Here is a 44,858-nt window from a genome sequence, read left to right on the forward strand (position 1 = left end):
GGCGTCCCAGCCGGCCATGAGGTAGGTGAAGTTGAAGGTCTGGTGCATCTCGCCGGGGCGGACGTACCGGAACATCCGCGAGAGCGGGGCCACCCACGCCTCGGCCACCATCATCGGCTCGTGGTCGTAGGAGTCCAGGACCCGCCGCCAGTCCCGGTAGACCTCGTGGACGCGGTCCTGGTCCATGAACGGGGTGAGCGGCTCGAAGGTGTCCGGGTCGAACGTGGGGTCGGCGTCCTCGCCCGCGTCCGTGACCATGCCCATGCGGGAGTGCTCGGCGTCCGGGTAGCCGGGCTGCTTGATGAGCCCGTGGGCCACGTCCACTCGGAAGCCGTCCACGCCGCGGTCCAGCCAGAACCGCAGGATGGAGCGGAACTCCTCGCGCACCTCCTCGTTCTCCCAGTTCAGGTCCGGCTGCGTGGTGTCGAACAGGTGCAGGTACCACTGGCCCGGGGTGCCGTCCGCCTCGGTCACGCGGGTCCAGGCCCCGCCGCCGAACGTGGACTCCCAGTTGTTGGGGGGCAGCTCGCCGTGCTCGCCGCGGCCCTCGGCGAAGTGGTAGCGGGCGCGCTCGGGGGAGCCGGGGCCGGCGGCCAGGGCGGCCTGGAACCACGCGTGCTCGGACGAGGTGTGGTTCGGCACGAGGTCCACGACCACGCGGATGCCGGCCTCGTGCGCGGCGGCGATCATCTCGTCCGCGTCCGCGAGCGTGCCGAACCGCGGGTCCACGGCGCGGTAGTCCGCGACGTCGTAGCCGGCGTCGTGCTGCGGGGAGAGGTAGAAGGGCGAGAGCCAGATCGCGTCCACGCCGAGCTGGGCCAGGTAATCGAGGCGCGAGGTGACGCCGCGCAGGTCGCCCATGCCGTCCCCGTCCGCATCCGCGAAGGAGCGCGGGTACACCTGGTAGATCACGGCGTCCACCCACCATGGCGTGACGGGCCGGTTCCGGGCTTCCGAGGGCGGGGTGCTCAGGCGCTGCGTGGTCATGGGATCCACCCTAGGCCCGACACCGGAGTGCGCGCCCCGCGTGGGCGGCGTCGGCGGCGTGGTGTGCGTCTCGGGCGCCCGGGGCAGCCCCACCCCGGTGCGCCGGGCCGGCTCAGGTCAGCCGGGCCAGCATCCCGACGGTGGCCCAGCGGCGGTTCAGCCGTTCCTGCGCGACGCCGGCGGTCGCCTCGTCACCCTCCTCGAGGGCGTCGATGAGCGTCCACAGGTCGAAGACGGAGTCGTCCGGCCACACATGCCGCGTGAGGCCGCCGTAGTCCAACTCCACCCACGAGTCGGGGTGGAACGCGCCGAGCCACTCCACCATCACCGTGAGCTCACCGATCAGCTCCGCATCCGGGGCGTGCCGCGCGAGCACCGCCGCCGCGTGCCCGGCCCGCTCCCGGGCGGCCACGATCGGCGCGCGCCGGTACGCCGTGCGCTCGCCGTCCACGAGGCGCTGCACGGCCTCCTCGGGGTCGAACACCGTGAGCCAGCCGTGCGGCACACCCCACGTGGCGGTGCGCGTCTGCACGCGGTGGTGGTCCGACGCGCCGTCCTCGCCGTGCGGGTCCTCGCCCGCCGCGTCCGGGTCGGGGGAGAGGCCCCACTCCTCCTCGAGCGCCACGAGGGCGCGGCCGCGGTTCATGGCCCGCGCTGCCGGCGGGATGGCGGCCTCGTGCAGCCGCGGCAGCATCGTCTCCTCGAGCACGGCCGCGGCCATCTCGGCCCGCAGGCCCCGCTCGTCCGGGCAGTAGAACGCGGAGCGGTGCTCGTCCTGCAGGACCCGCACCAGGTCGTCCTCACCGGGCTCCGGGAACGGGTCGGCCACGGGCCGGGCCAGGCGACGCCGGGCCCGCTCCGCCGCCTCGGCCTCCACCTCGGCGCGCGTGCGGTGGCCGCCGGCGATCAGTCGCGCCTGGACCGCGTCCGGGAACGCGGCCAGCGGCTGGAAGACGCGCAGGTGCGCGGTGCCGCGCGCGACACCCGGGGGCGGGCCGTCGTCGTCGTGGGTCATCGCGGGCTCGTCCGTGGTTCAGCCCAGCTCGACGACCACGGGCGCGTGGTCCGAGGCGCCCTTGCCCTTGCGCTCCTCGCGGTCGATCCAGGCGTCCGTGACCGTCCGTGCGAGGGCGGGGGAGCACAGCTGGAAGTCGATGCGCATGCCCTTCTTCTTGGGGAAGGCCAGGCCCGTGTAGTCCCAGTACGTGTACACGCCGGGGCCGGGGTGGCGCGGGCGCACCACGTCCACCAGCCCGGCGTCCTCGAACGCGCGGAACGCCGCGCGCTCGGGCGGGGAGACGTGCGTGTAGCCCTCGCGCTGGAACAGCTCGATGTCCCACACGTCCTCGTCCTGCGGAGCGATGTTCCAGTCGCCGGTCAGGGCGAGCCGGGTGTCCGGGTCCTCGGCGAGGCGAGCGGCCGCGTGCTCCTGGAGCACGCGCAGCCACTCGAGCTTGTAGCCCATGTGCTCGTTCTCCAGGCCGCGCCCGTTGGGCACGTACAGGCTCCACAGGCGGACCGGGGCGACGCCGTCGGCCGCCTCGGCGCCCACGGTCGCCCCGATGGCGCGGGACTCCTCCTGCGGGTCCACGCCGCCCTTGCCGAAGTGCGGCTGGCCGGGGAAGCCGCGCTGCACGTCGCTCAGGCCGACGCGGGAGGCGATGGCCACGCCGTTCCACTGCGAGGTGCCGTTGTGCACCACCTCGTAGCCGGCGCGCTCGAAGAGCTCCCACGGGAAGTTCTCGTCCCGGCACTTGGTCTCCTGGATGGCCAGGACGTCGATGTCATGGCGCTCGAGGAAGGCCTCGACGCGGTCGGCGCGGGCACGGAGGGAGTTGACGTTCCAGGTGGCGATCTTCACCCGGCCAGGCTATCGAAGGGCGCGGACACCGTGGGATCGGCGCCTCAGCGCCACCAATCGTCGTGGATCGTCACCGGCGTGGTGCGCTTGTGGCGGCTGCGGAGCCAGATGCCCTCGAGCTTCTCCGCGACCTCGGTAGGGACGTCCTTGCCCTCGAGGTAGTCGTCGATGTCCTCGTACGTCATCCCGAGTTCGGCCTCGTCCGTCTGGCCCGGCGTGCCGTCCAGCAGGTCCGCGGTGGGCACCTTGTTCCACAGGGGCTCGGGGGCTCCGAGTTCGCGGCCCAGCGCCCGCACCTGCCGCTTGTTCAGGCCGGCCAGCGGCAGGACGTCCGCGCCGCCGTCGCCGAACTTCGTGTAGAAGCCCGTGATGGCCTCCGCCGCCTGGTCCGTGCCGATCACCAGCTGCCCGTGGGCGCCGGCCACCGCGTACTGGGCCGTCATGCGGATGCGGGCCTTCACGTTGCCCTGGTTGTAGTCCGAGATCGGCTCCCCCACCGCCTCGGCGAAGGCGGCGGCCAGACCCTGCACGGCCTCCGCGATGTTCAGGGTGACGTCCTGATCCGCACCCACGAAGTCCATGGCCGCCCGGGCATCCGCCTCGTCGTGCTGCACCTTGTAGGGCAGGCGCACGGCGGTGAACCGGGGGTTCTCGCGGGAGGGCACGACGTCGGCGCCCACCCCCGCCTCACCCGGCGGAGTGGTGTCGGGGCCGCCCAGGGCGACGGCGTCCGTGACGCCGAGCTGGGCGCGGCGACGCTCGACGGCGAGCTGGGCCAGCCGGCCGCCCACGGTGGAGTCCACGCCGCCGGAGATGCCCAGGACGAAGCCGGACGCGCCCGTGGCCGCGAGGTAGTCGGCGAGGAAGGCCACGCGCCGTTCGACTTCGGCCGCGGGGTCGATCTCAGGGAGGACGCACTGCTCGGCGATGATCCGCTGCTGGAGTTCACGCATGCCGGTCAGCGTAGGACCGGCGCCGCGCACGGGGACAGGGGCGACCGGCGACGGCGGCTCACGCGTCCGGGTGCCCCAGGTTGCGGGCGATGCGGCGCAGGACGCGGACGGCGTCGTCGATCTGGTCCCGCGGGACGTCCGCCGTCGCCTCGGCACGCAGGGCCTCGACCGCCTCGCCGACGCGGGCGCCCGCGGTGCGGCCCGTGGCGGTGAGGGTGTAGAGGTCGCCCTCGACCGTCACCCAGTGGGACTCGACCAGCTCCTCGATCTGACCGGACACCGCGCCGCGCTGCTCCTCCTCGAAGCCGGCCTCGAGCTCGGCACGGGACTGCGGGGCCACCGTGAGGGTGTTCAGCAGCTGCCACTGGGCGCGGGTCAGGCCGTGCTCCTCGAGGCTCTCGGCCACGCGCGCCGCGATCAGGCCCTCGGTGAGGGTGAGCCAGTGCGCCAGGGGCAGGCCGGAGGGATGCTGGACGGGGGCGTCGTCGTGCGGGATCTCGCTCATAACCCGAGCCTAGCCAGGCCGGGACGGAATCGGCAGGGGTGGCCGGGCTCGCACTAGCATGGGCGGCATGACCGACGCGCAGACCCCCACCGTCCCCACGCCCGAGCAGGACCGCGAGCGGCTCAAGCAGCTCATCCAGGAGCTGGCCGTGGTGCACGGCCGGGTGACCCTGTCCTCCGGCAAGGAGGCGGACTACTACGTGGACCTGCGTCGTGTCACCCTGCACCACGAGGCCGCCCCACTGATCGGCCGCGTGATGCTGCGCCTGCTCGAGGAGAACGGGATCGAGTTCGACGCGGTGGGCGGCCTGACCATGGGCGCCGACCCCGTGGCCACCGCGATGATGCATCAGGCCGGCACCGTGGGCCGCGCGCTCGACGCGTTCGTGGTGCGCAAGGCGCAGAAGTCGTACGGCATGGGCCGGCAGGTGGAGGGCCCGGGCGTGGACGGGCGCCGCGTCGTCGTGCTGGAGGACACCTCGACGACGGGCGGCTCCGCGCTGACCGCCGTCGAGGGCGTGCGCAACGCGGGCGGCGACGTCCAGGCCGTGGCCGTGATCGTGGACCGCGCGACCGGCGCCGCCGAGCGCGTGGCCGAGGAGGCGGGGGTGCCGTACCTGTACGCGTTCGGCAAGGACGAGCTCGGCCTCGACTGAGCCTCGGACTGCCCCGCGCGCCGCCCGCCTAGAGCCAGTCCGCGCGCTTGAACAGCACGAACAGCGTGAGGGCCACCGCCAGCATGAGTCCCAGGGCGAACGGATAGCCGAACGTCCAGTGCAGCTCGGGCATGCCGTCGAAGTTCATGCCGTAGACCGAGCCCACCAGCTGCGGCGCGAAGATGATCGCCGCCCAGGACGAGATCTGCTTGACCTGCTCGTTCTGGGCGATCGACTGCTCGGACAGCCGCTTCGACGCCAGCGTCGAGTCCAGCTCGAGGGCGCTGTGGAGCATCTGGCGCATGGTCGTCACGCGCTCGTTGATCTGGACGGTGTGGTCGTGGACGTCACGCAGGCGGCGCAGGTTCTCCACCTCGAGGCGCGCCTGATCGCTGAGCTCCTCGTCCTCCCAGGCGTGGGCGTCGTCGCGCCGGGGCAGGCCGTCGGCGTCGAGGCGGCGGGTGTCCTCGTGCAGGCGGGTGCGCACCTCCTCCTGGAGCTGTTCCACGATGGACGGCAGCGCGCGGATGGCGTGCTGGAAGTTCAGCACCTCGCGGGAGAGCTGGTAGATGCGCCGGGAGACGTGCCCGTCGCCGGCGAAGACCTGGCCCTCGATCTCCTCGATGTCCTGTTCGAGGCCGTCGGCCACGGGGAAGTAGTCGTCCACGACCCGGTCCAGGATCTCCAGGGTGACCTGCCACGGCCCCATCGCGAGGCGCTCGCGGCCCTCCGTCTCCAGGAACCGACGCACGGCGGCCAGGTCCGGCTCCTCCGCGTGACGCACCGTCACCACGTAGTGCTCGCCGGTGAAGACGCTCAGCTCGCCGAACTCCACGGTCTCGGTGCGGTCGATGTAGCGGGCCGGGTGCAGGACCATGAACGAGTCCTCGCCGTAGCGGTCCAGCTTGGCGCGCTCGCCCCCGGTGAGGGCGTCCTCGACGGCGAGCGGGTGCAGGCGCAGCTCTTCCGCGACCGCTTGGAGCTCGGCCATGTCCGGGCGGTACAGGCCCAGCCAGGCCATGCCGCCGGTGCGCTCGCACGCCTCCCAGGTGTCTTCGAGGGTGGAGGGGGCGTGGACGCGCCGCCCGTCCACGTACACGGCGTTGTCGATCATGCTCACCCGGACATTCTCCCCGACGGCGGCCCCCGGCGGATTCCAGGATGCGCGCGCTACGGTGGCGCCATGAAGACTCCGCGTCATGCCCCGCCCGTCGTCCGCGACGGCAAGACCCTGCTCCCCGCCCACGCCGTCTCCACGGCCCCGGTCACCGCATTCGGTCTGATCGGCGGCTACCTGACCGCCCGTGAGACCGGCATCCGGCCGCTCGGCGGTGTCGTGCTGGCCACCGCCGGCCTGTATGCCGGCCGGACGTGGTTGGCCACGCGTGGGCCGGCCGTCACCGGGGGCCTGGCCGCCCTGTACCTCGGCGGCTTCGGCGCCTCCCACCCGCTGGCCAAGAAGATCGGTGCGTGGCCGGCGGTGCTCTCCGTGGCCGCGGTGTCCGCCGGGGCCGCCTGGGCCGCCGTCGACCGGTCCGAGGCCGGCCGCTGAGCGAGCCCGCGCCGGCCGAGGACGGCGCCGCGCCCCGCGAGGTCGGCGTGGGCCCGTGGACCGGCCCGTGGCCGGAGGACCCCCGCTACGACCCGGAGCTGCTCGCGCACGGCGACCGCCGCAACGTGCTCGACCACTACCGCTATTGGAGCCTCGAGGCGATCGTCGCGGACCTCGACGCGCGGCGCCACCCGTTCCACGTGGCCATCGAGAACTGGCAGCACGACCTGAACATCGGCACCGTCGTGCGCACCGCCAACGCGTTCAACGCCGCCGGGGTGCACATCATCGGGCGGCGCCGCTGGAACCGGCGCGGCGCCATGGTCACCGACCGCTACCTGCACGTGCGCCACCACGAGACGGTGGAGGCGTTCACGGAGTGGGCGGCGGGGGAGGGGCTGCCCGTGCTCGGCGTGGACCTGTTCCCCGAGTCGGTGCCGGTGGAGACCTTCGACTTCCCGCGCGCCTGCGTGCTCGTCTTCGGGCAGGAGGGGCCGGGGCTCTCTGCGGAGGTGCGGGCGGCGTCGAGCGCGGTGCTGTCCATCGCGCAGTACGGCTCCACCCGCTCGATCAACGCGGGCGTGGCCGCCGGCATCGCGATGCACGCGTGGATTCGGCAGCACGCGGCCGTCCCCTGAGTCCGGCGCGAGCCAGACGATTCCGCGCTGAAAGGAGCCTCTGGACCGCAGATTCGTCTGGCTCGCCGCGCAGAACGGCGCAGGACCGCGCAGGACCGCGCCGACGACGTGCGGCGTGACGGCCTCAGCCCGCGAAGGGCCGGACCGGCAGGCCCGTCACCCCCGGGCGGACGGCGAACAGGGCCCCGGCCAACGGGTCCTCGCCGCGCTCCATGTTCTCCCAGGAGGTGGTGATGTAGAGGGTGCCGAGGTCGTCGCCGCCGAAGGTGCAGGCCGTGGTCTTCTGCACGGGCACCTCGACCACCTCGTCGAGCGTCCCCTCGGGCGTGTACCGGTGGATCTGCCCGTGGCTGATCACGGCCACCCAGATCCCGCCCTCGGCGTCCACGGTGAGTCCGTCCGGCTTGCCCTCCCCGTCGAGCACGTCCACGAGCACGCGGCGGTTCGTCAGGCCCTCCTCGCGGGAGTAGTCGAACACGGCCACCTGCCGTGTGGGGGTGTCGTTGTAGTAGGCCCGTGTGCCGTCCGGGCTCCACTCGAGGCCGTTGGACGTCGTCGCGCCGGTCAGCACGACGTCCACCTCGCCGGCGCCGCCGTCGGGTCCGGGGGCGAGCCGGTAGAGGTTCGCGGCGCCGGGGGTCTTGGCGTACGCCATGGTGCCGCAGTAGAACCGGCCGTCCGGGTCGCAGCCGCCCTCGTTCATGCGGATCCCGGCGTCCGCGCCCCACAGCTCGGGCAGCGTCGTCAGCTCGCCCTCGGGCGAGATCAGGGCGAAGCCCCGCTCCACCGCGACGACGGCGCCGCCCCCGGCACGCGGGCGCAGCGCGGCGGCCACGTCGCCGACGTGCGTGCGGTCCACCGTCCCGTCGGCGCGCAGGGACAGGACGTCCCCGGCGAGCATGTCCACCCAGCGCAGGCCGCCGCCGGCGGTCACGCCCTCGGCGGCGGCGCCCCAGGAGGCGGCCCAGACGGGGCCCTCGCCGTGGTAGGCGATGGGATCGGTGACCTGCTCGGCGCGCATGACTGCTCCTTCGGTGGGCGGGACGGTCCTGGCCCCGACGCTAGCCGAGGCTCAGAACCACCCGCACGAGTCGGCGGTCCAGCGGTCGGCGAGGGTCGCGTCCAGGAACGCCCCCATCCGCGGCAGGGAGGCCACGTGGCCGCCCACGTGGGTCGGGGTGAGGAGCGGGTCGAAGCGCACCCGCGCGCCCTCCGCGCACCAGCGGCGGCCCAGGTCGCGGCCGGCGCGGTACGGGATGACGTCGTCCGTGACGGAGTGCGCGATCATCACCGGCACATCGGGACGGCGGCCCTGCGCGCCGATCCGCTGCTCGGCGAGGATCCCGGCCAGCTCGGCGTCGGAGCGGACGAGCTCAGGGAAGTCCTGCCCCGTGTGGGTCAGCGTGGCGGAGTCGAGGTGCGCGTAGGCGAGGCTGCCTGCCAGGCAGGTCTCGGCCGCGCCGTCGAGGGCCGTCAGGCCGGTCTCGTTGAGGTGCGTGGCCGGGTCCACGTCGTACGCGGCGAGCTGCCCGGCCATCGCGTAGAGCAGGAAGGCCGCGTAGAGACCGCCGTCGATCCGGCCCGCGACCTGCACGAGGTCGGCCGGCGGGGCGCCCGCGTAGGCGCCCTTGAGGTCCAGCTCCGGGGCGTAGTCGGGCGCGAGCTCGGCCGCGGCCGCGGCCGCCCCGCCGCCCTGCGAGTAGCCCGCGAGCGCGACCGGCGCGGTCGCGGTGACGCCCGACCCCGCCACCTGGGCGGCCGCGCGCACCGCGTCGAGGACGGCGTGCGCCTGGGCCTCCCGGACCATGTAGGTGTGCGTGCCCGGGGTGCCCAGGCCCTCGTAGTCGGTGACCACCACGGCGTGGCCGCGGCTCAGCAGGGACGTGATCCCGACGCCCTCGTACTGCACGCCGGTGGAGAGGGTGCGGGAGGGGGCGCAGCGGTCCGCCGCGCCCTGGGTGCCCACCGCGTAGCCGATCACGGGGCGCTCGCCGGCGCCCGTCCACGGGGCGGTGGGGGTCAGCACGGTGCCGGTCACGGCGATGGGTCGGCCCTGGGCGTCCTGCGAGGCGTACATGATGCGCGTGGCGTGCGCCGGCACCTGCACCAGTCGCACCGGGTCCAGGTAGAAGGCGGTGGGCTCGGTGCGGATCAGGGCGCCGGGGGTCGAGGGCAGGGTGGTGGGCGGCAGGTAGAAGGGGTCGTCGGCCGAGGCGGCCGCCAGGGCGTCCCGGGCCGCGTTCCAGCGGGCGTCCTCGGCCGTCGTGGCCGGCTGCGAGAGGTCCTCGACGGCGGAGCTCACCTCCGGCGCGTCGGGGGCCGGGGCGGACTCCTGGGCCAGGGCCGCGTGCGGCGCGCCGAACCCGGCGACGACGGCCACGGCGGCGGCCAGGGCGAGGGGGCGGGAGGGGCGGCGTACGGGGGCCATGGTGGTCTCCGGTCTCTGGGATGCAGATGTGACGCATCTCACCCTAGGCCAGCGACGGGGCCGTGCCCAGGTTGGCGTCGCCGTCGGGCCCGGGGCCCTGGGGCGGGTCCGGCCGCGCGGATAGGATGAGCCCGAGGGTGTCGCGCCCGCCGCGCTCCCCCGCCTGCCTGAGTCGACGACGCCTAGGAGCTGCAGCATGCCCATCGCATCCCCGGAGAAGTACGCCGAGATGATCGACGCCGCCAAGAACGGCGCCTTCGCCTACCCGGCGATCAACGTCACCAGCTCCCAGACCCTGAACGCCGCCATCCGCGGCTTCGCCGAGGCCGGCTCGGACGGCATCATCCAGGTCTCCACCGGCGGTGCCGCCTACTTCTCCGGCTCCTCCGTGAAGGACATGGTCGCCGGCTCGCTGGCGTTCGCCGCGTTCGCGCGCGAGGTCGCCAAGAAGCACTCCGTGAACATCGCCCTGCACACGGACCACTGCCCCCAGGACAAGCTCGAGGACTTCGTCCTGCCCCTGCTGGACGCCTCCGAGGCCGAGGTGAAGGCCGGGCGCGACCCGATCTTCAACTCCCACATGTGGGACGGCTCCGCCGAGACCCTCGAGGAGAACCTGCGGATCGGCCGCGAGCTGCTCGCCCGCACCCACGCCAACAAGCAGATCCTTGAGGTGGAGATCGGCGTCGTGGGCGGCGAGGAGGACGGCGTGGCCCACGAGATCAACGAGAAGCTCTACACCACCGTGGCGGACGGCATCGCCACGGTGGAGGCACTCGGCCTCGGCGAGAACGGTCGCTACCTCACCGCGCTGACCTTCGGCAACGTGCACGGTGTCTACAAGCCGGGCAACGTGAAGCTGCGCCCGGAGATCCTGCAGGAGATCCAGCAGGCCGTGGGTGAGAAGTTCGGCAGGGAGCGCCCGTTCGACCTCGTGTTCCACGGCGGCTCCGGCTCCGCCGCCCAGGAGATCGCCGACTCGGTGGAGTACGGCGTCGTGAAGATGAACGTGGACACGGACACCCAGTACGCGTTCACCCGACCCGTGGCCGGGCACATGTTCGAGAACTACGACGGCGTCCTGAAGGTCGACGGCGAGGTCGGCGACAAGAAGCAGTACGACCCCCGCGTGTGGGGCGCCAAGGCCGAGGAGGCCATGGCCGCCCGCGTGGTCCAGGCCTGCACCGAGCTGAACTCGGCCGGCAAGAGCATCGGCTGACCCCGCCGTCCGCCGCGCCGGCCCGCACCCTCGCGTGAGGGTGCGGGCCGGCGTCGTCCTCAGCCCTCCCGCTCCTCCTGGGCCTGGAGGAACTCGAAGACCTCACGCTCGTCCACACCGGGGAAGGTCTGCGTGGGCATGGCCGCCAGCAGATGCGCGTGCATGCGGGCCGCGGGCCACACGTGCCCGCCCCACGCGGCCTCGAGCTCGGGGTCGGGGCGGCGGCAGCAGCGCGGATCGGGGCACGTGGAGGTGACCCGGTGGCGGGTGTCCGCGCCGCGGAAGTGCCGGGCATGCTCGAACGGGGTGCCCACGGAGAGGGCGAACAGCCCGTCGGGGCCGTTCTCGATCATCGAGGTGCACCAGAACGTCCCGTTGGGCGAGTCCGTGTACTGCGTGTGGGCGCGGAACCGGTCGTTGCGGGAGAAGGCCTGCCGTGCGCCCCACTTCCGGCACGCCTGCTGGCCCTCGATCGCACCGGTGTGGTCGGCGGGGAACACGATCCCGTCGTTCTCGTAGGCCTTGTGGATCACCCCGGTCTCGTGGACCTTCTGGAAGTGGCAGCGGATGCCCAGGTCCACGGTGGCCAGGTTGGTGAACCGGTGCGCGGCGGCCTCGTAGGAGACGCCGAACGCGTCCTTCAGGTCGTCCACGGACAGGTCCCGGCGCTTCTGGGCGGCCCGCAGCAGCGACGACGCCGCCCGCTGCGGCATGAGCAGCGCGCCCGCCAGGTAGTTCACCGCCACACGCTGGGCGAGGAAGTCCTCGTAGTCCCGCGGCTCGCCGTGGCCCAGGACGGCGGCGGCGAGGGCCTGGAGCACCACGGTGCGGCGGTCATGGTCTGAGGAGCGGGAGCCGCTGATGTGGATGCGCCCGTGCTTGAGGTCCGTGACGGAGCGCGTGGAGTGCGGCAGGTCCGGGACGAAGCGCAGGGTGAAGCCGAGGTGCTCGGCCAGCTCCGAGACCGCGTGCAGGCCCAGCGGCCCGCCCGTGTGGCCGATCGCGTCGAGCAGCCGATGCGCCTCGGCCTCGAGGTCGGGGTAGTGGTTGTCCACCGCGCGCATCCGGGCGCGCAGCTGGGCGTTGGCGCGGCGCGCCTCCTCGGGGGTGGCGGCCTGCTCCTCCAGGCGACGGCGCAGCTCGGCCTCCAGCCCCGCGATCACCTCGAGGACCTCGGTGGGGGTGCGGGGCCCGATGCGCAGCGGGGGCAGGCCGAGGGAGGCGTAGTGCTCCGAGCGCGCGAACCGTTCGACCTCGATCTCCAGTTCGGCCCGCCGGGTGGGGGCCCGGCCGGTGAGCAGGTCCTCGACCGGCACGCCCAGGACCTCGGCGATCCGCTGGACCAGCGAGAGCCGCGGCTCGCGGCGGGCGTTCTCCACGAGGGACAGGTGCGAGCCGCTCACTCCCGTGTGCTCCGCGAGCTGGTCCAGGGTGAGGCCGGCCTGCTTGCGCAGGTGCCGGACGCGGCGGCCCAGCGCGACGGCGTCCACGGTCGCGCTGTCCTCGGGAAGCGGGCGGGTCATCATGCGCGGAACTGTAGACGGAACCGGGGAGGAGATCACGTGTTTCGGAAAGAAAGTCACATTCTTGACAAGCGGGGGGCCGTTGCCGTGATCCAGACCACACCGGGGCGCAAGGACTGTCACGTTCTGACCCAGTGGCAGGAACGGCCGGAGTTTCCACCGATTTTGTGCTCCAGAGGGCCTTGCCCGGGGCCAAGGTGGATGTCAACGGCAGCGACGGACACGTCGCACCGAACCCTTCACGAACCGGACCGATCCTCAGGAGGACGTCATGACCACCCAGCCCCACCACTCCACTCCCGCCTCCGCCGAACAGCTCCAGCACGACTGGGACAACAACCCCCGCTGGGCCGGCGTCGAGCGCAGCTTCACCGCCGAGGACGTCGTCCGTCTCCGCGGCCGCATCCAGGAGGAGCACACGCTGGCCCGCCGCGGCGCCGAGAAGCTGTGGACCCAGCTGAAGGACGAGAACGCCCGCGGTGAGTTCACCAACGCCCTCGGCGCCCTCACCGGCAACCAGGCCGTCCAGCAGGTCAAGGCCGGGCTGCGCGCCATCTACCTCTCCGGCTGGCAGGTCGCCGCGGACGCCAACCTCTCTGGCCACACGTACCCGGACCAGTCCCTGTACCCGGCCAACTCCGTGCCGCAGGTGGTGCGCCGCATCAACAACGCCCTGCTGCGCGCGGACCAGATCGAGCACGCCGAGGGCGTCAGCAGCGTCGAGGACTGGCTCGTGCCGATCGTGGCCGACGCCGAGGCCGGCTTCGGCGGCCCGCTCAACGCCTACGAGCTCATGAAGTCGATGATCACCGCCGGCGCCTCCGGTGTGCACTGGGAGGACCAGCTGGCCTCCGAGAAGAAGTGCGGCCACCTCGGCGGCAAGGTGCTCATCCCCACCGGCCAGCACATCCGCACGCTCAACGCCGCCCGCCTGGCCGCCGACGTCGCCGACGTGCCCAGCGTGATCATCGCCCGCACCGATGCCGAGGCGGCCACCCTGATCACCTCGGACGTGGACGAGCGCGACGCCGAGTTCATCACCGGTGAGCGCACCGCGGAGGGCTTCTACAAGGTCCGCAACGGCGTCGAGCCCTGCATCGCCCGCGCCAAGGCCTACGCCCCCCACGCGGACCTGATCTGGATGGAGACCGGCACGCCGGACCTCGAGCTGGCCCGGAAGTTCGCCGAGGCCGTCAAGGCCGAGTTCCCGGACCAGATGCTGGCCTACAACTGCTCGCCGTCCTTCAACTGGAAGAAGAACCTCGACGACGACACCATCGCCAAGTTCCAGCGCGAGCTGGGCGCCATGGGCTACACCTTCCAGTTCATCACGCTGGCCGGCTTCCACGCCCTGAACCACTCGATGTTCGACCTGGCCAAGGGATACAACGAGCGCCAGATGTCCGCGTACGTCGAGCTGCAGGAGCGCGAGTTCGCCGACGAGGCCCGCGGCTACACCGCGACCAAGCACCAGCGCGAGGTCGGCACCGGCTACTTCGACGCCGTGTCCACCGCCATCAACCCGGACAGCTCCACGGTGGCCCTGGCGGGCTCCACGGAGTCCGGCCAGTTCCACTGATCCGCTCAGCCGAGACCGCGAGGAGGCAGTCCCATGAGCCCGCAGACCACGACCCCCACCCTGCACGAGATCCATGCCGACGACGTTCGGGAGCACACGCCCCTGCCGCATGACGTGAGCACCCAGGCCATCCCCGTCGTCATCCCCGAGGGCGCCGCCCCCGTGGTGACCGTCCACGGGCCGGTCGACGGGCGGCAGGCCGAGATCCTCACGGACGAGGCGCTGGCGTTCCTCGGCCGCCTGCACCGGCTGGCCGAGGACCGCCGCCGGCGGCTGCTCGAGGAGCGGGAGTACACCCGGCGCCGCATCACCGACGGCTGGAACCCGCACTACCTGCGGTCCACCCGCCGGGTCCGCGAGGACGACTCCTGGCGTGTGGCGCCGCTGGCCCCCGGCCTGCAGGACCGCCGCGTGGAGATCACTGGCCCCGTGGATCGGAAGATGACGATCAACGCCCTCAACTCGGGCGCCTCGGGCTGGCTCGCCGACTTCGAGGACTCCTCGACGCCGTCCTGGGACCGGATGCTGGACGGGCAGGTCAACCTGTTCGACGCGATCCGCGACCAGATCGACTTCACCTCCCCCGAGGGCAAGGAGTACCGGCTGCGCGAGCGCGAGCTCACGGACCGGCCGACCATCATCGTCCGCCCGCGCGGCTGGCACCTCCTCGAGGACCACATCCGCGTGGACGGCGAGCCGATGGCCGGCGCCCTCGTGGACTTCGGCCTGTACTTCTTCCACAACGCCGACGAGCTGATCCGCCGCGGCCACGGCCCGTACTTCTACCTGCCCAAGCTCGAGTCCCATCTCGAGGCGCGGCTGTGGAACTGCGTGTTCGTGGCGGCGCAGGACGAGCTGGGCATCCCCCAGGGCACCATCCGGGCCACCGTGCTGATCGAGACGATCACCGCGGCGTTCCAGATGGAGGAGATCCTGTACCAGCTGCGCAACCACGCCGCGGGCCTCAACGCCGGCCGCTGGGACTACATCTTCTCCATCATCAAGAACTTCCGGGACCGCGGGGCCGAGTTCGTCCTCCCGGACCGCTCGGAGGTGACCATGACCCAGCCGATGATGCGGGCCTACACGGAGCAGCTGGTCCGGGCCTGCCACCGGCGCGGCGCCTCGGCGATCGGCGGCATGTCTGCCGTGATCCCGGACCGCCGGAACGAGGAGGCCAACGCCGCCGCGCTGGAGAAGGTGCGCGCGGACAAGGCCCGCGAGGCCGGCGACGGCTTCGACGGCTCGTGGGTGGCGCACCCGGACCTCGTGCCGGTCGCCCGGGAGGAGTTCGACGCCGTGCTCGGCGAGGCCCCGAACCAGATCCGCACCCGCCGCCGCGAGGACGTGGTGCAGGACGAGGCCGCCCTGCTCGACATCGCTGCGACCACGGGCTCGGTGACCGAGGCCGGCGTGCGGATGAACATCGAGGTCGGGATCCGCTACATCGAGTCCTGGCTGCGGGGGAACGGCGCCGCCGCGATCCACGGACTCATGGAGGACGCCGCCACGGCGGAGATCTCCCGGTCCCAGATCTGGCAGTGGGCACACAACGGCACCGGTGTGCAGCTGACCGAGGGCGGCGTGCGGACCGCCAACCGCGGCTGGATGGAGCAGCTGATCCGCGAGGAGCACGCTCGGATCCTCGCCGGCCCGCTGCCCGAGGGCCACCGGTTCGAGGACGCGGTGCGCGTGTTCTGCGAGTCGGCCCTGCCGCCGGAGTACCCGGCGTTCCTCACCCTGGGCGCGTACCGCCGGCACTTCGCCAGTCAGGACGACGCCGCGGCGAAGGCCTGATCCGCCGGGCCTCACGACGACGGCCGGTCACCTCACGAGGTGACCGGCCGTCGTCGTGCCGGGTGTCAGTCCCCGGACGTGGAGGGGGACGGCGAGGCCGAGGCCGACTTCGTCGGTGACGGGCTGGCCGACGCCGAGGCGGACGCCTCCGCGGCCCGCTGGGATTCGGCGGCCTCCCGCGCGGCACCCTGGAACGGCCGCGGCGGCTGGCCCGGGGCCACGGGGCCGGGGGCGCCCTCGGGGCGGTCGATCGTGGACTGGTTGTTCAGCAGCTCGTCGGGCACGCGGCCGGTGGGGATCTCCCGGGCCTTGGCCAGGGTCTCCTCGTCCATCTGCGCGTTCAGGAAGAACGGCGAGCTGAGCTTGATGACCTCCTGGAACTCACCGGCGTCCTTCAGCACGGTGTCCGCGAGGTGGTCGCGGGTCTCGGTGACGAGGGTGGTGCTCTGTGCGACCGGCGAGTTCTTCACCTGGGTGAGGCCGCCGTTGGCGTCCCCGAAGCCCTCCATGGAGCCCATGGTCACGGAGACCATCTCGCTGCCGTCCTCGGAGCAGGCCCACGCGGTGCGCTGGGGCAGCAGGGGGGCGCCGTCCTGGCCGCCGACCATGCCGGGGCGCAGCAGGGCGAGCAGCCCCTTGCCGGTCTTCGGGTCGAACGTGTACTCGTCCGCCACGGCGGCGGGCTCCTCCTGGCACCACTCCAGGCGGGAGCCGTCGAGGTTGTGCTGGTAGTGGACCTGCGCCAGGGGCATGCCGGGGCTGTACTCGAAGTAGCCGTTGTAGACGCAGGTGAGGAACTCGTGGGTCTCGTCCTGCGAGGCGAACAGCTGCACGATCTCGATGTTCGAGCTGTCCGGGATGTGCGTGGCGACGGCGTCCAGGGTGCGCTGGTCCAGGACGTCGCGCGTGCAGTCCATCACGGAGACGGTGTCGTTGCGGACCGCCGCCGTGTTCTTCCAGGCCTCGGTGGCGGCGCCGTCCTTGATGCCCGGGCCGACGGTCTCGAACGCCTGACGCGGCTCGGCGCGCGGGGTGCCCTCGGCGGACTCCGACGCGAGGGCCTCACGGACGCGGGACGCCGCGGCGGACGCGGGGTCGGTGGGGCTCTCCGTGGCCGAGCCGGCCGCGGCCGAGGCCGCCGATCCGCTGGGCGCCGCGGCGGTCGACGAGGCGGGCTCACCGGACTGGCCGGCCGAGCCGCAGCCGGCCAGGGCGAGGGCGAGGGCGGCGACGCCGACGGCCAGCGGGGCACGGCGGCGGGCGGGCGCGGGGTGGGTCATGGAGGCTCCTTCGACGGCATCGGCGGCCCGGCCCCGGGAGCGTGGGGCTGCGGACGGACGCTGCGCCTACGGTACCGGACCGTCCTGGACGCGGGGACGGCGATCCGTCCGGCGTCCGGCGCCGTCGATAGACTCGGCCGCGACCGCACCGTCCGCGAGGAGAAGAGGCATCCCATGTCCGAGTCCCTGATCGGCAAGAACCTGATGGAGCCGCCGGCCACGCGCCTGCCGGAGGAGCCGGAGGTGCTGGCCCGGCTCGAGGCAGGTGACCTGCCCGAGGACATCGTGCCGGTGGCGCCCGAGTCCTCCCTGGTGTGGGCGCTCATGGCGGAGGACGCGTGGGCCGAGGGCCGGACCGTGGACTCCTATGCGTACGCCCGCGTCGGCTACCACCGGGGCCTGGACGCGCTGCGCCGGGCGGGGTGGCGCGGCGCCGGCCCGGTGCCGTACGCCCACGAGCCCAACCGCGGCTTCCTGCGCGCCCTGTACGCGCTGGGCCGCGCGGCCGCCGGGATCGGGGAGTCCGAGGAGGTCGAGCGCATCCGCACCTTCCTGCGGGACTCGGACCCCACGGCCGCAGAGCAGATCGAGGCCGGCCAGGGCCGCGCCCAGGGCTGAGCGGAGCCGTGGCCAAGCTCTACTTCCGCTACGGGGCCATGAACTCCGGCAAGTCCACGGGCCTGCTGCAGGCCGCCTTCAACTACGAGGAGCGCGGCCAGCGGGTGCTGCTGGCCAAGCCGGAGGTGGACGTGAAGGGGGAGGGCGACGTCGTCTCCCGCCTCGGTGTGACCCGCGCCGTGGACTTCCTCGTCCCGGCGGGCGCGGACGTGCGGGAGCTGTTCCGCCGGCACGCCACCGGTGACGACCCGGACGCCCTCGTGGGGCACGTGGAGGCTCCGCCCGTGGCGTGTCTGCTCGTGGACGAGGCGCAGTTCCTCGAGCCGGCGCAGGTGGACGACCTGCTGCGCATCGCCGTGCTCGACGGCGTCCCCGTGATCGCCTATGGGCTGCGCACCGACTTCCGCACCCGCTCCTTCCCGGGCTCCGCGCGGCTGCTGGAGCTGGCGCACTCCCTCGAGGAGCTGAAGACCATCTGCCGGTGCGGCCGGAAGGCGGTGTTCAACACGCGCAAGGTCGTGGACCCGGCCACGGGCGCCGAGCACTTCGTGTTCGAGGGGGACCAGGTGGCGATCGACGGTGTTCAGGTGACCTACGAGTCCCTGTGCGGCACGTGCTACCTGGAGGAGTCCGGCGGTGCCCTGGGCTGAGGCGGCCATTGCCAGGCAACTGCCAGGCTGCATGACGGCTGCGCCCATGCTCGGTTCGTACGGTGGAACCACTTCATCGAGGTGCGAGTGATGAAGGTGCGAGTGATGACAGGCGAAGGGCCCCGGTGATCCCGGGGCCCTTCGTCTGTCCTGCCACGTCCGGCATCGGCCGATCGGGTCAGAGCGAGACGAGCAGGAGCGTGCCGCCGAAGACGAGCCCCGACGCGAGCAGCACGACCGTGGTGTACCCCAGGATGTCGCGCATCTTCAGGCCGGCGATCGCCAGAAGGGGGATCGCCCAGAACGGCTGGATCATGTTGGTCCACTGGTCGCCGTAGGAGACGGCCATGATGGTGATGGCCGGGTCCACGCCGAGCGCGTCGCCGGCCTGGAGCATGATCGGGCCCTGCACGGCGAACTGTCCGCCGCCGGAGGGGACGAAGAAGTTCACGAGGCCCGCGGCCAGGAACGCCAGCAGGCCGAACGTCACCGGGTTCGAGATCGCCACGAAGGCGTCCGAGAGCACCGCCACCAGGCCGGTGGACGTCATCATGCCGAGGATGCCCGCGTAGAGGGGGAACTGCAGCAGGATCTCGCCCACGTTGGACGCGGCCGACTGGGTGAGGCCGATCAGCTCGTGCGGGCTGCGCACCAGCAGCAGGATCAGCGCGAGGAAGGACCAGTTGACGATGTCCAGGGTGAGGGTGCCGCCGCCGATGAAGTGCATCACCAGGTAGACCACGAGCATGGCGCCGACGAGGAGCGTGGGGACACGGGAGGCGTCGAGGCGGTCCGCCGGCGTCTCGATCTCCGGTGCGGACACGGCGTCCTGGTCCCGCGCGTCGATCTCCAGCTCCACGATCCGGTCCCCGGCGCGCGGGGCGACGAGGAACAGGGCCAGGGCCACGACGAGCACGGTCACCACGGCGGCGGTGATGTTCCACCAGGAGAAGGTGGTCTCCGAGACAGGGACCGTCCGGCCGTCCAGGCTCTCCGTGAGGAATGAACCGGGGGTGGCGGCCGTCAGCGGGCCGGAGCCCGAGTACCCCATGTGCCACACCACGAATCCGGAGAACCCGGCGGCCACCAGCATCGGGAAGTGCAGGGCCAGCCCGCGCTCACGGGCCTGCGCCGCGACCTCCTTGGCCAGCAGCGCACCGACCACCAGGCCCAGGCCCCATGTGATGAGGGAGGCCGCTGCCGCCACCACGAACACGAAGATGTAGGCGGCGAGGGGCGTGCGGGGAATGCTGGCGAGCCGGGCGAGCAGGCGGCGCACCGGACCGGTGTTCGCCAGGATGTGGCCGAGCATGAGCACGAGCGCCATCTGCGTGATGAACGCCAGCAGTCCGGACAGGCCGTCACCCCAGCCCACGACGACGTCGGCCGGCCCGGCCGGAGTGAGCAGCGAGGACCTCCTCTGTTGTGAGGCGGGCCTCGGCGCTGGAGATGGCCTAGGGCGTGTCTGAGAATGGCTCCAGGGACCCGCTGAGATCCGGGGAGCCATGTCCCGGTTGCACGTCGTCTCCGACGCCCGATCGGAGCTGATCGCCCCGCTGCTCCAGACCGCACGGGCCGGCAGGGTCGACCCTTCTCGAATGTCCACACGATGGTCGAAGCGATCATCTGCCGGTGCAGGTGCGGGACTCCGTGGCGGGATCTGCCCGAGGTCAACGGGCCCTGGCAGACCGCGTGGACCTGGCATCGACGCAGGGTGTGGGCACTGGTCTGTCCGGGGGCTGACTCGAGGACTCTTGTTCGTACCCTGTCTGTCATGGCCACCCCTCTCCTGGATCTCGCCGCGAGTCGAGGCGTCTGCTTCCCGCTGCGAGCCCGCCGGCTGACCCTCACCCCGTTCCGGGGTCTCGATGCACCCGCCGTGTGGGGCTTCTGCCGTCTCGAGCAGGTGTGGACGTGGACCTCGGGCCGCCCGGAGAGTGAGGGCGCGCTGCGCGAGTCCTACCTCGCGGCGGGGGACCGCCTCACCGTGCGGGTCGGAGACGTCATCGTCGGTGTCGGGAAGGCCGCGGTGCAGGACGCGTGGAGTCAGGGCGGCCCGCGGGAGGAAGCGCGGGACGCCCAGGCCGAGATCGGCTGGACGATCGATCCGCGCCAGGCGGGGCAGGGCTATGGCACGGAGCTTGCTCGAGCCCTGCTGGGCTTCGCGTTCAACGATCTGGGTGTGCGACGCGTGGAGGCTCATGCCTTCGCGGACAACGCCCCGAGTCTGCGCATCATGGAGAAGGTGGGGATGCGTCACGAGGGCACGTTCAAGGAGGAGTCTCTGCATCTCACGCGCGGCTGGGTGGATGGCGCCACCTACGCGATGCTCGCCTCGGAGTTCCATTCGCCCCTTACGCAGGAGTGATCCCGCCGGCCGGGACCGCATGACCTGCCGCTCCGCCTCCGAGGGCCGTGTGCCAGCATGGGGCTGTGAGCAGGGTGGGGAATGAGCGTGAGTGGCGGTGGCGCATCGGTGTGGCGTCCGCCCTGGTGGGTTCGGCCGGTGTGTTCGCGGGACTGCGGCAGGACCTGGGGCTGGGCTGGGGTCTGACGCTGGTGGCCGTCACGGCCCTCGGAGCGATGCTCGCCTTGCGAGGGGTGCATCACCGGGTTGAGGCGGAGCAGGCTCGCCGCAACGTGTTCTACGCCGGAGCCGGCTCCACCGCGTGGGTGATGCTGCTGATGGGGGCCGCGGTCATTCCGGGGCTGGTGCTGAACGTGATCGACGACGCCGGCGTCCGGGCGGTCGTGGCCGGTCCGCTCGGCGCGGTGCTCGCTGCCGCTGCCCACGGCATCCTCGCGGCGACGACGACGCTCGAGGAGCAGCCCCGGCCCGAGCCGGTCCCTCTGGACCGGCGCAGGCGCTGACGTCGGGGTCATGGTCCCGCACTCCTGAACACTGTTCAATGAACACTGTTAGAGTCCGTCGGGTCAGACCCACCCGGGGCCGAGCCCCGCCCACCGGAGAGGCCCGCATGACCGCCACCCAGGACGCCCCCGCCGTCGACCCCCGCCCCGCCGCCGCCCTCGACCCCGAGGCCCTCGTGGATCGCATCGAGGCGGGCCACCGCCTCACCGCTGAAGAGGCCGTCGCTGTGCTGGACGCCCCGGACGCGGACACGTTCCGCATCGTCGCGGCGGCCTCGCGCCTGCGCGAGAAGCACTTCGGCCGCACCGTCAAGGTCAACTACCTGGTCAGCCTCAAGACCGGTCTCTGCCCGGAGAACTGCACCTACTGCTCCCAGCGGCTCGGCACCGAGGCCGAGATCCTGCGCTACACGTGGCTCAAGCCGGAGGAGGCCGTCCGCCAGGCGGGCCTGGGCATCGCCGGCGGCGCCTCGCGCGTGTGCATGGTCGCCTCGGGCACCGGCCCCACAGACCGCGACGTCGACCGCGTGGCCGGCATGGTCGGCGACCTCAAGGCCCAGCACCCGGACGTCGAGGTGTGCGCGTGCCTCGGCTTCCTCAAGGACGGCCAGGCCGAGAAGCTCAAGGACGCCGGCGTCGACGCCTACAACCACAACCTCAACACGGCCGAGTCCCACTACGAGTCCATCTGCACCTCCCACACCTACGAGCAGCGCGTGGACACCGTGCAGCGGGCCGGCGCCGCCGGCCTGTCCTCCTGCAGCGGCCTGATCGCGGGCATGGGGGAGACGCACGAGCAGCTCGTCGAGGCCGTCCTCGCGCTGCGCGACCTGGACTCCGACTCCATCCCCGTCAACTTCCTCATGCCCTTCGACGGCACCCCGCTGCAGGGCCACCAGCAGCTCACGCCGCTCGAGTGCCTCCGCATCCTCGCCATGGTCCGCCTGGCCTGCCCGGACAAGGAGCTGCGCATCGCCGGCGGCCGCGAGATGCACCTGCGTTCCCTGCAGCCGGTCGGCCTGCAGGTGGCCAACTCGATCTTCCTCGGCGACTACCTCACCTCCGAGGGCCAGGACGCCGAGGCGGATCTGCAGATGATCGCCGACGCCGGCTTCACCGTGCTCGGCGCCGAGGAGCGTGCGCGGCGGGCCACGGCCGACGACGGCGCCCCGGCCGGCGGCTGCTGCGCCGGCACGGACGACGCCGGCTCGTGCGGCTCCGGTGCGGCCGTCGCCTCGGAGGCCGGGGCCGCGGAGGACGCCCGACCCGACACGGGCGCCGAGGGCGCCGTGAAGCCCGGGCTGCGCCGTCGGGGCGCGGGCACGGCCGAGCCCGCCAACGCCTGAACGCACCGTGACCGCCCCCGCTGAAGCCGGCCTCCTCGACCGCGACGCCGCCCACCTCTGGCACCCCTACGGGGCCGCCGGCGCCCGCCAGCTCTACGCCGTGCGCGGTGCCCGGGGCGTCCACCTCGACCTCGAGGGGCCGGGCGGGGAGCGTCACCGCGCCATCGACGCGATGGCGTCCTGGTGGTCCGTGGTGCACGGGCACGGGCACCCCGCGCTCGTCGAGGCCCTGACCCGGCAGGCCGCGGCCTTCCCGCACGTCATGTTCGGCGGGCTCACGCACGCGCCCGCCGTCGACCTGGCGGAACGGCTCGTCGCGCACACCCCCGCCGCGCTCGAGCACGTGTTCCTCGCCGACTCCGGCTCGGTCTCGGTGGAGGTTGCGCTCAAGCTCGCCCTCCAGTACCAGGCGACGCGCGGCCGGCCCAGCCGCCGCCGATTCCTCACGGTCCGCGGCGGCTACCACGGGGACACCGCCGCGCCCATGGGCGTGTGCGATCCCGTGGACGGCATGCACGCGGCCTTCACCTCGCTCGTGGCTCGGCATCTGTTCCTGCCCCGCCCGCCGGCGGCACGCTGGGTGCCCGAGGGCGTCGCCGCGGCACCCATGGCACCCGACGCCGCTCCGGCCGGCCACTGGGAGGCCGACGACGCCGCCCTCGCCGCGTGGGAGGACGAGGCCCGCGCCTTCACCGCCGCGCATGCGGACGAGATCGCCGGCGTGATCCTCGAACCCGTGCTCCAGGGGGCGGGGGGCATGCGCGTCTACGACCCGCGCTGCCTCACCGTGCTGCGCGAGCTGTGCGACGAGCACGGGCTCCTGCTCATCGCCGACGAGATCGCCACCGGCTTCGGCCGCACCGGCCGCTGGCTCGCGTGCGAAGGGGCCGGCGTCGCCCCGGACGTGCTGTGCCTCGGCAAGGCGCTCACCGGCGGCACCATGACGGGCGCGGCCATGCTGTGCACCGCCGAGGTCGCCGAGACGGTCTCCCGGCGGGAACGGGGCATGCCCGGGGCTCTCCTGCACGGGCCCACGTTCATGGGCAACCCGCTGATGTGCGCGGTCGCCTCCGCGTCCCTCGACCTGCTCACCGACCCGCGCGACGGCTGGGCCGCCCAGGTGCCCCGCGTCGAGGCCGGGCTGCGCGCCGGGCTGGCGGCGGCCGCCGACCTGCCCGCCGTCACCGACGTGCGGGTCCTGGGTGCGGTAGGCGTCGTGGAGCTGGACCGGACCGTGGACGTCGAGCCCGTCACTCGGGCCGCCGTCGCCCGCGGTGCATGGGTGCGCCCCTTCCGGCGGCTGGTGTACGTGATGCCGCCCTACGTGAGCACCGACGACGACGTCGCCACGATCTGCGCGGCCGTCACCGGGGCCGTCGAGGAGGTCTGCGCATGAACACCGCCGAGGCCGGCGCGGCCACGAGCACGCCCGCCGACCCCTGGTCCTCGTGGCTGGGCTCTCGGGCCGCCGTCCGCGCGCGCCGCGGCCTGGAGCGCCGCGCCGACCCGCCGGAGCCGGGCGCGCCGTCGTCGAGCGTCGTGGACCTGGCCGCCAACGACTACCTGGGCCTGGCCGTCCACCCGGACGTGCGGGCCGCCGCCGCGCGCATCGCCACCGAGGGGCCGGTCGGGGCGCGGGCCTCCCGCGTCGTCACGGGGACGCATCCCGCGCACGCCGACCTCGAGTCCGCCGCCGCCGCGCTGGCCGACGCGGATGCCGCCCTCGCCTTCTCCTCCGGCTACACCGCGAACCTCGGTGTCCTCGGCGCCCTGGCCGGGCCGGGCACCGCCTTCCTCCTGGACGAGCACGCCCACGCGAGCCTGCGCGACGGCGCCGCCCTCGCCGTCACCGCCCGCTCAGGGGCGTTCGCCCCCCTGGCGGGCGCGTCGGTCACCACGGTGGAGCACAACAGGGTGCCCGCCTTCCGGGCCGCCCTCGACCGGCTGCGCACCGAAGGGCGGGCGCGACGGATCGTGCTGGTGGTCGAGTCCCTGTACTCCGTGCTGGGGGACGAGGCCGACCTGCCCGCCCTGGCCGCCCTGGCCGCCGAACACGGCGCCCTGCTCGTGGTGGACGAGGCCCACTCGCTCGGCGTGGTCCCCGGCGGCAGCCGCACGGGCGCCCTGGGACTGTGGGCGGGGCAGGCGCCCGTCGTGGTCACCGCCACCTGCTCGAAGGCCCTCGGCGGCCAGGGCGGTCTGGCCCTGTTCGGCGGGCCCGACGCGCGGTCCTGGCGCGACCACGTGCTCAACACCGCCCGCACCTTCGTCTTCGACACGGCCCTGGCCCCCGTGCTCGCCGCCTCCGCGGCGGCCGCCTGCCGGATCGCCGCCACGGGGGAGCCCGCGGCACGGCTCGCGCGGGCCCGGGAGACGGCCGTGGACGTCTTCACCCGCCGGCCCGAGCTGGCCGGGCACGTGGAGGTCGGGGCGGGCGCCGTCCACTCGATCCGCATGCCCGGACCGGAGCAGGCCGTCGCCGCGGCCGCGGAGCTGCGCGCGCACGGCGTCCTCGTGGGATGCTTCCGCCCGCCCAGCGTGCCCGACGGCATCGCCCGCCTCCGCGTGAGCGTGACCACCGCCGTCCCCGAGCCCCGGCTGCGGGCGGCGCTGGAGGCGGTGGCGAGCGTGGCCGCCCGGGCGTGGGGCGCGTCCACGGGCTGCCCGTTCGCCCACGGCGACCCACGGCCGGAGGCCGTGCGCGGCGACCACCTGCGGATCTCCGATCCCGCCGACCTGCGGCGCGTGCTCACCGACCCCGGGACGTTCGCCTCGGACAACGCCCTCACGGCGGTCGTCCCGCTGAGCGGCCCGGCCCGCCGCATCCTGGCCGCCGCCCGCTTCCGGCTGCCGCCCGTGCTCGCCTCCGCCGGCGGGGAGGAGCACCGGGCGGTGCGTCGCGTCGTGGCACCGTTCTTCTCCCCGGCGAAGGTGCGCGAAGCCCGCGGCCGGATCCTCGCGACCACCCGGATGGCCCTCACGGCCGCCCTCGCGGACACCGGCCGCGCAGGCGGGGCCGTGGACCTGGCGACCACCGTGGCGGCAGCGGTCCCGGCGCGCGTGATGTCCGCCCTGACCGGCGTGCCCAACCCGCCCGAGGCGCAGCTGCACCGCTGGAGCGCCGACTCCCTCGAACTGTTCTGGGGCTGGCCGGACGAGGACCGCCAGCTGCGGCTCGCCCGCTCCGCCGCCGACTTCCACCGGTGGCTGCGCGGGGCCGTCGTCGAGGCGCGCGGGGACGACGCACAGCCCGGCAACCTGTTCGCGGCGCTGCACGAGGCCGGCGTCGACGACGAGCGGATCGTCTCCCTCGGCTACTTCCTGGTGATCGCCGGGCAGGAGACCACCCGGCTGCTCATCTCCACCGCGCTCACCCGCGCCCTGGCCGACCCCGCCCGCTGGGCCGCGCTCGGCGCCGGGGCGGACGGGGGCGCCGGAGCCGATGCGGCGGAGGCGGCCGCGGCCGAGCTCGTGGCCGAGTGCCTCCGGACGAGCTCCTCGGTGCCCACCTGGCGGCGCCTCGCCACGGCGGACGTCCGCGTCGGCGAGCACGAGGTCCGCGCCGGCGACGAGCTCCTGCTGCACCTCAGCGGCGAACAGCACGACGACGCCCGGCTCGCCTTCGGCTTCGGCCTGCATCGCTGCCTCGGGGCCGGGCTCGCGGAGCTCGAGACCGCCCTCGTGGTCCGCGAGGTCGCCCGCCTGCTGCCGGACGCCCGGCTCACCGGGCCGCCGGCGACGTGGCTGCGCCTGCTCTCCTTCCAGGCGCCGCAGCACGTGCTCGTGACGCCCGGACCGTGGCACGGCGGCGAGGACATCCGAATCGAGCAGAGTGGAGTGGACACATGCGCATCGAGGTCGTGACCGGCACGGACACGGACGTCGGCAAGACGTGGGGCACCGCCGCGCTCGCGGCCCGTGCCCTGGTGGCCGGGCTCCGCGTGCACGTGGACAAGCCGGTGCAGACGGGCGTCGCACCGGGGGAGGCCGGCGACGTCGAGACCGTCCGGGACCTGGTGGCCGCGGCCGCCGCATCCGGCGCGCTCGACGCCGCCGCTCCGGCCCGCCTGACCGTGTCCGAGGGGGCGCGGGTCGGCCCCGCGATGGCCCCCGTGGACGCGGTCGCCCACGCGGGGGAGGGGACGCCCCCTCTGCCGCCTCTGGGTGAGCAGCTGGGCCGGTGGCGTGGCCTCGCCGCGGGCGTCGACCACCTGCTCATCGAGGGCGCCGGCGGGATCACCGTGGCGTGGACCGAGGCCGACGAGGGGCCTGTGGACGCCGTGCGCGCGCTGCGGGCGGCCGGGCTCGACGCGGGGTTGACGGTCGTGGCGCGCCCCGGGCTGGGCACGCAGAACCACGCGCGCCTCACGGTGGAGCACGCCGCCGCCCGTGGCGTGGCGCCGGAGCGGATCCTCGTCAGCGGCGTGGCCGCGGACCCAGACCCCGTCGAGCGGGCCAACCTCGTGTTCCTGGCCCGCCTGGCCGGCGCCCACGGGGCGGTGCTGGAGACGGTGCCGCGGGGCACCCCGCCGCGCGTCATGTCGGCGCGCTGACCGCCGTCGTCGGGAGCGTGCTCAGCGAACGGCGCGGATCCGCCGCACCACGCACACCACGATCACCGCGAGACCGGTGAGCGCACTGACGGCCACGAGGGCGAGGCCGCCCACGATGCCGACGTCCATCGCGGTGCTCTTGCCGAGCAGGTCCATGAGCACCGGGGTCGTGGCGCCGGAGTCCGGGTGGTCGCCGCCGTCGGGGAAGATGATCGCGGCCAGCGCGAAGGACCCCCAGGAGACGCCCAGCAGCGTGTGCAGCAGGCGCCCCAGCCGGATGCCGCCCCGCTGCTCATCCTGCGGGTTCACGCGGGGCAGGAGGAACAGGCTTCCCACCAGGACCATGAGGACGAGTTCGTGGGGCAGGGCGCCGAAGACCATGTAGATGACCGTCATCCAGCCGTTCGCGCCGAAGTTGGAGCGCAGGGCGAGCGCGATCAAGGGCAGGGCGAGGAGGGCCAGCGCCCACGGCAGCACGGCCCAGGGACGCCACGTGCCCACGCTCGGACCCTTGCGGGTGGGGGTCGGGGAGGGGAAGTCCGAGTGCTGGGTGTGGGGCGCTGCGGTGCTCATGGCGTCAGCGTAGCCAGAGGGTGGCATCCGTCACGCTGGTAGGATTCGGGGGTACGGCCTCCGTGCGCACCGCAAGGGGGCGTTTTCCATGTACGGGCCGGTCCGGGACGACCCGCCGCCCTGAGGAGAGATGCAGATGCCAGCGATCGCGATCGTCGGAGCCCAGTGGGGCGACGAGGGCAAGGGCAAGGCCACCGACCTGCTGGGCGGGCGAGTGGACTACGTCGTCAAGCCGAACGGCGGCAACAACGCCGGGCACACCGTCGTCGTCAACGGGGAGAAGTTCGAGCTCAAGCTGCTGCCCGCCGGCATCCTCTCGCCCAACGCGGTGCCGGTGATCGGCAACGGCGTGGTGGTGAACCTGGAGGCGCTGTTCGAGGAGATCGACGGGCTCGAGTCCCGCGGCCACTCGTGCGAGCACCTGAAGATCTCCGCCAACGCCCACCTCGTGGCGCCGTACCACCAGACCATGGACAAGGTGACCGAGCGGTTCCTGGGCAAGCGTGCGATCGGCACCACCGGCCGCGGCATCGGCCCCACCTACATGGACAAGGTGGCCCGCCTGGGCATCCGCGTGCAGGACATCTTCGACGAGTCGATCCTGCGCCAGAAGATCGAGGGCGCCCTGCGGCAGAAGAACGAGCTGCTGGTGAAGCTCTACAACCGCCGCGCCGTCACCGTGGACGAGATCGCCGAGTACTTCCTGGGCTACGCGGACCGCCTGCGCCCCATGGTCGTGGACTCCGTGAACCTGCTCAACGACGCCCTGGACGAGGGCAAGGTGGTGCTCATGGAGGGCGGCCAGGCCACCTACCTGGACGTGGACCACGGCACCTACCCGTTCGTGACCTCGTCCAACCCGACCGCCGGCGGCGCGGCCGTGGGCGCGGGCATCGGCCCCACCCGCTTCTCCCGCACCATCGGCATCGTGAAGGCCTACACCACGCGCGTCGGCGCCGGCCCGTTCCCCACGGAGCTCTTCGACGAGATGGGCGAGCAGCTGCGCACCACCGGCGGCGAGTTCGGCGTGAACACCGGCCGCCCGCGGCGCACCGGCTGGTACGACGCCGTCATGGCCCACTACGCCGCGCGGATCAACGGCTTCACGGACTACTTCCTCACCAAGCTGGACGTGCTCACCGCCATCGAGAAGATCCCGGTGTGCGTGGCCTACGAGGTGGACGGCGTGCGCCACGACCGCATGCCCATGACCCAGACCGAGTTCCATCACGCGAAGCCGGTGTACGAGCACTTCGACGGGTGGACCGAGGACATCTCCGGTGCCCGCGCGTTCACCGACCTGCCGCTGAACGCCCAGCGCTACGTGGAGGCCCTTGAGAAGCTCTCCGGGTGCCGGATCTCCGCGATCGGCGTGGGCCCGGGCCGCGACCAGGTGGTCCAGGTCCGGGACCTCATCGAGGACTGACCCGGCCCGCCGCCCCGGCCCGGCCCGCCCTGGCCTGCACTTTCGAACGTGAAAGAGGGCGAATGGGCGCTTTCGAACGTGAGATAGGCCCTATCTCACGTTCGAAAGCGCCCGGGGGTCCGCCGGGTCAGTCGGCCAGGCGGCCCGTCGTCGGGAAACGGTCCCACACGCGGTGCGCGGGCAGCAGCTCCGTCAGCCGGCTGACGGCGGAGGCGCCGTCCGCCGCGGACTCGACGCCCTTGCCGGACACCTGGGCGGCCGCGAGGACGGCCTCCGCCGGCTCGAGGGCGAGGATCGCCTTGGAGTGGCGCCACATCTCCTGCAGCACCTTGACGACGCGCGGGTCCACCGCCTCGGGGTCGGCGGCGCCGGCCTTCTGGTCCAGGCCGGGGGCGGCGTCGGCGGCGGGGGCCGCCGGCGAGGCCACGACCACGGCATCCAGCTCGATGGACGCGGCGGTCAGGTAGGTCCGCTGGGCCACGATCTCCCCGGCCACGGGGCCGCCCTTCGGCGCGATGACCAGCGGGACCATGCCCGCACCGTGGATGCCCTGCACGAGGGCGTCCAGCTCCTTCTCGTCCACGGACTCGCCCACCACGACGCCGACCTGACGGCCGTCGAGCGGCCACGCGCCGCCGATCTGGGACAGCACGGGGGAGGGCTGCACGTCGGCCGGGGTCTCGGTCGGCGCGGGAACGGGGATGCCCAGGCCGTCCGCGACCTGCTGGGCCAGTCGCGTGTCGATCGCGGCGAGGTGGGCCAGCTGGCGCTCGCGGATGGTCTGCTCGTAGCACTTGCCGAGCTCGAACGTGTACGCCTGCGCCACGTGCTCGCGCTCCACCTCGGAGAGGGAGAGGAAGAACAGGCGCGCCTGCGAGAAGTGGTCGTCGAAGGACGCGGCGTGCGCGCGCTCCTTCACCGACGCCGGCAGCGGCTCCGGGTGCTCGATGAACGCGTGGTCGTCCGCGGGGGTTTCGTACGGCAGGCCGCCGTCGAGCGAGTTGGGCCGGTACGGCGCCACGCCGCGATGCACGGCGCTCTGGTGGAAGCCGTCACGCAGCATGTCGTTGACCGGGGCGTGCGGGCGGTTGATGGGCAGCTGGTTCCAGTTCGGCCCGCCGAGGCGGGTGAGCTGCGTGTCCAGGTAGGAGAAGAGGCGGCCCTGCAGGAGTGGGTCGTTGGTGACGTCGATGCCGGGCACGAGGTTGGCCGGGTTGAAGGCCACCTGCTCCGTCTCCGCGAAGTAGTTGGACGGGTTGGCGTTCAGCGTCATGCGGCCGAGGGGCTGCACGGGGGCGAGCTCCTCCGGGACCAGCTTCGTGGGGTCGAGCAGGTCGATGCCCTCGAACATCTGCTCCTCGTTGTCCTCGAACACCTGCACGCCGAGCTCCCACTCGGGGAAGGCGCCGGCCTCGATGGCGTCGGCGAGGTCACGCCGGTGGAAGTCCGGGTCCATGCCGTTGGTGAGCAGCGCCTCCTCCCAGGTCACGGAGTGCACGCCGAGCATCGGCTTCCAGTGGAACTTGACCAGCACGGTGGAGCCGTCCGCCGCGATCAGGCGGTAGGTGTGGACGCCGAAGCCCTCCATCATGCGGTAGGAGCGCGGGATGCCGCGGTCGGACATGTTCCACAGGGTGTGGTGCTGGGCCTCGGTGTGCAGGGACACGAAGTCCCAGAACGTGTCGTGCGCGGACTGCGCCTGCGGGATCTCGCGGTCCGGGTGTGGCTTCACCGAGTGCACCACGTCCGGGAACTTGATGGCGTCCTGCACGAAGAACACGGGGATGTTGTTGCCCACCAGGTCCCACGTGCCCTCGTCCGTGTAGAACTTGGTGGCGAAGCCGCGGGTGTCGCGGGCCAGGTCCATGGAGCCGCGGGAGCCGGCCACGGTGGAGAAGCGGACGAACACCTCCGTCTCCTTGTCCTTGGCGAAGAGCCCGGCCCGGCTGATCTTCGCGGCGGTGCCGTAGCCGCGGAACACGCCGTGGGCGCCGGCGCCGCGGGCGTGGACCACGCGCTCGGGGATGCGCTCGTGGTCGAAGTGGCTGAGCTTCTCCCGCAGGTGGTGGTCCTGGAGCAGGGTGGGGCCGCGGCGGCCGGCCTTGAGTGAGTGGTCCGAGTCCTGCAGGCGGACGCCGTGCGCGGTGGTCAGGTACGGGCAGCCCTGCGCGGCGGTCGCGGGGTCGGCGCCGGTGTCCTGGCCGGTGGGGGAGACCTGTGCCGGACCGCGCTGGTCCGGGGCCGGGACGGCCACGGGCTGGTCCGGGTGGGTGAGGGCGGTGTGCTCCTCGAGGTCGGGGGTGATCGGCCCCGGCGTGCCGGGGATGTCGGGCTGCTGGGTGGTCATCGCGTCTGCTCCTGTGGTGTCGACGTGCCGCGCGGTGCCGCGCGGATCGGGGGCGGAGGACGACGGCGGCCGATGCGGGCCGACGTCGTGCCCGGTCCCCAGCGTGGCGGCTGGCCCCAGCGCTGACCAGGGCTGACGGCCACCGGCAGGGGCCTGGCTACCCTGGGGGCATGAGGATCAGCGTCGGACAGTTCGGGCCCGTGGGCGACGTCGAGGAGAACCTGGCCGTGATGGCCCGCCTCGCCGCCCGCGCCGCGGGCGAGGGGGCGGACCTCCTGGTGCTGCCCGAGGAGGCCATGCTCGGGGCCCGCGAGGTGGGGGAGGAGTTCCCCGACGCCGTCGCCGCGGCCTGGGAGCCGTTCGCCGCGGGCCTGGCCGCGCTGGCGCGGGAGCACGGGATCGCCGTCGTCGCGGGCGGCTACGAGCCGGGACCGGACCGGCGTCCCTACAACACGCTGCTGGCGGTGGGCGCGGACGGCGCCCGGCTGGGCGCGTACCGCAAACTCCACCTCTACGACGCGTTCGCGCACCGCGAGTCGGACCGGATCACCCCCGGCGACGGCGGCGTCGCCGCGATCGAGCTCGGCGGGCTCCGCCTGGGCCTGCTCACCTGCTACGACCTGCGCTTCCCCGAGCTGTCCCGGCGTCTCGCGGTGGAGGGCGCGGACGTGCTCGTGATCCCCGCGGCGTGGTTCTCCGGCGAGCACAAGGTGGAGCACTGGCGCACCCTGCTCCAGGCCCGCGCGGTGGAGAACACCGTGTGGGTGGCCGCGGCGGACACGTGCTCGGACGGCACCGTGGGCCACTCGATGATCGTGGACCCGCTGGCGCTGCCCGTCGCCGAGCTCGCCGACGAGCGGGAGGCCGTGGCGACCGCGGAGGTCACCCGCGAGCGGATCGACGAGGTCCGGGAGTTCCTCCCCTCGCTCGCCAACCGCCGCACCGACGTCCTCTGAGCCGTCCCCGCCCGGCGGACGGGTCACCATTACCCCCTCGGGCTGGGAAAAGCCTAAAATCACGTCAGACGTGCAACCAGACGGGCGCCCCGGCGCTTGGAACGCGCCCCGCCCGGGGCGGGACGGGAGATCAGAGATGACCATCAACGCCGACGGCAGCCACGCCGTCCAGCCCCACACCGCGAACGCCCACACCACCCCGGCCCGCCCCGTGCGCCACGCCGTGGTGGAGGAGGAGGTGCTCGAGCCGCTGCGCCCGGTGGACGGCTGGGGCTTCACCAACCGCGTCATCCTCCTCTCGGTGCTCGTCGTGATCATCGGCAACGTCGTGCGCGTGCTCACCGGCGGCCTGGGTGATCCCAACGGCTCCGTGGCGCTGGGCGAGACCGGCCACGGCTGGGTCGTGCTGGTGCAGTCGTTCATGTTCGGCCTGGTGGGCGGCGCCCTGGCGGGCGCGGCCGGCTACCTGGTCGTGCTGCTGATGGGCGGGGCCGCCCGCTCCGTCGTGCGCTACGTGGTCGGTGGCGTGGTCGGTGGCTTCCTCGGTGCCGTGGGCCTGTTCGCGGTGTTCTCCAACACCGTCCTCTACGGGTCGGGCGTGCACCTGTTCTGGATGCTGCCGGTGGCCGGCCTGCTCGGCGGCCTCTGGGCGGGCGTCGTCTCCTCCCGCCGCTGATCCCGGACCCGGCGCCTTGGGCGCTGGGCACAGAGAAAGGCCCCGGTTCCGGCTCTCGCCGGGCCCGGGGCCTTCTCCGTCATCACTCGCACCTTCGATGAGGTGGCTTCAGCCTACGAACGCGCCTTGGGCTTTCCAGGGGAGTCGGCTGGGCGTTCCCTGGGAGTGTCCGCCGCCCCGAGCAGGTGCGCCAGCTCGTCGGTGGCGGCGACGAGGGCCGCCCCGCACCGGTCCGCCAGCTCGTCCGTGCAGCGGTAGGCCGGCACGAGCGTGCTGAGCGCACCGACCACCGTGCCCGCCACACTGATGGGGGCGGACAGCGAGGTGACGTCCTTCTCCACGGAACGGGTGCGCAGCGTGTAGTCCCCCGCGGCCACGCTGCCGCGCAGGGCGTCGCCCACGGCCGTGCCCGCCAGGGGGACGGTGCGTCCGACCCAGTTCGTGTGGCGGACCGAATGCGTGCCCTCCACGATCGCCAGGTAGACGGCGGAGTCCGGAGGGGTCGTCACCGAGAGGTAGACGGATTCGCCTGTGGCGGCCACGACGTGGTCCATCGGCCCGCGGGCCAGCTGCACGAGCGAGTCCCGGGAGAAGGCCCGCGCCCCGAGCTGGATGAGGCGCACGCCGGGGCGGTAGGCGCCGTCGTCGTCGCGGGCCACGAAGCCGGATCCCTCGAGGCTGCGCAGCAGGCGCAGCGCCGTGGACGCCGGCAGCTCCGTGGCGCGGGCGGCCTCGGTCAGGCTCAGCCGGGGCTGCTCGGTGACGGCGGCGAGCAAGTCCAGGGCCCGGTCCACGGTGCGCGTCGAGGCGGTGGGGGTGGTGGTCATGAGAGGGAGCGTAACGGGTGCGGGACGCGCGGATCGGGCTTGCGCGTGAGCCGAGTCACTGTTTCAATGTTCGGAAAGTGCATGCCGAGCCGTGAAATCACCGGGGCCACCCGTCCCGACGGCGCACGCACCCCGTCGAGAGGAACTGCCATGGCCGTGGGCTTCACCCAGCACGACCCGTCCCGCACCATCCGCGCCCCGCGCGGCACCGAGCTCTCCGCCAAGTCCTGGCAGACCGAGGCCCCGCTGCGGATGCTCATGAACAACCTGGACCCCGAGGTCGCCGAGCGTCCCGAGGACCTCGTCGTCTACGGCGGCACCGGCCGCGCGGCCCGCTCCTGGGAGGCCTACGACGCCATCGTCGCCACCCTCAAGGACCTCGAGGAGGACGAGACCCTCCTGGTGCAGTCCGGCAAGCCGGTGGGCGTGTTCCGCACCAACAAGTGGGCCCCGCGCGTGCTGATCGCCAACTCCAACCTGGTGGGCGACTGGGCCACGTGGCCGGAGTTCCGCAAGCTCGAGGCCGAGGGCCTCATGATGTACGGCCAGATGACCGCCGGCTCCTGGATCTACATCGCCACCCAGGGCATCCTGCAGGGCACCTACGAGACCTTCGCCGCGATCGGCCGCAAGCGCTACGACGGCTCCCTCAAGGGCACCCTCACCCTCACCGGCGGCTGCGGCGGCATGGGCGGCGCCCAGCCCCTGGCCGTCACCCTCAACGGGGGCGTCTGCCTGATCGTGGACGTCTCGGAGGACCGCCTGCGCCGCCGCATGGGCAAGCGCTACCTGGACGAGGTGGAGACGGACATCGACAAGGCCGTCGAGCGCGTCATGCAGGCCAAGCGCGACGGCGAGGCCGTCTCCGTGGGCCTCGTGGGCAACGCCGCCGAGGTGTTCCCCGAGCTGCTCGAGCGCCAGAAGGCCGGCACCGTCGAGATCGACATCGTCACCGACCAGACCTCCGCGCACGACCCGCTGTCCTACCTGCCGATCGAGATCGACGAGAAGGACTGGCACGCCGAGGCCGAGGCCGACCCGGACACCTTCACCAAGAAGGCCCAGGAGTCCATGGCCCGCCAGGTCGAGGCCATGGTCGGCTTCCAGGACATCGGCGCCGAGGTGTTCGACTACGGCAACTCCATCCGCGACGAGGCCCGCAAGGCCGGCTACTCCCGCGCGTTCGAGTTCCCGGGCTTCGTCCCGGCCTACATCCGCCCGCTGTTCTGCGAGGGCCTCGGCCCCTTCCGCTGGGCCGCGCTCTCCGGCGACCCGGAGGACATCCGCGTGACCGACGAGGCCCTGAAGGAGCTGTTCCCCGAGAACGAGCACCTGCACCGCTGGCTCGACGGCGCCGCCGAGTTCGTGGAGTTCGAGGGCCTGCCGGCCCGCATCTGCTGGCTGGGCTACGGCGAGCGCCACAAGGCCGGCCTGCTCTTCAACCAGCTCGTGGCCGAGGGCAAGGTCAAGGCGCCGATCGTGATCGGCCGCGACCACCTCGACTCCGGCTCCGTGGCCTCCCCGTACCGCGAGACCGAGTCCATGCTGGACGGCTCCGACGCGATCGCCGACTGGCCGCTGCTCAACGCGCTGACCGCCACCTCCTCCGGCGCCACCTGGGTGTCGATCCACCACGGCGGCGGCGTCGGCATCGGCCGGTCCATCCACGCCGGCCAGGTCGGCCTGGCCGACGGCACCGAGCTGGCCGCGGCCAAGCTCGAGGCGCTGCTCACCAATGACCCGGGCATGGGCGTCATCCGCCACGTCGACGCCGGCTACTCCCGCGCCGCCGAGGTGGCGAAGGAGCGCGGCGTCCGTGTGCCCATGGAGGCCACGATCCGGGACTGACCCCGGTCACGTCGTCGGACGACGGTGCCGCCGCGCCGTCCCCGTCCGACGACTTCACCGCCGCGAGCCGGACGGGCGTCCGCCCGTCCGGCTCGCGATCGAAAGGACACCACGATGGACTCGTCCCGCCCCGCAGACCACGAGCTGCACACCGACACCACCGCGATGGCCGCGATCGAGGCCGACGCGCCCCGCCCGCCGGCGCGCTGGCGCATGATCGTCTACTCGGCGATCGGCATCGTCATGTTCTTCGTGCCCGTCACGATCAACGGGGCGAGCTCCATCCCCCTGGACCACCTGGTGACCTGGGTGCGCGGGCTGCTCGGCCCGGCCGACCGCTGGGTGGGCCTGGCCATCATCGCCGCCGGCGCCGTATACCCGTTCGCCTCGGGCCGCTGGCGGACCAGCACCACGCGGACGGTCTTCGCGTTCCTCGCCGTGCTCGGCCTGGTTGCCTCGGCGATGGTCGTGTTCGGCGTGGGCCCGAGCTGGATCCTGGACAAGAGCATCGGCCCGTTCCTGATGGACAAGCTCGTGGTGCCCGTGGGCCTGATCGTCCCCATCGGCGGCGTCTTCCTGGCCCTCGTGATCGGCTACGGCCTCATGGAGTTCGTGGGCGTCTACCTGCGCCCGGCCATGCGGCCGATCTGGCGCGTGCCCGGCCGCGCCGCCGTCGACGCCGTCGCCTCCTTCGTGGGCTCCTACGCCCTGGGCCTGCTGCTCACGAACCGCATGTACACCGGCGGCCGCTACACGGCCCGCGAGGCGGCGATCATCGCCGCCGGCTTCTCCACGGTGTCCGCGACCTTCATGGTGATCGTCGCCAAGACGCTGGGCCTGATGGACATCTGGCTCTGGTACTTCTTCGGCACCCTCCTGGTGACGTTCGTGGTCACGGCCATCACCGTGCGCATCCCGCCGCTGAGCCGCATCCCGGACGAGGTGTACCCCGGCGCGGTGCACTCGCCCGAGCAGGCCGTCACCCGGGACCGCTTCCGCGTGGCCCGTCGCGCCGCCGAGCAGACCCTCGCCGAGGCACCGTCCCTGCCGAAGAACATCTGGGTCAACTTCCGGGACGGCCTCGTGATGGTGCTCCAGATCCTGCCCTCCATCATGTCCGTGGGCCTGATCGCCCTGGTCCTGGCCACCTACACGCCCGTGTTCGAGTGGATCGGCGTGATCTTCTACCCGCTGTTCTGGGCGCTGGGCTACTCCGATCCCGGCCTGCTGGCCTCGGCCTCCGCCACCTCGATCGCCGAGATGTTCATCCCGGCCACGATGGCGGCCGGTCACGAGGACCTCGTCGCCCGGTTCGTGATCGGCGTCGTCTGCGTCTCCGCGATCATCTTCTTCTCCGCGGTGGTGCCTGCCATCCTGGCCACGGACATCCCCGTGAAGATGTGGCACCTCCTGGTGATCTGGGTCGAGCGCGTGGCGCTCACCATCGTGCTGGCCACACCGCTGGCCCACCTGGTGGCCGCGCTCACCTGAGGCCCGCCCCACCGGCCCACCCCCGTCCGTCCCGCAGAGAGGCCCCCATGCGCTCCACGCTCATCACCGACATCGCCGAGCTGACCACCGTCGACCCCGAAGGGCGGGTGCTCACGGACGCGGCCGTCGTCGTCGAGGACGAGCGCATCGCCTGGATCGGCCCCGCCGCGGACGCCCCGGAGGCGGACGACCGGGTGTCCGTCGAGGGCCGCGCCGTGCTGCCCGGCTGGGTGGACTCCCACACGCATCTCGTGTTCGACGGGGACCGCTCCGCCGAGTTCGAGGCCCGCATGGCCGGCGAGTCCTACGCGGCCGGCGGCATCGGCGTGACCACCTCCGCCACCCGCGCCGCCTCGGACGCTCGCCTGGCCGAGCTGGTCCGCGGCCGGGTGGCCGACGCGGTGGCTGGCGGCACCACCTACCTCGAGACCAAGACCGGCTACGGGCTCTCCGTGGAGGAGGAGGCGCGCCACGCGCGCCTGCTGGCCGGGCTGCGCGAGGAGGGCCTCGTGGACGAGGTGACCTTCCTCGGCGCCCACCTCGTGCCCCCGGGCCGGGATGCGGAGGACTACCTGGACGACGTCGTCGGGCCGATGCTCGCGGCCGTGCGGGAGCACGTGGGCTGGGTGGACGTGTTCTGCGACACCGGCGCCTTCGACGCCGAGCAGACCCGCCGCGTGCTCGCCGCGGGTGTGGCGGCGGGCCTGGGCGTGCGCCTGCACGGCAACCAGATCGAGCAGGGCCCGGGGGTGGGCGTGGCCGTGGAGTTCGGCGCCGCCTCCGTGGACCACGTCAACCACCTCTCCGACGCGGACGTCGAGGCCCTGGCCGGCACCTGGGCCGGCTGGGACCGCGCCTCGGCCACCGGCACGCCCGGCACCGTGGCCGGCTGCCTGCCCGCGTGCGACCTGTCCACCCGCGCCCCGCTGGCGCCCGCGCGCCGCCTGCTCGACGCCGGCATCGAGGTCTCCCTGGCCTCGAACTGCAACCCGGGCACCAGCTACACCACGTCCATGAACTTCAACGTGGGCACCGCCGTGCTGCAGATGCACCTGACCCTCGCCGAGGCCGTGCGCGCCGCCACCCTCGGCGGGGCCATCGGCCTGCGGGCGCAGGACCGCGTCGGCAGCCTCGAGGTCGGCAAGCGCGCCGACCTGCACGTGCTCGACGCCCCCGCCGCCATCCACCTGGCCTACCGCCCCGGCATGCCGCTGACCCATGCGGTCTGGCGCGCGGGCCGCCGGGCCGTCTGATCGACCGACAGCAAGGAGAACGCATCACCATGACCACCCCTCCCGTCACCGTCACGCTCGGCACGTCCGGGGCCACCCTGGACGACGTCGTCGCCGTGGCCCGCCACGACGCCCGCGTGGTGCTCGCCGACGACGTGCTCGAGACCGTCGGCGCGGTGCGCCGCCACGTCGAGGCGCTGGCCGAGGCCGAGACCCCCACCTACGGCGTCTCCACCGGCTTCGGCGCGCTCGCGGACAAGCACATCCCGCTCGAGTCCCGCGCGCAGCTGCAGAAGTCCCTGATCCGCTCCCACGCCGCCGGCATGGGCCCCGTGGTGGAGCGCGAGGTCGTCCGCGCGCTGATGTTCCTGCGCGCCACCACGCTGGCCTCCGGCCGCACGGGCGTGCGCCCCGTGGTGGTGGAGACCTTCGTGGCCATGCTCAACGCGGGCATCACCCCCGCCGTGCGCGAGTTCGGCTCGCTGGGCTGCTCCGGCGACCTCGCCCCGCTCTCCCACGTGGCCCTGGCGCTGATGGGCGAGGGCGACGTCGTCGGGACGGACGGCGCGCTGCGTCCGGCCGGCGAGGCGCTCGCCGAGGCCGGGATCGAGCCGGTCGAGCTGCGGGAGAAGGAGGGCCTGGCCCTCGTCAACGGCACCGAGGGCATGCTCGGCATGCTGATCATGGCGCTGGCCGACCTCGAGGAGCTCGCCGACACCGTGGACCTCACCGCCGCGATGTCCGTGGAGGCGCTGCTCGGCACCGACCGCGTGTTCGTGCCGGAGCTGCACCTGCCGCTGCGCCCCCACCCGGGCCAGGCGACCTCCGCCGACCGGATGCTGAAGATCCTGGCGGGCTCGCCGATCGTGGCCAGCCACAAGGAGGGCGACTCCCGCGTGCAGGACGCCTACTCGCTGCGCTGCGCCCCGCAGGTGGCCGGCGGCCTGCGCGACACCCTCGCGTACGTGCGCACCGTGGCCGAGCGCGAGCTCACCGCCACCGTGGACAACCCGGTGGTGCTCGACGACGGCCGGGTGAGCTCGAACGGCAACTTCCACGGGGCGCCCGTGGCGTACGTGCTGGACTTCCTGGCCATCCCGGTGGCCGACGTCGCCAGCATGTCCGAGCGCCGCACCGACCGCATGCTGGACCCGGCCCGATCCCACGGGCTGCCCGCGTTCCTCGTGGACGACCCGGGCGTGGACTCCGGCATGATGATCGCCCAGTACACGCAGGCCGGGCTCGTCTCGGACATGAAGCGTCTGGCCGTGCCCGCGTCCGTGGACTCGATCCCGTCCTCCGCGATGCAGGAGGACCACGTCTCCATGGGCTGGCACGCCGCCCGCAAGCTGCGCTCGGCCGTGGAGAACTTCCGCCGCGTGCTCGCCGTCGAGCTCGTGGCCGCCGCCCGCGCGATCGAGCTGCGCGCCCCGCTGCAGCCCTCCGCCGCGACCGGTGCCGCCGTCCGCGTGATCCGCGAGGCCGGCGTCCCCGGCCCCGGCCCGGACCAGTACATGGCCCCGCAGCTGGCCGCCGCCGAGCAGGCCCTGCGCGACGGGTCCGTGCTGGCCGCCGTGGCGGAGGCGCTCGCGGGCGTATCCGCCGATGCCGAGCCGCAGGACCTGGCCGAGGAGTCCGAGGGCGCCGAGGCCGAGGGGCACTGACGCCACAGCGTGGTCCGACGCCGCAGAGTGGTCACGACACGCCGCGTGCGTCTGCACGAGACGGCGTGTCGTGACCACTCTGTGTGTGGAGGGGGCGGCCTGCGGGTCGGGTCGGTTGGCCCCGGCTCAGGTGAGGAGCACCGTCGTCGTCCTGTGCCGGCCGACGATCGTATGGATCAGGCGGGAGACAATCCGGGCAACGCCATGTGGTTGGTGTCGTGCGGTGAAGCCGGAACGGCGCGATCAGTCCGATTGCAGCACGACACCAGCTAAGGGCTTATCCCAGGAGTCCCTGTTGTTCGGCCCAGCACTTGAATCCCCCTGGGCCGAAGGGAAGCCGGTAATCGCCCATGATGAGATCGTCAGCGAGGCTCTCAACCATGGGAACGGTGAGTTGCTCCTTGCGGATCGCCTCACAGGGCAACCCGAGGGTGCCGGTGCACTCGAGCTTCTCGCGCTTGGCCAGGACGCGGGGCACGTTGTCGTCGATCACGATGCGATACCCGTGCGTCCGACCGAGGGCTAGAACGCCGCATTCGCCCCGGTTCCGACCGCCCGCCACAAGGTGCTCCTCGTATCGGGCGAAGGCCGCGAGGAACTCGAGGTCCTCGCTGCGGTCCACGACGATCCATTCGGCGTCCAAGATCTGCCGGAGATCTGGGTGCTGGTACTGCTGGTCCCTGATCTCCTGCTCCACACTCTCCGGAATCACGGCATGGCCGGCTGTCAGGAACTTGAGCACACCGAGCCATCCTTTCAGGGTGAAATGGCGCAGTGGTCCCGTATCGAAGACGTAGGTCTCCGGAACGGCGGTCACGAGACGTACTCCCAGATCTCCTGTTCCTGACGTGGGGGAAGGTCCGGAAGGTCGTCGTCGTCGAAAGTCCCATCCAAGAGGTCGAGTGTGCGTTCACGCGAGAGCTTCTCGGCCTCGAACAGCGCGATGACGTGCTTCTGGTACACCCGGGGCTGGGTGGTGCCTGCCATCTCGTCAGACGGGTACAGATCGTGGGTGATGATGTCCGTCTGCGTGGTCTGCACAGCGCGGATGTCGTTTGCCGTGGAAGCGTCCACCAATTCCAGGTCGTGGAGTCGGCGGGCCAGGGTCGACATGTCCACCAGGTAGGTGCCGGCGATCTTCACAGCGGCAGTGCGGACATCGCTTGAGTGAGCTGCGGCGGGCCATTCCTGTAAAAGGACAGCTGCTGGCAGGAGAAATGCTCGAGCGAACCGATCGAGGCGACCCTCGATGTCCGGGCCGGTGTGGGCGGTGCGCCAGTCCACCGTGTATTCATCGGCAAGTAGGTAGTGCCCAAGCTCGTGCACGGCGGAGAGGCGGCGTCGCCCGACCTTGGGGGTGGAATTCACCAGGGAGATGCCGCCCTCGGCGAGGAGCACCGTTCCCGCGTCAGCGGCGTCCACGCCGAAGTTGCGGGAGAACAGGAGCAGGCCAGCAGTGGCCAGGTGCGCCTGGAGGTCCTTTACGGGTTCCGTTGCTGTATACCCGACGTGCTCGCGTGCCCGGGCGGCCATGTCGTCGGCCTCGTGAACGGACTTGGGCTGCTCCCAGGGGTCCCGCACGCCGAACCCCTCGATGGGATGCAGGTCGTGCAGGAACTCGACGTCTGCGAGGAGTTCGGCCAGCAGGTGGTCCACGGCCGACTCGGTGGTATCCAACCCCTGGGCGGAACGGTGCGAGACGAGCGCTGGCGCAGGCTCGGTGAAGAACGACTGCATTCGGGTTCCCAGGGCATCGGCGATGGAGGCCAGCTCCAGGGCAGTGACCTTCCGTTGTCCGCCTTCGATCCGGTTGACCATGGTGCGCTCGAGGCCAACGGCGGTAGCTAGGTCCTGCTGGGACATCCCGCGACGCTCCCGTGCGGCACGTACACGGGCACCCAGCGAATGAGGAGTGGTCGGCGACATGTGTGCGATTCTCGCACACATGGCACTGGCGGTGAACCCTCGTCGCATACGCTGATGCGTTCGAGAACAAGCGCCGCGCCGCACTGCTGGTGATGGCCACCGGCACCGGGAAGACGTGCACCGCCGTCGCCCTGGTGGACCAGATGGCCCGCGCCGGATGGGTCAAGCGCGTGCTCTTCCTGGCGGACCGGCAGGCCCTCGTGAAGCAGGCCGCGGACGCCTTCGTGGAGCACGGCTTCGTCGGCACCACCGTGAACCTGCTGAAGAACCGGCACGGGGAGGGACGCGTCTACGCCTCCACCTACCCCACCATGCTCGGCCTCATCCAGGAGTCCACCGGCCAGGGCGCCCGCTTCGACCCCGGATACTTCGACCTGGTGATCGTGGACGAGGCCCACCGGTCCGTATACGCCAAGTACGGCGAGATCTTCCGCCACTTCGATGCCCTTCTCGTGGGCCTCACCGCCACCCCCAAGGACGAGATCGACCGGAACACCTACGGCCTCTTCGGCCTCGAGCCCGGCGTGCCGACTGATGCCTACACCCTCGACGAGGCCGTGGCGGACGGGTTCCTGGTGCCGCCGCGGGGCGTCTCCGTGGGCACCACCTTCCTGCGTTGCGGCACCCGGTACGATCAGCTTCCCGCCGAGGAGCAGGAGGCCTGGGACGCGCTGGACTGGGGCGAGGACGAGGCGCCCGAGGAGGTTTCGAGCGAGGAGATCAACCGGTTCCTCTTCAATGCGGACACCGTGGACCGCGTGCTCTCCACCCTCAGGGAGCACGGCCACAAGGTGGCCGGCAGCGAACGGCTCGGCAAGACCATCGTCTTCGCCAAGAACCAGCCGCACGCCGAGTTCATCCTGCAGCGGTTCGACGCCCAGTGGCCGGAGCTCGGCGGCCGGTACGCCCAGATCATCACCCACGCCAGCCGCTACCCGGACGCCCTGCTGGACGACTTCAAGACCCCCGGCAAGGCCCCGCACATCGCCATCAGCGTGGACATGCTGGACACGGGGGTGGACGTGCCCGACGTCGTCAACCTCGTGTTCTTCAAGCTCATCCGCTCCAAGACCAAGTTCTGGCAGATGATCGGCCGCGGCACCCGCCTGCGCCCGGACCTCTACGGGCCGGGGAGGGACAAGGAGGACTTCCTCGTCTTCGACTGGTGCCAGAACCTCGAGTTCTTCAACCAGGACCTCCCGGAGTCCGACGGCTTCACCCAGAGGTCCCTCACCCAGCGGTTGTTCGAGGACCGGCTCGCGCTCGTCGTCGCCCTCGACGCCCTGGACGACGACGCTGGGGCGCCCGCCGCCGTCGGGCCGGAGGAACGCGCGGTGCGCGAGCTGCGCCGCACCGCCGCCGAGGAGCTGCAGGCGGCCATCGCCCGCCTGACCCTCGAGAACGTCCTGGCCCGCCCTCTCCGCCGGGAGGTCGAGGAGTTCCAGCGGCCTGAGGCGTGGACGTCCCTGAGCGCCCAGGCCGCCGAACGGGCACGTGCGCTGGCCGGGGTGGTCACCGGGTTGCCGGGGGAGGACGTCGACGCCAAGCGCTTCGACCTGCTCATCGTGCGCCGGCAGCTGGCAGACCTCACCGGGGAGGCTGGCACGGCCGAGCGCATCCGGGCCACGGTGCAGTCCCTCGGGGAGAACCTGCTCTCCAAGGACGCCATCCCCGCCGTGAAGGAACAGATCATCCTCCTCGAGGCCGTGGCCGGGGAGGAATGGTGGGAGGGCGTCACTCTCGGCATGCTCGAGCACGCCCGGAAGAAGCTGCGCGGGCTCGTCCAGTTCATCGAGAAGGTCCGCCGCTCCCGCGTATACACGGACTTTGCGGACACGCTCACGCAGCTTGAGGAGGTCGACGTCGTGCGGCCGACGCCCGGCGTGGACATCGAACGGTTCTGGGCCAAGGTCAGCGAGCCGCTGCGCCACAACGAGTCCTCGCTGGCGCTGCAGAAGCTGCGCCACGGCAAGCAGCTCACCGAGCCGGACCTGGAGTCGCTCGAACAGCTGCTCCGGAGCATCGGGGCCGAGGACGCGCACCTGGCCGCGGCGAAGTCCGAGGGCGAGGGACAGTTGGGCCTGTTCGTGCGCATGCTAGTGGGGATGGATCGTGCCGCCGCGCAGGGCGTGGTCGCGGACTTCGTCCAGGACCGGACGCTCACCCAGGCGCGGATCCGCTTCCTGGGTCACATGGTGGAGGAGCTTACCGCCAACGGCGTCCTGGACGCCGGCCGGCTGTTCGAATCCCCCTACACGGACGACGCCCCCGGGGGGCCGTTCGGCCTGTCCGAGGAGGCGCAGGTGTACTCCCTGCGCGAGCGGCTGGACCTCGTCCGGACGTCTGCGATGGTGCCGGGACCAGAAGCGAACGCGGGCGGGGACGAGGCGCGCGGCGTCGTCGCATGACCTGACCGGACGGTGAGCCGAGTCGTGATATCCGCCCTTCTGCGAGCCTCCAGTTTCTATGACTGCTCACGTAGTGTTCAGACATGACTCCCGTCACCTGCCCCAGGGCCCCCAAGCGAGGCCATAGGAAAGAAACTGCTCGTGCACGTTGTCCGCACTGTGGCTCTTCCCCAGGTCCGGGCGTTACCCCACCAACAGAGACATTGATCGCTCTGCCCCCAGGGCCGGAGGGTGCCGATAGACAGACTTCCCCAATGGAATGTGAGCGACGTCGTCGAATCGATGAAGTGCTTCAGTTGGCTGGTGACCTTCTGGTCACGGAAAGCATCCGGGAAGTTCGTACGCACCTTCTCGATTTTGCCGTAGCCTACGGCGAACAGGGGCGTGGACGAGTGCGGCGCCATGCTATGTGCCAGGTACTTGCCGAGGTGGCGAATGCGCTAGATCCAGGCGAATACATCGATGAAGC

General features: G+C 72.5%; 38 protein-coding genes and 3 pseudogenes (1 of these 41 cut by a window edge). 25 read left to right on the forward strand and 16 right to left on the reverse strand.

All coding sequences use genetic code 11. The features are described 5' to 3' along the window. From ACFI33_RS03155 to ACFI33_RS03175, 5 genes are all read right to left on the reverse strand, one after another. Positions 1-987, reverse strand: the 5' portion of a protein-coding gene (locus ACFI33_RS03155) for a glycoside hydrolase family 13 protein (protein ID WP_036383521.1). Its footprint begins 837 nt before the window's first position; the window shows 987 of its 1,824 coding nt (coding positions 1-987); it begins with the start codon at positions 985-987; its stop codon lies beyond the left edge, outside the window. A 112-nt stretch (positions 988-1,099) separates the two neighbouring features. Next, the gene (locus ACFI33_RS03160; RefSeq protein ID WP_462623756.1) at positions 1,100-2,002 is read right to left on the reverse strand and encodes a hypothetical protein; all 903 of its coding nucleotides are present in this window, start codon (positions 2,000-2,002) and stop codon (positions 1,100-1,102) included. 18 nt (positions 2,003-2,020) lie between these two features. After that, positions 2,021-2,848, reverse strand: coding sequence for an exodeoxyribonuclease III (locus ACFI33_RS03165; protein ID WP_049147818.1), 828 nt, complete (start codon positions 2,846-2,848; stop codon positions 2,021-2,023). Between the two features lie 44 nt (positions 2,849-2,892). Continuing rightward, positions 2,893-3,801: an ammonia-dependent NAD(+) synthetase gene (nadE, locus tag ACFI33_RS03170; protein WP_127435332.1), complete on the reverse strand. Its 909-nt coding sequence runs from the start codon at positions 3,799-3,801 to the stop codon at positions 2,893-2,895. A gap of 58 nt (positions 3,802-3,859) precedes the next feature. After that, positions 3,860-4,306 carry a MarR family winged helix-turn-helix transcriptional regulator gene (locus tag ACFI33_RS03175; RefSeq protein WP_060973770.1) on the reverse strand — a complete coding sequence of 149 codons (447 nt, stop codon included), beginning with the start codon at positions 4,304-4,306 and terminating at the stop codon, positions 3,860-3,862. A 58-nt stretch (positions 4,307-4,364) separates the two neighbouring features. On the opposite strand from ACFI33_RS03175, the gene pyrE reads away from it, so the two are divergent. Further along, positions 4,365-4,961: an orotate phosphoribosyltransferase gene (gene pyrE / locus ACFI33_RS03180; RefSeq protein WP_036316789.1), complete on the forward strand. Its 597-nt coding sequence runs from the start codon at positions 4,365-4,367 to the stop codon at positions 4,959-4,961. A gap of 28 nt (positions 4,962-4,989) precedes the next feature. On the opposite strand, the gene ACFI33_RS03185 is transcribed toward pyrE, so the two are convergent. Beyond that, on the reverse strand, positions 4,990-6,075 hold the full coding sequence (locus ACFI33_RS03185) for a magnesium and cobalt transport protein CorA (RefSeq protein WP_036340280.1): 1,086 nt from the start codon (positions 6,073-6,075) through the stop codon (positions 4,990-4,992). 69 nt (positions 6,076-6,144) lie between these two features. Between ACFI33_RS03185 and ACFI33_RS03190 the strand changes: the two genes are divergently transcribed. Together ACFI33_RS03190 and ACFI33_RS03195 are read left to right on the forward strand one after the other, a co-directional pair. Then, the gene (locus ACFI33_RS03190) at positions 6,145-6,513 is read left to right on the forward strand and encodes a hypothetical protein (protein ID WP_127445861.1); all 369 of its coding nucleotides are present in this window, start codon (positions 6,145-6,147) and stop codon (positions 6,511-6,513) included. Next, positions 6,510-7,151, forward strand: coding sequence for a TrmH family RNA methyltransferase (locus ACFI33_RS03195; protein WP_170748090.1), 642 nt, complete (start codon positions 6,510-6,512; stop codon positions 7,149-7,151). The genes ACFI33_RS03190 and ACFI33_RS03195 overlap by 4 nt, the downstream gene beginning before the upstream one ends. Positions 7,152-7,275: 124 nt before the next feature. Here the strand turns inward: ACFI33_RS03195 and ACFI33_RS03200 are convergent, their stop codons facing one another. Together ACFI33_RS03200 and ACFI33_RS03205 are read right to left on the reverse strand one after the other, a co-directional pair. Beyond that, complete coding sequence (locus ACFI33_RS03200) at positions 7,276-8,172, reverse strand: SMP-30/gluconolactonase/LRE family protein (protein WP_127445862.1); 897 nt, start codon at positions 8,170-8,172, stop codon at positions 7,276-7,278. A gap of 51 nt (positions 8,173-8,223) precedes the next feature. Then, positions 8,224-9,579, reverse strand: coding sequence for a lipase family protein (locus ACFI33_RS03205; RefSeq protein ID WP_078025970.1), 1,356 nt, complete (start codon positions 9,577-9,579; stop codon positions 8,224-8,226). A 196-nt stretch (positions 9,580-9,775) separates the two neighbouring features. Here ACFI33_RS03205 and fbaA point away from each other — a divergent pair, with 196 nt between their 5' ends. Then, the gene (fbaA, locus tag ACFI33_RS03210) at positions 9,776-10,798 is read left to right on the forward strand and encodes a class II fructose-bisphosphate aldolase (protein WP_036341084.1); all 1,023 of its coding nucleotides are present in this window, start codon (positions 9,776-9,778) and stop codon (positions 10,796-10,798) included. Between the two features lie 59 nt (positions 10,799-10,857). On the opposite strand, the gene ACFI33_RS03215 is transcribed toward fbaA, so the two are convergent. Continuing rightward, the gene (locus ACFI33_RS03215) at positions 10,858-12,324 is read right to left on the reverse strand and encodes a helix-turn-helix domain-containing protein (RefSeq protein WP_051995313.1); all 1,467 of its coding nucleotides are present in this window, start codon (positions 12,322-12,324) and stop codon (positions 10,858-10,860) included. A 268-nt stretch (positions 12,325-12,592) separates the two neighbouring features. On the opposite strand from ACFI33_RS03215, the gene aceA reads away from it, so the two are divergent. Both aceA and aceB read left to right on the forward strand, forming a co-directional pair. Then, positions 12,593-13,900: an isocitrate lyase gene (gene aceA, locus ACFI33_RS03220; RefSeq protein ID WP_012750705.1), complete on the forward strand. Its 1,308-nt coding sequence runs from the start codon at positions 12,593-12,595 to the stop codon at positions 13,898-13,900. Positions 13,901-13,933: 33 nt separating this feature from the next. Next, positions 13,934-15,697, forward strand: a complete 1,764-nt coding sequence (gene aceB / locus ACFI33_RS03225) for a malate synthase A (protein WP_462623759.1) — start codon at positions 13,934-13,936, stop codon at positions 15,695-15,697. Positions 15,698-15,762: 65 nt separating this feature from the next. Here aceB and ACFI33_RS03230 read toward each other — a convergent pair whose 3' ends face one another. Then, on the reverse strand, positions 15,763-16,977 hold the full coding sequence (locus ACFI33_RS03230) for a hypothetical protein (RefSeq protein ID WP_036384370.1): 1,215 nt from the start codon (positions 16,975-16,977) through the stop codon (positions 15,763-15,765). A gap of 174 nt (positions 16,978-17,151) precedes the next feature. Here ACFI33_RS03230 and ACFI33_RS03235 point away from each other — a divergent pair, with 174 nt between their 5' ends. After that, positions 17,152-17,595, forward strand: a complete 444-nt coding sequence (locus ACFI33_RS03235) for a DUF3151 domain-containing protein (RefSeq protein ID WP_012750707.1) — start codon at positions 17,152-17,154, stop codon at positions 17,593-17,595. An 8-nt stretch (positions 17,596-17,603) separates the two neighbouring features. Beyond that, on the forward strand, positions 17,604-18,245 hold the full coding sequence (locus ACFI33_RS03240; protein WP_127435347.1) for a thymidine kinase: 642 nt from the start codon (positions 17,604-17,606) through the stop codon (positions 18,243-18,245). Positions 18,246-18,423: 178 nt separating this feature from the next. On the opposite strand, the pseudogene ACFI33_RS03245 reads toward ACFI33_RS03240, so the two are convergent. Then, positions 18,424-19,653 (reverse strand): annotated as a pseudogene (locus ACFI33_RS03245) (short-chain fatty acid transporter); the annotation flags it as partial. Positions 19,654-19,750: 97 nt separating this feature from the next. Between ACFI33_RS03245 and ACFI33_RS03250 the strand changes: the two are divergent. The 7 genes and pseudogenes from ACFI33_RS03250 to bioD form a co-directional block, all read left to right on the forward strand. Next, positions 19,751-19,956, forward strand: a pseudogene (locus ACFI33_RS03250) (transposase); the annotation flags it as partial. A 63-nt stretch (positions 19,957-20,019) separates the two neighbouring features. Beyond that, positions 20,020-20,613 (forward strand): GNAT family N-acetyltransferase, encoded by a 594-nt coding sequence (locus tag ACFI33_RS03255; protein WP_233263287.1) that lies wholly within the window; start codon positions 20,020-20,022, stop codon positions 20,611-20,613. Positions 20,614-20,678: 65 nt separating this feature from the next. Further along, on the forward strand, positions 20,679-21,116 hold the full coding sequence (locus tag ACFI33_RS03260; protein WP_233263233.1) for a hypothetical protein: 438 nt from the start codon (positions 20,679-20,681) through the stop codon (positions 21,114-21,116). A 107-nt stretch (positions 21,117-21,223) separates the two neighbouring features. After that, positions 21,224-22,462 carry a biotin synthase BioB gene (gene bioB, locus ACFI33_RS03265; protein WP_127435346.1) on the forward strand — a complete coding sequence of 413 codons (1,239 nt, stop codon included), beginning with the start codon at positions 21,224-21,226 and terminating at the stop codon, positions 22,460-22,462. A 7-nt stretch (positions 22,463-22,469) separates the two neighbouring features. Next, the gene (gene bioA, locus ACFI33_RS03270; RefSeq protein ID WP_101963375.1) at positions 22,470-23,858 is read left to right on the forward strand and encodes an adenosylmethionine--8-amino-7-oxononanoate transaminase; all 1,389 of its coding nucleotides are present in this window, start codon (positions 22,470-22,472) and stop codon (positions 23,856-23,858) included. Next, entirely contained in the window at positions 23,855-26,326 is a 2,472-nt protein-coding gene (locus tag ACFI33_RS03275; RefSeq protein WP_231862047.1) for an aminotransferase class I/II-fold pyridoxal phosphate-dependent enzyme, read from the forward strand. The genes bioA and ACFI33_RS03275 overlap by 4 nt, the downstream gene beginning before the upstream one ends. Then, positions 26,308-27,015, forward strand: coding sequence for an ATP-dependent dethiobiotin synthetase BioD (bioD, locus tag ACFI33_RS03280; protein ID WP_098093797.1), 708 nt, complete (start codon positions 26,308-26,310; stop codon positions 27,013-27,015). The genes ACFI33_RS03275 and bioD overlap by 19 nt, the downstream gene beginning before the upstream one ends. A gap of 21 nt (positions 27,016-27,036) precedes the next feature. Here bioD and ACFI33_RS03285 read toward each other — a convergent pair whose 3' ends face one another. Next, positions 27,037-27,588: a hypothetical protein gene (locus tag ACFI33_RS03285; protein WP_044658656.1), complete on the reverse strand. Its 552-nt coding sequence runs from the start codon at positions 27,586-27,588 to the stop codon at positions 27,037-27,039. 136 nt (positions 27,589-27,724) lie between these two features. Between ACFI33_RS03285 and ACFI33_RS03290 the strand changes: the two genes are divergently transcribed. Continuing rightward, on the forward strand, positions 27,725-29,014 hold the full coding sequence (locus tag ACFI33_RS03290; protein WP_462623760.1) for an adenylosuccinate synthase: 1,290 nt from the start codon (positions 27,725-27,727) through the stop codon (positions 29,012-29,014). 127 nt (positions 29,015-29,141) lie between these two features. Here ACFI33_RS03290 and ACFI33_RS03295 read toward each other — a convergent pair whose 3' ends face one another. After that, the gene (locus tag ACFI33_RS03295; RefSeq protein ID WP_101963377.1) at positions 29,142-31,361 is read right to left on the reverse strand and encodes a catalase; all 2,220 of its coding nucleotides are present in this window, start codon (positions 31,359-31,361) and stop codon (positions 29,142-29,144) included. 170 nt (positions 31,362-31,531) lie between these two features. Here ACFI33_RS03295 and ACFI33_RS03300 point away from each other — a divergent pair, with 170 nt between their 5' ends. Together ACFI33_RS03300 and ACFI33_RS03305 are read left to right on the forward strand one after the other, a co-directional pair. After that, positions 31,532-32,317, forward strand: coding sequence for a carbon-nitrogen hydrolase family protein (locus tag ACFI33_RS03300; RefSeq protein WP_462623761.1), 786 nt, complete (start codon positions 31,532-31,534; stop codon positions 32,315-32,317). A gap of 136 nt (positions 32,318-32,453) precedes the next feature. Continuing rightward, the gene (locus tag ACFI33_RS03305; RefSeq protein ID WP_036384408.1) at positions 32,454-32,993 is read left to right on the forward strand and encodes a hypothetical protein; all 540 of its coding nucleotides are present in this window, start codon (positions 32,454-32,456) and stop codon (positions 32,991-32,993) included. Between the two features lie 113 nt (positions 32,994-33,106). Here the strand turns inward: ACFI33_RS03305 and ACFI33_RS03310 are convergent, their stop codons facing one another. Then, a complete protein-coding gene (locus ACFI33_RS03310) occupies positions 33,107-33,820 on the reverse strand; it encodes an IclR family transcriptional regulator (protein ID WP_141843467.1) in 714 nt (237 codons plus the stop codon). 150 nt (positions 33,821-33,970) lie between these two features. Between ACFI33_RS03310 and hutU the strand changes: the two genes are divergently transcribed. The 4 genes from hutU (at position 33,971) to hutH (ending at position 40,055) form a co-directional block, all read left to right on the forward strand. Further along, positions 33,971-35,668 (forward strand): urocanate hydratase, encoded by a 1,698-nt coding sequence (gene hutU, locus ACFI33_RS03315; protein WP_158184167.1) that lies wholly within the window; start codon positions 33,971-33,973, stop codon positions 35,666-35,668. Between the two features lie 114 nt (positions 35,669-35,782). Continuing rightward, positions 35,783-37,159: a YjiH family protein gene (locus tag ACFI33_RS03320; RefSeq protein WP_462623762.1), complete on the forward strand. Its 1,377-nt coding sequence runs from the start codon at positions 35,783-35,785 to the stop codon at positions 37,157-37,159. Between the two features lie 47 nt (positions 37,160-37,206). Continuing rightward, a complete protein-coding gene (gene hutI / locus ACFI33_RS03325) occupies positions 37,207-38,412 on the forward strand; it encodes an imidazolonepropionase (RefSeq protein WP_462623763.1) in 1,206 nt (401 codons plus the stop codon). Between the two features lie 29 nt (positions 38,413-38,441). Beyond that, positions 38,442-40,055 carry a histidine ammonia-lyase gene (gene hutH / locus ACFI33_RS03330; RefSeq protein ID WP_371510512.1) on the forward strand — a complete coding sequence of 538 codons (1,614 nt, stop codon included), beginning with the start codon at positions 38,442-38,444 and terminating at the stop codon, positions 40,053-40,055. A gap of 277 nt (positions 40,056-40,332) precedes the next feature. Here the strand turns inward: hutH and ACFI33_RS03335 are convergent, their stop codons facing one another. Together ACFI33_RS03335 and ACFI33_RS03340 are read right to left on the reverse strand one after the other, a co-directional pair. Next, positions 40,333-40,872, reverse strand: coding sequence for a nucleotide-binding protein (locus ACFI33_RS03335; protein ID WP_256093471.1), 540 nt, complete (start codon positions 40,870-40,872; stop codon positions 40,333-40,335). Further along, positions 40,869-42,029 carry a helix-turn-helix domain-containing protein gene (locus tag ACFI33_RS03340; protein WP_327036660.1) on the reverse strand — a complete coding sequence of 387 codons (1,161 nt, stop codon included), beginning with the start codon at positions 42,027-42,029 and terminating at the stop codon, positions 40,869-40,871. The genes ACFI33_RS03335 and ACFI33_RS03340 overlap by 4 nt, the downstream gene beginning before the upstream one ends. 14 nt (positions 42,030-42,043) lie before the next feature. On the opposite strand from ACFI33_RS03340, the pseudogene ACFI33_RS03345 reads away from it, so the two are divergent. The 3 genes and pseudogenes from ACFI33_RS03345 to ACFI33_RS03355 all read left to right on the forward strand — a co-directional run. Then, positions 42,044-43,078 (forward strand): annotated as a pseudogene (locus ACFI33_RS03345) (DEAD/DEAH box helicase family protein); the annotation flags it as partial. Further along, complete coding sequence (locus ACFI33_RS03350) at positions 43,067-44,389, forward strand: type I restriction-modification enzyme R subunit C-terminal domain-containing protein (protein WP_306432500.1); 1,323 nt, start codon at positions 43,067-43,069, stop codon at positions 44,387-44,389. The pseudogene ACFI33_RS03345 and the gene ACFI33_RS03350, both read left to right, overlap by 12 nt. Positions 44,390-44,643: 254 nt before the next feature. Next, a partial coding sequence (locus tag ACFI33_RS03355) for a hypothetical protein (protein WP_462623764.1) occupies positions 44,644-44,858 on the forward strand: 215 nt, incomplete at its 3' end.

It is taken from the genome of Micrococcus sp. PSi08 (genome assembly GCF_054960655.1).

What these genes read in the sequence shown, in the direction of transcription:
- ACFI33_RS03350 (WP_306432500.1), top strand. Translation starts at nt 43,067, where the DNA reads ATGATCGGCCGCGGCACCCGCCTGCGCCCGGACCTCTACGGGCCGGGG.
- ACFI33_RS03215 (WP_051995313.1), bottom strand. Translation starts at nt 12,324, where the DNA reads ATGATGACCCGCCCGCTTCCCGAGGACAGCGCGACCGTGGACGCCGTC.
- ACFI33_RS03275 (WP_231862047.1), top strand. Translation starts at nt 23,855, where the DNA reads ATGAACACCGCCGAGGCCGGCGCGGCCACGAGCACGCCCGCCGACCCC.
- ACFI33_RS03190 (WP_127445861.1), top strand. Translation starts at nt 6,145, where the DNA reads ATGAAGACTCCGCGTCATGCCCCGCCCGTCGTCCGCGACGGCAAGACC.
- bioB (WP_127435346.1), top strand. Translation starts at nt 21,224, where the DNA reads ATGACCGCCACCCAGGACGCCCCCGCCGTCGACCCCCGCCCCGCCGCC.
- hutH (WP_371510512.1), top strand. Translation starts at nt 38,442, where the DNA reads ATGACCACCCCTCCCGTCACCGTCACGCTCGGCACGTCCGGGGCCACC.
- fbaA (WP_036341084.1), top strand. Translation starts at nt 9,776, where the DNA reads ATGCCCATCGCATCCCCGGAGAAGTACGCCGAGATGATCGACGCCGCC.
- ACFI33_RS03230 (WP_036384370.1), bottom strand. Translation starts at nt 16,977, where the DNA reads ATGACCCACCCCGCGCCCGCCCGCCGCCGTGCCCCGCTGGCCGTCGGC.
- ACFI33_RS03160 (WP_462623756.1), bottom strand. Translation starts at nt 2,002, where the DNA reads ATGACCCACGACGACGACGGCCCGCCCCCGGGTGTCGCGCGCGGCACC.
- aceB (WP_462623759.1), top strand. Translation starts at nt 13,934, where the DNA reads ATGAGCCCGCAGACCACGACCCCCACCCTGCACGAGATCCATGCCGAC.
- ACFI33_RS03290 (WP_462623760.1), top strand. Translation starts at nt 27,725, where the DNA reads ATGCCAGCGATCGCGATCGTCGGAGCCCAGTGGGGCGACGAGGGCAAG.
- ACFI33_RS03175 (WP_060973770.1), bottom strand. Translation starts at nt 4,306, where the DNA reads ATGAGCGAGATCCCGCACGACGACGCCCCCGTCCAGCATCCCTCCGGC.
- ACFI33_RS03320 (WP_462623762.1), top strand. Translation starts at nt 35,783, where the DNA reads ATGGACTCGTCCCGCCCCGCAGACCACGAGCTGCACACCGACACCACC.
- ACFI33_RS03235 (WP_012750707.1), top strand. Translation starts at nt 17,152, where the DNA reads ATGTCCGAGTCCCTGATCGGCAAGAACCTGATGGAGCCGCCGGCCACG.
- ACFI33_RS03305 (WP_036384408.1), top strand. Translation starts at nt 32,454, where the DNA reads ATGACCATCAACGCCGACGGCAGCCACGCCGTCCAGCCCCACACCGCG.
- ACFI33_RS03255 (WP_233263287.1), top strand. Translation starts at nt 20,020, where the DNA reads ATGGCCACCCCTCTCCTGGATCTCGCCGCGAGTCGAGGCGTCTGCTTC.
- ACFI33_RS03310 (WP_141843467.1), bottom strand. Translation starts at nt 33,820, where the DNA reads ATGACCACCACCCCCACCGCCTCGACGCGCACCGTGGACCGGGCCCTG.
- ACFI33_RS03340 (WP_327036660.1), bottom strand. Translation starts at nt 42,029, where the DNA reads ATGCGACGAGGGTTCACCGCCAGTGCCATGTGTGCGAGAATCGCACAC.
- nadE (WP_127435332.1), bottom strand. Translation starts at nt 3,801, where the DNA reads ATGCGTGAACTCCAGCAGCGGATCATCGCCGAGCAGTGCGTCCTCCCT.
- hutI (WP_462623763.1), top strand. Translation starts at nt 37,207, where the DNA reads ATGCGCTCCACGCTCATCACCGACATCGCCGAGCTGACCACCGTCGAC.
- ACFI33_RS03300 (WP_462623761.1), top strand. Translation starts at nt 31,532, where the DNA reads ATGAGGATCAGCGTCGGACAGTTCGGGCCCGTGGGCGACGTCGAGGAG.
- ACFI33_RS03185 (WP_036340280.1), bottom strand. Translation starts at nt 6,075, where the DNA reads ATGATCGACAACGCCGTGTACGTGGACGGGCGGCGCGTCCACGCCCCC.
- bioD (WP_098093797.1), top strand. Translation starts at nt 26,308, where the DNA reads ATGCGCATCGAGGTCGTGACCGGCACGGACACGGACGTCGGCAAGACG.
- ACFI33_RS03200 (WP_127445862.1), bottom strand. Translation starts at nt 8,172, where the DNA reads ATGCGCGCCGAGCAGGTCACCGATCCCATCGCCTACCACGGCGAGGGC.
- ACFI33_RS03295 (WP_101963377.1), bottom strand. Translation starts at nt 31,361, where the DNA reads ATGACCACCCAGCAGCCCGACATCCCCGGCACGCCGGGGCCGATCACC.
- aceA (WP_012750705.1), top strand. Translation starts at nt 12,593, where the DNA reads ATGACCACCCAGCCCCACCACTCCACTCCCGCCTCCGCCGAACAGCTC.
- ACFI33_RS03205 (WP_078025970.1), bottom strand. Translation starts at nt 9,579, where the DNA reads ATGGCCCCCGTACGCCGCCCCTCCCGCCCCCTCGCCCTGGCCGCCGCC.
- hutU (WP_158184167.1), top strand. Translation starts at nt 33,971, where the DNA reads ATGGCCGTGGGCTTCACCCAGCACGACCCGTCCCGCACCATCCGCGCC.
- ACFI33_RS03285 (WP_044658656.1), bottom strand. Translation starts at nt 27,588, where the DNA reads ATGAGCACCGCAGCGCCCCACACCCAGCACTCGGACTTCCCCTCCCCG.
- pyrE (WP_036316789.1), top strand. Translation starts at nt 4,365, where the DNA reads ATGGGCGGCATGACCGACGCGCAGACCCCCACCGTCCCCACGCCCGAG.